56 protein-coding genes and 1 pseudogene (2 of these 57 cut by a window edge) are annotated in these 55,460 nt (G+C 71.4%); 34 read left to right on the forward strand and 23 right to left on the reverse strand.

Annotated elements, in window-relative coordinates:
• A protein-coding gene (locus ACWC2B_RS04745; RefSeq protein ID WP_450714985.1) for an anthranilate synthase component I crosses the window boundary here: on the forward strand, window positions 1–1,333 show its 3' portion. The gene continues 167 nt to the left of window position 1, outside the view; only the last 1,333 of its 1,500 coding nucleotides appear in the window; its start codon lies off the left edge, out of view; its stop codon occupies window positions 1,331–1,333.
• On the opposite strand, the gene ACWC2B_RS04750 is transcribed toward ACWC2B_RS04745, so the two are convergent.
• Entirely contained in the window at window positions 1,323–2,552 is a 1,230-nt protein-coding gene (locus ACWC2B_RS04750; protein ID WP_450714986.1) for a S53 family peptidase, read from the reverse strand. The genes ACWC2B_RS04745 and ACWC2B_RS04750 overlap by 11 nt on opposite strands.
• A gap of 308 nt (window positions 2,553–2,860) precedes the next feature.
• Here ACWC2B_RS04750 and ACWC2B_RS04755 point away from each other — a divergent pair, with 308 nt between their 5' ends.
• From ACWC2B_RS04755 to lgt, 9 genes are all read left to right on the forward strand, one after another.
• Window positions 2,861–3,526, forward strand: a complete 666-nt coding sequence (locus tag ACWC2B_RS04755) for a TIGR02234 family membrane protein (protein WP_450714987.1) — start codon at window positions 2,861–2,863, stop codon at window positions 3,524–3,526.
• Window positions 3,527–3,695: 169 nt separating this feature from the next.
• Entirely contained in the window at window positions 3,696–3,965 is a 270-nt protein-coding gene (locus tag ACWC2B_RS04760; protein ID WP_450714988.1) for an HGxxPAAW family protein, read from the forward strand.
• 73 nt (window positions 3,966–4,038) lie between these two features.
• Entirely contained in the window at window positions 4,039–4,491 is a 453-nt protein-coding gene (locus ACWC2B_RS04765) for a DUF2752 domain-containing protein (protein ID WP_450714989.1), read from the forward strand.
• 166 nt (window positions 4,492–4,657) lie between these two features.
• Window positions 4,658–5,467: an indole-3-glycerol phosphate synthase TrpC gene (gene trpC, locus ACWC2B_RS04770; RefSeq protein ID WP_450714990.1), complete on the forward strand. Its 810-nt coding sequence runs from the start codon at window positions 4,658–4,660 to the stop codon at window positions 5,465–5,467.
• Window positions 5,468–5,471: 4 nt separating this feature from the next.
• The gene (trpM, locus tag ACWC2B_RS04775) at window positions 5,472–5,627 is read left to right on the forward strand and encodes a tryptophan biosynthesis modulator TrpM (protein ID WP_450714991.1); all 156 of its coding nucleotides are present in this window, start codon (window positions 5,472–5,474) and stop codon (window positions 5,625–5,627) included.
• A 134-nt stretch (window positions 5,628–5,761) separates the two neighbouring features.
• The gene (gene trpB / locus ACWC2B_RS04780; RefSeq protein WP_450714992.1) at window positions 5,762–7,015 is read left to right on the forward strand and encodes a tryptophan synthase subunit beta; all 1,254 of its coding nucleotides are present in this window, start codon (window positions 5,762–5,764) and stop codon (window positions 7,013–7,015) included.
• A complete protein-coding gene (gene trpA / locus ACWC2B_RS04785) occupies window positions 7,012–7,827 on the forward strand; it encodes a tryptophan synthase subunit alpha (RefSeq protein WP_450714993.1) in 816 nt (271 codons plus the stop codon). Before trpB ends, trpA begins: the two co-directional genes overlap by 4 nt.
• Window positions 7,828–7,911: 84 nt before the next feature.
• Window positions 7,912–8,733 carry a DsbA family protein gene (locus ACWC2B_RS04790; protein WP_450714994.1) on the forward strand — a complete coding sequence of 274 codons (822 nt, stop codon included), beginning with the start codon at window positions 7,912–7,914 and terminating at the stop codon, window positions 8,731–8,733.
• Between the two features lie 78 nt (window positions 8,734–8,811).
• Window positions 8,812–9,783 (forward strand): prolipoprotein diacylglyceryl transferase, encoded by a 972-nt coding sequence (lgt, locus tag ACWC2B_RS04795; protein ID WP_450714995.1) that lies wholly within the window; start codon window positions 8,812–8,814, stop codon window positions 9,781–9,783.
• Between the two features lie 143 nt (window positions 9,784–9,926).
• On the opposite strand, the gene rbsK is transcribed toward lgt, so the two are convergent.
• Complete coding sequence (rbsK, locus tag ACWC2B_RS04800) at window positions 9,927–10,814, reverse strand: ribokinase (protein WP_450714996.1); 888 nt, start codon at window positions 10,812–10,814, stop codon at window positions 9,927–9,929.
• A 234-nt stretch (window positions 10,815–11,048) separates the two neighbouring features.
• Here rbsK and ACWC2B_RS04805 point away from each other — a divergent pair, with 234 nt between their 5' ends.
• From ACWC2B_RS04805 to ACWC2B_RS04825, 5 genes are all read left to right on the forward strand, one after another.
• Window positions 11,049–11,780, forward strand: coding sequence for a VIT1/CCC1 transporter family protein (locus ACWC2B_RS04805; protein WP_450714997.1), 732 nt, complete (start codon window positions 11,049–11,051; stop codon window positions 11,778–11,780).
• 428 nt (window positions 11,781–12,208) lie between these two features.
• A complete protein-coding gene (gene gltB, locus ACWC2B_RS04810) occupies window positions 12,209–16,777 on the forward strand; it encodes a glutamate synthase large subunit (RefSeq protein WP_450715226.1) in 4,569 nt (1,522 codons plus the stop codon).
• Window positions 16,770–18,230 carry a glutamate synthase subunit beta gene (locus ACWC2B_RS04815; protein ID WP_450714998.1) on the forward strand — a complete coding sequence of 487 codons (1,461 nt, stop codon included), beginning with the start codon at window positions 16,770–16,772 and terminating at the stop codon, window positions 18,228–18,230. The genes gltB and ACWC2B_RS04815 overlap by 8 nt, the downstream gene beginning before the upstream one ends.
• Before the next feature lie 197 nt (window positions 18,231–18,427).
• A complete protein-coding gene (locus ACWC2B_RS04820; RefSeq protein WP_450714999.1) occupies window positions 18,428–18,646 on the forward strand; it encodes a hypothetical protein in 219 nt (72 codons plus the stop codon).
• Window positions 18,647–18,654: 8 nt separating this feature from the next.
• Window positions 18,655–19,779 carry a hypothetical protein gene (locus ACWC2B_RS04825; RefSeq protein WP_450715000.1) on the forward strand — a complete coding sequence of 375 codons (1,125 nt, stop codon included), beginning with the start codon at window positions 18,655–18,657 and terminating at the stop codon, window positions 19,777–19,779.
• Between the two features lie 102 nt (window positions 19,780–19,881).
• Here the strand turns inward: ACWC2B_RS04825 and ACWC2B_RS04830 are convergent, their stop codons facing one another.
• Entirely contained in the window at window positions 19,882–20,790 is a 909-nt protein-coding gene (locus ACWC2B_RS04830) for a CPBP family intramembrane glutamic endopeptidase (RefSeq protein WP_450715001.1), read from the reverse strand.
• A gap of 178 nt (window positions 20,791–20,968) precedes the next feature.
• Between ACWC2B_RS04830 and ACWC2B_RS04835 the strand changes: the two genes are divergently transcribed.
• From ACWC2B_RS04835 to ACWC2B_RS04860, 6 genes are all read left to right on the forward strand, one after another.
• On the forward strand, window positions 20,969–22,144 hold the full coding sequence (locus ACWC2B_RS04835; RefSeq protein WP_450715002.1) for a histidine kinase: 1,176 nt from the start codon (window positions 20,969–20,971) through the stop codon (window positions 22,142–22,144).
• On the forward strand, window positions 22,132–22,782 hold the full coding sequence (locus tag ACWC2B_RS04840) for a response regulator (protein WP_450715003.1): 651 nt from the start codon (window positions 22,132–22,134) through the stop codon (window positions 22,780–22,782). Before ACWC2B_RS04835 ends, ACWC2B_RS04840 begins: the two co-directional genes overlap by 13 nt.
• A gap of 337 nt (window positions 22,783–23,119) precedes the next feature.
• On the forward strand, window positions 23,120–23,839 hold the full coding sequence (locus ACWC2B_RS04845) for a vWA domain-containing protein (RefSeq protein ID WP_450715004.1): 720 nt from the start codon (window positions 23,120–23,122) through the stop codon (window positions 23,837–23,839).
• On the forward strand, window positions 23,836–24,399 hold the full coding sequence (locus ACWC2B_RS04850) for a HutD/Ves family protein (RefSeq protein WP_450715005.1): 564 nt from the start codon (window positions 23,836–23,838) through the stop codon (window positions 24,397–24,399). Before ACWC2B_RS04845 ends, ACWC2B_RS04850 begins: the two co-directional genes overlap by 4 nt.
• Window positions 24,400–24,413: 14 nt before the next feature.
• Window positions 24,414–24,938: a pyridoxamine 5'-phosphate oxidase family protein gene (locus ACWC2B_RS04855; protein ID WP_450715006.1), complete on the forward strand. Its 525-nt coding sequence runs from the start codon at window positions 24,414–24,416 to the stop codon at window positions 24,936–24,938.
• 59 nt (window positions 24,939–24,997) lie between these two features.
• A complete protein-coding gene (locus ACWC2B_RS04860) occupies window positions 24,998–25,717 on the forward strand; it encodes an SDR family oxidoreductase (protein ID WP_450715007.1) in 720 nt (239 codons plus the stop codon).
• A 39-nt stretch (window positions 25,718–25,756) separates the two neighbouring features.
• On the opposite strand, the gene ACWC2B_RS04865 is transcribed toward ACWC2B_RS04860, so the two are convergent.
• The gene (locus ACWC2B_RS04865) at window positions 25,757–26,737 is read right to left on the reverse strand and encodes an acyl-CoA dehydrogenase family protein (protein ID WP_450715008.1); all 981 of its coding nucleotides are present in this window, start codon (window positions 26,735–26,737) and stop codon (window positions 25,757–25,759) included.
• Window positions 26,734–27,903, reverse strand: coding sequence for an acyl-CoA dehydrogenase family protein (locus tag ACWC2B_RS04870; RefSeq protein WP_450715009.1), 1,170 nt, complete (start codon window positions 27,901–27,903; stop codon window positions 26,734–26,736). Before ACWC2B_RS04870 ends, ACWC2B_RS04865 begins: the two co-directional genes overlap by 4 nt.
• Window positions 27,904–27,957: 54 nt before the next feature.
• Between ACWC2B_RS04870 and ACWC2B_RS04875 the strand changes: the two genes are divergently transcribed.
• The 5 genes from ACWC2B_RS04875 to ACWC2B_RS04895 all read left to right on the forward strand — a co-directional run bounded on the left by ACWC2B_RS04875 (window position 27,958) and on the right by ACWC2B_RS04895 (window position 32,995).
• Window positions 27,958–28,746, forward strand: coding sequence for an SDR family oxidoreductase (locus ACWC2B_RS04875; protein WP_450715010.1), 789 nt, complete (start codon window positions 27,958–27,960; stop codon window positions 28,744–28,746).
• Window positions 28,747–28,932: 186 nt separating this feature from the next.
• Complete coding sequence (locus ACWC2B_RS04880) at window positions 28,933–29,547, forward strand: TetR/AcrR family transcriptional regulator (RefSeq protein ID WP_450715011.1); 615 nt, start codon at window positions 28,933–28,935, stop codon at window positions 29,545–29,547.
• A 26-nt stretch (window positions 29,548–29,573) separates the two neighbouring features.
• Window positions 29,574–30,731, forward strand: a complete 1,158-nt coding sequence (locus tag ACWC2B_RS04885; protein ID WP_450715012.1) for an acetyl-CoA C-acetyltransferase — start codon at window positions 29,574–29,576, stop codon at window positions 30,729–30,731.
• Between the two features lie 277 nt (window positions 30,732–31,008).
• Window positions 31,009–31,212, forward strand: coding sequence for a cold-shock protein (locus tag ACWC2B_RS04890; protein ID WP_053727847.1), 204 nt, complete (start codon window positions 31,009–31,011; stop codon window positions 31,210–31,212).
• A gap of 121 nt (window positions 31,213–31,333) precedes the next feature.
• The gene (locus tag ACWC2B_RS04895; protein WP_450715013.1) at window positions 31,334–32,995 is read left to right on the forward strand and encodes a DEAD/DEAH box helicase; all 1,662 of its coding nucleotides are present in this window, start codon (window positions 31,334–31,336) and stop codon (window positions 32,993–32,995) included.
• 407 nt (window positions 32,996–33,402) lie between these two features.
• Here ACWC2B_RS04895 and ACWC2B_RS04900 read toward each other — a convergent pair whose 3' ends face one another.
• From ACWC2B_RS04900 to ACWC2B_RS04920, 5 genes are read right to left on the reverse strand one after another with little or no spacing between them, the layout of a single operon-like run.
• A complete protein-coding gene (locus tag ACWC2B_RS04900; protein WP_450715014.1) occupies window positions 33,403–34,338 on the reverse strand; it encodes a tyrosine-protein phosphatase in 936 nt (311 codons plus the stop codon).
• 35 nt (window positions 34,339–34,373) lie between these two features.
• A complete protein-coding gene (locus ACWC2B_RS04905; RefSeq protein WP_450715227.1) occupies window positions 34,374–35,426 on the reverse strand; it encodes an NAD(P)H-dependent flavin oxidoreductase in 1,053 nt (350 codons plus the stop codon).
• An 11-nt stretch (window positions 35,427–35,437) separates the two neighbouring features.
• Complete coding sequence (locus tag ACWC2B_RS04910; RefSeq protein ID WP_450715015.1) at window positions 35,438–36,184, reverse strand: CoA-transferase subunit beta; 747 nt, start codon at window positions 36,182–36,184, stop codon at window positions 35,438–35,440.
• Window positions 36,181–37,023: a CoA transferase subunit A gene (locus ACWC2B_RS04915; protein ID WP_450715016.1), complete on the reverse strand. Its 843-nt coding sequence runs from the start codon at window positions 37,021–37,023 to the stop codon at window positions 36,181–36,183. Before ACWC2B_RS04915 ends, ACWC2B_RS04910 begins: the two co-directional genes overlap by 4 nt.
• Window positions 37,020–37,799 (reverse strand): enoyl-CoA hydratase family protein, encoded by a 780-nt coding sequence (locus ACWC2B_RS04920; protein WP_450715017.1) that lies wholly within the window; start codon window positions 37,797–37,799, stop codon window positions 37,020–37,022. The genes ACWC2B_RS04915 and ACWC2B_RS04920 overlap by 4 nt, the downstream gene beginning before the upstream one ends.
• A gap of 68 nt (window positions 37,800–37,867) precedes the next feature.
• On the opposite strand from ACWC2B_RS04920, the gene ACWC2B_RS04925 reads away from it, so the two are divergent.
• The 5 genes and pseudogenes from ACWC2B_RS04925 to ACWC2B_RS04945 form a co-directional block, all read left to right on the forward strand.
• Window positions 37,868–38,644, forward strand: a complete 777-nt coding sequence (locus ACWC2B_RS04925; RefSeq protein ID WP_450715018.1) for an SDR family oxidoreductase — start codon at window positions 37,868–37,870, stop codon at window positions 38,642–38,644.
• On the forward strand, window positions 38,641–39,555 hold the full coding sequence (locus ACWC2B_RS04930) for an SDR family oxidoreductase (RefSeq protein ID WP_450715019.1): 915 nt from the start codon (window positions 38,641–38,643) through the stop codon (window positions 39,553–39,555). The genes ACWC2B_RS04925 and ACWC2B_RS04930 overlap by 4 nt, the downstream gene beginning before the upstream one ends.
• Before the next feature lie 237 nt (window positions 39,556–39,792).
• The gene (locus ACWC2B_RS04935) at window positions 39,793–40,215 is read left to right on the forward strand and encodes a ribonuclease domain-containing protein (protein WP_450715020.1); all 423 of its coding nucleotides are present in this window, start codon (window positions 39,793–39,795) and stop codon (window positions 40,213–40,215) included.
• A 224-nt stretch (window positions 40,216–40,439) separates the two neighbouring features.
• Entirely contained in the window at window positions 40,440–40,691 is a 252-nt protein-coding gene (locus ACWC2B_RS04940; protein ID WP_450715021.1) for a hypothetical protein, read from the forward strand.
• Window positions 40,652–40,900, forward strand: a pseudogene (locus tag ACWC2B_RS04945) (NUDIX domain-containing protein); the annotation flags it as partial. The gene ACWC2B_RS04940 and the pseudogene ACWC2B_RS04945, both read left to right, overlap by 40 nt.
• A gap of 6 nt (window positions 40,901–40,906) precedes the next feature.
• Here the strand turns inward: ACWC2B_RS04945 and ACWC2B_RS04950 are convergent.
• The 8 genes from ACWC2B_RS04950 to ACWC2B_RS04985 all read right to left on the reverse strand — a co-directional run bounded on the left by ACWC2B_RS04950 (window position 40,907) and on the right by ACWC2B_RS04985 (window position 48,498).
• On the reverse strand, window positions 40,907–41,659 hold the full coding sequence (locus tag ACWC2B_RS04950) for a GntR family transcriptional regulator (RefSeq protein WP_450715022.1): 753 nt from the start codon (window positions 41,657–41,659) through the stop codon (window positions 40,907–40,909).
• Window positions 41,660–41,670: 11 nt separating this feature from the next.
• Window positions 41,671–42,318: an HAD family hydrolase gene (locus ACWC2B_RS04955; RefSeq protein ID WP_450715023.1), complete on the reverse strand. Its 648-nt coding sequence runs from the start codon at window positions 42,316–42,318 to the stop codon at window positions 41,671–41,673.
• A complete protein-coding gene (locus tag ACWC2B_RS04960; RefSeq protein ID WP_450715024.1) occupies window positions 42,315–43,364 on the reverse strand; it encodes an ABC transporter ATP-binding protein in 1,050 nt (349 codons plus the stop codon). Before ACWC2B_RS04960 ends, ACWC2B_RS04955 begins: the two co-directional genes overlap by 4 nt.
• Complete coding sequence (locus ACWC2B_RS04965) at window positions 43,364–44,224, reverse strand: ABC transporter permease (protein ID WP_450715025.1); 861 nt, start codon at window positions 44,222–44,224, stop codon at window positions 43,364–43,366. Before ACWC2B_RS04965 ends, ACWC2B_RS04960 begins: the two co-directional genes overlap by 1 nt.
• Window positions 44,212–45,108, reverse strand: coding sequence for an ABC transporter permease (locus tag ACWC2B_RS04970; RefSeq protein ID WP_450715026.1), 897 nt, complete (start codon window positions 45,106–45,108; stop codon window positions 44,212–44,214). Before ACWC2B_RS04970 ends, ACWC2B_RS04965 begins: the two co-directional genes overlap by 13 nt.
• A 7-nt stretch (window positions 45,109–45,115) precedes the next feature.
• The gene (locus ACWC2B_RS04975; RefSeq protein WP_450715027.1) at window positions 45,116–46,327 is read right to left on the reverse strand and encodes an ABC transporter substrate-binding protein; all 1,212 of its coding nucleotides are present in this window, start codon (window positions 46,325–46,327) and stop codon (window positions 45,116–45,118) included.
• A 229-nt stretch (window positions 46,328–46,556) separates the two neighbouring features.
• Window positions 46,557–47,492, reverse strand: a complete 936-nt coding sequence (locus ACWC2B_RS04980) for a hypothetical protein (protein WP_450715028.1) — start codon at window positions 47,490–47,492, stop codon at window positions 46,557–46,559.
• 115 nt (window positions 47,493–47,607) lie between these two features.
• Window positions 47,608–48,498 (reverse strand): hypothetical protein, encoded by an 891-nt coding sequence (locus ACWC2B_RS04985; protein ID WP_450715029.1) that lies wholly within the window; start codon window positions 48,496–48,498, stop codon window positions 47,608–47,610.
• A gap of 279 nt (window positions 48,499–48,777) precedes the next feature.
• Between ACWC2B_RS04985 and ACWC2B_RS04990 the strand changes: the two genes are divergently transcribed.
• The 3 genes from ACWC2B_RS04990 to ACWC2B_RS05000 all read left to right on the forward strand — a co-directional run bounded on the left by ACWC2B_RS04990 (window position 48,778) and on the right by ACWC2B_RS05000 (window position 51,447).
• Window positions 48,778–49,572, forward strand: a complete 795-nt coding sequence (locus ACWC2B_RS04990) for a S1 family peptidase (protein ID WP_450715030.1) — start codon at window positions 48,778–48,780, stop codon at window positions 49,570–49,572.
• A 79-nt stretch (window positions 49,573–49,651) separates the two neighbouring features.
• Window positions 49,652–50,305 (forward strand): response regulator, encoded by a 654-nt coding sequence (locus ACWC2B_RS04995; protein WP_450715031.1) that lies wholly within the window; start codon window positions 49,652–49,654, stop codon window positions 50,303–50,305.
• The gene (locus ACWC2B_RS05000; RefSeq protein WP_450715032.1) at window positions 50,302–51,447 is read left to right on the forward strand and encodes a sensor histidine kinase; all 1,146 of its coding nucleotides are present in this window, start codon (window positions 50,302–50,304) and stop codon (window positions 51,445–51,447) included. The genes ACWC2B_RS04995 and ACWC2B_RS05000 overlap by 4 nt, the downstream gene beginning before the upstream one ends.
• A gap of 76 nt (window positions 51,448–51,523) precedes the next feature.
• On the opposite strand, the gene ACWC2B_RS05005 is transcribed toward ACWC2B_RS05000, so the two are convergent.
• The 5 genes in view from ACWC2B_RS05005 to ACWC2B_RS05025 are tightly spaced (at most 57 nt apart) and all read right to left on the reverse strand, a layout consistent with a single transcriptional unit that may run on beyond the window.
• Window positions 51,524–52,078 carry a hypothetical protein gene (locus ACWC2B_RS05005; RefSeq protein WP_450715033.1) on the reverse strand — a complete coding sequence of 185 codons (555 nt, stop codon included), beginning with the start codon at window positions 52,076–52,078 and terminating at the stop codon, window positions 51,524–51,526.
• A 23-nt stretch (window positions 52,079–52,101) separates the two neighbouring features.
• Window positions 52,102–52,539 carry a hypothetical protein gene (locus ACWC2B_RS05010; protein WP_450715034.1) on the reverse strand — a complete coding sequence of 146 codons (438 nt, stop codon included), beginning with the start codon at window positions 52,537–52,539 and terminating at the stop codon, window positions 52,102–52,104.
• Window positions 52,540–52,572: 33 nt separating this feature from the next.
• Window positions 52,573–53,373 carry a hypothetical protein gene (locus tag ACWC2B_RS05015; protein WP_450715035.1) on the reverse strand — a complete coding sequence of 267 codons (801 nt, stop codon included), beginning with the start codon at window positions 53,371–53,373 and terminating at the stop codon, window positions 52,573–52,575.
• 57 nt (window positions 53,374–53,430) lie between these two features.
• Complete coding sequence (locus ACWC2B_RS05020) at window positions 53,431–53,952, reverse strand: hypothetical protein (protein WP_450715036.1); 522 nt, start codon at window positions 53,950–53,952, stop codon at window positions 53,431–53,433.
• 43 nt (window positions 53,953–53,995) lie between these two features.
• A protein-coding gene (locus ACWC2B_RS05025; protein ID WP_450715037.1) for a hypothetical protein crosses the window boundary here: on the reverse strand, window positions 53,996–55,460 show its 3' portion. Its footprint extends 92 nt past the window's final position; the window shows 1,465 of its 1,557 coding nt (coding positions 93–1,557); its start codon lies off the right edge, out of view — the gene reads right to left on this strand; its stop codon occupies window positions 53,996–53,998.

The following is a 55,460-nucleotide window of genomic DNA, read 5'->3' on the forward strand; positions in this document are numbered from 1 at the left end:
GCGGTACTCCTTCGTCGGCGTACGCTCCGACGCGACGCTCACCGTGCGCGACGGCGAGGCCCACTGGATCGGCACGCCGCCGGTCGGCGTCCCCACTTCGGGTGATCCTCTGACGGCCCTGAAGGCCACCGTCGAGGCCCTGCACACCCCGCGCGACCTGGTCGCCGGGATGCCGCCCTTCACCGGCGGCATGGTCGGCTACCTCGGCTACGACATCGTGCGCAGGCTCGAAAAGATCGCCGAGCACGGAGGTGACGACCTTCGGCTCCCCGAGCTGACCATGCTGCTCACCTCCGACCTCGCCGTACTCGACCACTGGGACGGCTCGGTCCTCCTGATCGCCAACGCGATCAACCACAACGACCTCGACACCGGCGTCGACGAGGCGTACGAGGACGCCGTGGCCCGGCTCGACGCGATGGAGGCCGACCTCGCCAGGCCCGCGACGTACGCGCCGGTCGCGCTGCCCGAATCGGAGCTTCCCGAGTACACCGCGTTGTGGGGCGGCAAGGCCTTCCAGGACGCCGTCGAGGACGTCAAGGAGCGCATCCGGGCCGGCGAGGCCTTCCAGGTGGTGCCCTCGCAGCGCTTCGAAACCCCTTGCGCGGCAAGCGCGTTGGACGTCTACCGGGTGCTGCGCGCGACCAACCCCTCGCCGTACATGTACTTGTTCCGCTTCGACGGATTCGACGTCGTCGGATCGAGCCCCGAGGCGCTCGTCAAGGTCGAGGACGGCCGGGCGATGCTCCACCCGATCGCCGGGACCCGGCCGCGCGGCGCCACCCCGCAGCACGACCAGGCGCTCGCGGACGAGCTGCTCGGCGACCCCAAGGAGCGCGCCGAGCACCTCATGCTCGTCGACCTCGGCCGCAACGACCTGGGCCGGGTGTGCGAACCCGGCTCGGTGGAGGTCGTGGACTTCATGTCGATCGAGCGGTACTCCCATGTGATGCACATCGTGTCGACCGTGACCGGCCGGGTCGCGGAAGGACGCACCGCGTTCGACGTCCTGACGGCCTGCTTCCCGGCCGGAACTCTGTCCGGCGCCCCCAAGCCCCGCGCGATGCAGATCATCGAGGAGCTCGAACCCAGCCGCCGCGGGCTCTACGGAGGCTGTGTCGGCTACCTCGACTTCGCCGGGGACTCCGACACCGCGATCGCGATCCGCACCGCACTGCTGCGGGACGGCACCGCCTACGTGCAGGCCGGAGCCGGCGTGGTCGCCGACTCCGACCCGGTCGCGGAGGACGACGAGTGCCGCAACAAGGCGGCCGCGGTCCTGCGCGCGGTCAACACGGCCAATCGGCTCGGCCAGGGTCGGCTCAGCCGGTGAACGCGGCGGTCCCGTTCGGGGTGCCGAGCCCCGTCGGGCCGTCGTAGTCGCTGCCCGACGTGCACAGGTAGCTCGGCGAGCAGCTGCCGTTGGAGCCGCTGGTCACGTCGTTGAGCGACGAGGTGTGGGCGTACGGGAACGAGGCCGGCGTGGAGCCCGAGGACGGGGTGCCCGCAAGGGCGTACACCGCGGCGATCAGCGGCGCCGACGCGCTGGTGCCGCCGAACACCTCCCAGCCGGTGTCCTGGCCGTAGGTGTCGTACACCGCGACACCGGTCTGCGGGTCCGCGACCGCCGAGACGTCCGCGACGGTCCGCTTGGCGCAACCGGTGTCCTTCTGCCAGCTGGGCTTCGCGTCGTAGCCGGAGCAGCCGGACCCGGCGCCGCTCCAGGCGCTCTCGGTCCAACCGCGGCTGTTGGAGGCGGAGTTGAGCGAGGTGCCGCCGACGGCCGTGACATAGCGGGAGGCCGCGGGGTACTCGGTGCCGTAGCCGCCGTCACCGGAGCTCACGGTGATGGCGACGCCCGGGTGGTTGAAGTACGTCGTGTCGTAGGAGGTGTCGGACGACGACTCGCCGCCGCCGTAGCTGTTGGAGACGTACTTCGCGCCCAGCGAGACCGCGGTGTTCACCGCCGTACCCAGGTTGGTCATCGACGAGGACGACGCCTCGACCAACAGGATCTTGCAGTTGGGGCAGGCCGCGCTGACCATGTCGAGGTCGAGGGATATCTCCTCGGCCCAGCCCGCGTTGGCGTGCGGCAGCTTGCCGGTGCCGCTCTGGCCGACCTTCTTGAAGCAGCCGTTGGCCGTGGTGCAGGCCGAAAGGCCGTACTGGGAACGGTAGGTGGCCAGGTCGGACTCGGCGTTGGGATCGTCGTAGGCGTCGACGATCGCCACCGTACGGCCCGAACCGGCCGTCGAGGACGGCAGCTTGTACGCGGACTGGAGTGAGGCGGGGCCGTAGCCGGAGGGCGCGGCGGCGGCGGTCAGCGCGCGCTCGGCATGGGCGGACTTCACCGTGCCGCCGGTCACCTTCAGCGCCTTGCAGGCCATGACGTCCTTGTGCGTCGGGGCCGCGCAGGAGCGGGCGGTGGTGACGTGCGCCGCGGTCGCCGCGGTGGAGGGGCTGGTGGCCGCCTGGGCGAGGGGAGTTGCCAGGGCGAGCGCTGCCGCGGCCAGGGTGGCGGCCAGGGCGGTGGGGGACTGGGATCTGCGCAACTTACTTCCTCCGTGTGGTGGGTCAACCAGGAGACGTGCGGGTGCGCTGTGCGGGCCGTGCCGCGTGGTGCGCGACTCGGACCGGCGGTGAACCTAGGGGTGACCAGGTCATGCCAACAAGAAGATGGCTGGAATCTCTATCGCCGCTTTGCCTTCGAGAGCCGTTCAAGGTCTGTTCGGGGGCCGTTCCCGGGCTGATCGGGGGCAGCTGATGGCCGATCCCTTGCCCGCCCTTGGTTTCCCGTCGGCGGCCGGGCGTGCCAAGGAGGCGGGCCCCGGGTGAGGCGCTGGGCCGCCCGCAGGCGATAGTGGAGTACGTGAGTGCCGCATCCGTACCCCAGCCCCGTGAGCCCCGTGCCGAAGCAGCCGCGCCGTCCGCCCGCGGCGGCGGCCGCCGCAGCCTGGCCGCCGCGCTGCTCGCCGGCGCGGTCGGCGCCGCCGTCGTCCTCATGGCCTCCGGGCAGACCTGGGCGCACGGCAACGCCGCCGTCGGCGGTGGCGCGCTGCCCCTGAAAGCCTCCGGCGGCGACATCACCGGCGTGCCCTCCGCCCTCGCGATCGTCGGCCTCGCCGCCCTGGTGGCCGTCTTCGCCGCACGCGGCCCCGGCCGCGTCCTGGTCGCCGTGCTGCTCACGCTGAGCGGCGCCGGGGCCGCCGTGACCGCCTGGCTGGGCGTCGGCGACAGCGCCGCCCTGGACGAGAAGGCGGCCAAGGCCAGCGGAGACGCCGCCGCCACGATCAGCGCGCTCACCCACACCGACTGGCCCTACGTCGCCGTCGCGGGCGGCGCCCTGCTGCTGCTCGCCGGACTCCTCGCCCTCCGCTTCGGCGCGTCCTGGCCCGCGATGGGCGGCCGCTACGAGCGCGACGGCACCCCCCGCCCGCGCAAGGCGCGCACCGCGCCCGACCCGGAGCGCCCCGAGGAACTCTGGAAGGCGCTGGACCGCGGCGAGGACCCGACGCGCGAGAGCTGACCCCCGCACTCGGGCATCCGTCCGGGTGCGGGACAATGGCATGGAGCGTCGGGTTCGACGACAGCGGTGGCAGCGCGGAAGACACCGTCAACAGCGCGGCCAACAGTGCGGTCAACAGCGCCGACAACGACGACGACAACACGGAAACACCTACGAGGAGCAAACCCCCATGGCGAAGAGCGGCCACGGCCACACCCCGGCAGCCTGGACCGGTGTCATCATTGCCTTCATCGGATTCTGCGTGACCTGCGTCTTCATAGTGGCCGCCAACCCGGTGGGCTTCTGGGCCGGTATCGCACTCCTCGGCATCTCCGCCGTCGTCGGCGGCGTCATGAAGATGGCCGGCCTCGGCACCCCCAAGGACACGCCCGAGATCCAGCGCATGCGTGAGGACGCCGCCGCCAAGGTGCGCGCCCGCCTCGAAGCCCAGGCCGGCTGACCCCGACAGCCGTCCTGGAAGGCGCAGCCCCGCACGGGCTGCGCCTTCCCCATGGAACGGGGACAATCACCCAGTGGACGCAGCCCAGCCGAACCCCGCCCCGACGCACACGACCGCCGGCCCGGCGGACGGCCCGGTCCGCAGGCTCCTCGTGCCGCTCGGCACGCTCGGCGCGGTGGCCTCGGCCTTCGCGTACGTGGGCCTGGTCGACCCGAACCAGCCGGGCCACTACCCGGTCTGCCCGCTGCTCCGGTTCACCGGCGTCTACTGCCCGGGCTGCGGCGGGCTGCGCAGCGCGCACGACTTCATCACCGGGCACTTCGCGGCGGCCGTCCACTCCAACGCGCTGGCCGTCGCCGGCTATCTGCTCTTCGCCGTCGGCTGGGTCCTGTGGGCCGTCCGCTCGGCCCGGGGGCTGCCCCCGCGCTTCGCGCCGAGCGACCGCCAGTGGTGGCTGATCGGATCGGTCGTGGTGATCTTCTCGGTGGTCCGGAACCTGCCTTTCGGCTCGGTGCTCGCGCCATGACGGCATCGGTGAATCCGCAGGTGACGTCCCAATTGCTGGGACGCCGGTCAACCGGATGCGACCCCTTCGCTCCGGTGCGGATACCATCGTCATGGCTGATCGTGACCGCTCGTGAGGGTCACCCTCGTCCTGACCGACATCACCGTCCCGGAAGGGGGCCGCTCGCGTGAGTGTGCTCGACGAGATCATCGAAGGCGTCCGCGCCGACCTCGCAGAGCGGCAGGCGCGTGTCAGCCTCGACGAGCTGAAGGAGCGCGCCGACAAGGCGGCCCAGGCCCGTGACGGGGTCGCGGCCCTGCGCGGCGACGGCGTGAAGGTCATCTGCGAGGTCAAGCGCTCCAGCCCCTCCAAGGGCGCGCTCGCCGCCATCGCGGACCCCGCCGCCCTCGCCGCCGACTACGAGGCGGGCGGCGCGTCCGTCATCTCCGTCCTGACCGAGCAGCGCCGCTTCGGCGGTTCGCTCGCCGACCTGGAGGCCGTCCGCGCCAAGGTCGACATCCCGGTCCTGCGCAAGGACTTCATCGTCACGGCCTACCAGCTGTGGGAGGCCCGCGCGTACGGCGCCGACCTCGTGCTGCTCATCGTGGCCGCCCTGGACCAGCCGGCCCTGGTGTCGCTCATCGAGCGCGCCGAGTCGATCGGTCTCACCCCGCTGGTCGAGGTGCACGACGAGGACGAGGTCGAGCGGGCCGTGGACGCGGGCGCCAAGATCATCGGCGTCAACGCGCGCAACCTGAAGGACCTCAAGGTCGACCGCACCACGTTCGAGCGGGTCGCCCCGGAGATCCCGAACCACATCGTCAAGATCGCCGAGTCCGGCGTCCGCGGCCCGCACGACCTCATCGCGTACGCCAACGCGGGCGCCGACGCCGTCCTGGTCGGCGAGTCCCTGGTCACCGGCAAGGACCCGCGCGCGGCCGTCGCCGACCTCGTCGCCGCGGGCGCCCACCCGGCCCTGCGCCACGGGCGGAGCTGACCCCATGTCCCTCGCCGTCCGCCTCGCACCGGGCTGCCGCCCCCGCGGCTGCCGCGCTCCGGCGCGCCGGGTGCACGGACGGCGCGTGCGGTACGTGATCGGCTCCGAGCCGGGCCAGGTCAACGGCATGCGATGGCGCGGCGGCCTGAGCGCCGCCTGAGTGACGCACCGCGCGACCGCCCCCCTTGAGGCCGGTGGTCGCGCGCCTCGCTCATCACCTGCGGCGCCCGGGCGCATCCATGCCAACCCGCCAACCCAGGACCCGGGGCCGCGACGCCCCCGCGAGGTATCCGCATGTCCAACGAGAACGAGTTCTTCGTACCCGACCCCGAGGGTCAAGTCCCCAGCCCCCAGGGCTACTTCGGCGCCTTCGGAGGCAAGTTCATCCCCGAGGCGCTGGTCGCCGCGGTCGACGAGGTGGCCGTCGAGTACGAGAAGGCCAAGCACGACCCGGCCTTCGCCGCCGAGCTCAACGACCTCATGGTCAACTACACCGGCCGGCCCAGCGCCCTGACCGAGGTGCCCCGGTTCGCCGAGCACGCCGGAGGCGCCCGGGTCTTCCTCAAGCGCGAAGACCTGAACCACACCGGCTCGCACAAGATCAACAATGTGCTCGGCCAGGCGCTGCTCACCAAGCGCATGGGCAAGACCCGCGTCATCGCCGAGACCGGAGCGGGCCAGCACGGCGTCGCCACGGCCACCGCCTGCGCCCTGTTCGGCCTCGAATGCACCATCTACATGGGCGAGATCGACACCCAGCGCCAGGCGCTGAACGTCGCCCGGATGCGGATGCTGGGCGCCGAGGTCATCCCGGTCGCCTCCGGCAGCCGTACCCTCAAGGACGCCATCAACGAGGCGTTCCGCGACTGGGTCGCCAACGTGGACCGTACGCACTATCTGTTCGGCACGGTCGCGGGCCCGCACCCCTTCCCCGCGATGGTGCGCGACTTCCACCGCGTGATCGGTGTCGAGGCCCGCCGCCAGATCCTGGAGCGCGCCGGACGCCTGCCCGACGCGGCCGTCGCCTGCGTGGGCGGCGGCTCGAACGCGATCGGCCTGTTCCACGCCTTCATCCCGGACGCCTCCGTACGCCTCGTCGGCTGCGAGCCCGCGGGCCACGGCGTCGAGACCGGCGAACACGCGGCGACCCTGACCGCCGGCGAGCCCGGCATCCTGCACGGTTCACGCAGTTACGTCCTCCAGGACGAGGAGGGCCAGATCACCGAGCCCTACTCGATCTCGGCGGGCCTGGACTACCCCGGCATCGGCCCGGAGCACTCCTACCTCAAGGACATCGGCCGCGGCGAGTACCGCGCGGTCACCGACGACGCGGCGATGCAGGCCCTGCGGCTGCTCTCGCGCACCGAGGGCATCATCCCGGCGATCGAGTCGGCGCACGCGCTCGCGGGCGCGCTCGACGTCGGCAAGGAGCTCGGCAAGGACGGTCTGATCGTGATCAACCTGTCCGGCCGCGGCGACAAGGACATGGACACGGCCGCGCGCTACTTCGGCCTGTACGACGGTGGACACGAGGGGGACGCGAAGTGAGCGGGAACGTAGAGCTGCTGAACGACACCCTCGCCAAGGCGAAGGCCGAGAACAGGGCCGCGCTCATCGCCTACCTGCCGGCCGGCTTCCCGACCGTCGACGGCGGCATCGAGGCGATCAAGGCCGTCTTCGACGGCGGCGCCGACGTCGTCGAGGTGGGCCTGCCGCACAGCGACCCGGTCCTGGACGGACCGGTCATCCAGACCGCCGACGACATCGCCCTCAAGGGCGGCGTGAAGATCGCCGACGTCATGCGCACGGTCCGCGAGGCTCACGCCGCCACCGGCAAGCCGGTCCTGGTCATGACGTACTGGAACCCCATCGACCGCTACGGCATCGAGCGCTTCACCGCCGAGCTCGCCGAGGCGGGCGGCGCCGGCTGCATCCTGCCCGACCTGCCGGTCCAGGAGTCCGGGGTGTGGCGCGAGCACGCCGAGAAGCACGGCCTCGGCACGGTGTTCGTGGTCGCCCCGAGCAGCAAGGACGACCGCCTCGCCAAGATCACGGAGGCCGGTTCCGGCTTCGTGTACGCGGCCTCGCTGATGGGCGTCACGGGCACCCGGGAGTCGGTCGGCGCCTCGGCCGAGGACCTGGTGCGCCGGACCCGGGCCACCACGGACCTCCCGGTCTGCGTGGGCCTCGGCGTCTCGAACGCGGTCCAGGCCAAGGAGGTCGCGGCCTTCTCCGACGGCGTGATCGTCGGCTCGGCCTTCGTCAAGCGCATGCTGGACGCGCCGGACGGCGCCGCGGGCCTGGTGGCCGTACGGGAACTGGCGGCCGAGCTCGCCGAGGGCGTTCGCCGGGCGTCGTAGCGCGTTCATCGCACGGATAATCCGTACGAGTGGAAGTGGGACCGGGGAGGCACGAGCGTGCCTCCCCGGTTCGTTGCTGCGGGTGTGAGTGACAACCGTGATGCGAAGCGGGCCGCGCGAGACCGGCTCATCCAACAACGCGAGCAGCAGAAGGCGGGCGAGCGCCGCCGCCGACAGCTGATCGTGGCCGGAGCCGTGGTCGGCGTGCTCGGCCTGGCCGCGGTGATCGGAGTGATCGCCGCGAACGCGGGCGGCAACGACGGCGCCAAGAGCGCGAGCAAGTCCGGCCCCGTCGTGGCCCCCGCCGGAGCCGACGACAAGGACAAGCCGGCCATCCCGGTCGGCGCCGCCGGCGCGCCCTCCACGCTCACGGTGTGGGAGGACTTCCGCTGCCCGGCCTGCGCCGCGTTCGAGAACGGCCTGAGGGCCACCATTCACGAGCTGGAGAACAGCGGCCGGATCCGCGTCCAGTACCACCTGGTCACCCTCATCGACGACAAGACCCGCGGCGGCGGCTCGCTGCACGCGGCCAACGCGGCGGGCTGCGCCCAGGACGCCGGGAAGTTCTCCGCGTACCACGACGTGCTCTACATCAACCAGCCCGACGAGATGGACGACGCGTACGCGGACAACGCCAAGCTGCTCGGTCTGGCCAAGAAGGTGCCGGGCCTGGACACCCCCGCCTTCCGCTCCTGCGTCCAGAACGGCACGCACAACAGCTGGGTCGTGAAGTCCAACGACGCGTTCCAGGCGGGCAAGTTCAGCGGCACGCCGACCGTGCAGCTCAACGGTGAATCGATCTTCCCGGCGAAGGGCAACGAGCCGATCACCCCGGCCAACCTGAAGAAGTGGGTGACTCAGGCCAACAAGGGCAAGCCTGCCGGAAAGGCGAGCCCGGCCGCCTGAGCCCCGGCCCCTCGTTACTCATAAGTTGCCGGGCGGGTTGCCGCTGCGCCCGCCCGGCACGGTAGCGTCGACCCTGCCATGGAACTTGCCTTCATCCCCAGCCCGTCGACCGGTGTGATCCACCTCGGACCGATCCCGCTGCGCGGCTACGCCTTCTGCATCATCATCGGTGTCTTCGTCGCCGTCTGGTACGGCAACAAGCGGTGGGTCGCCCGCGGCGGCCGCTCCGGCACCGTCGCCGACATCGCCGTGTGGGCGGTGCCCTTCGGGCTCGTCGGCGGCCGGCTCTACCACGTCGTCACCGACTACCAGCTGTACTTCAGCGACGGTGAGGACTGGGTCAACGCCTTCAAGATCTGGGAGGGCGGCCTCGGCATCTGGGGCGCGGTCGCGCTCGGCGCGGTCGGCGCCTGGATCGGCTGCCGCCGCCGGGGCATCCCGCTCCCCGCCTGGGCCGACGCGCTGGCCCCCGGCCTCGCCTTCGCCCAGGCGATCGGCCGCTGGGGCAACTGGTTCAACCAGGAGCTGTACGGCCGCCCCACCGACGTGCCCTGGGCGCTGAAGATCAGCGAGGGCCCGAACCGGATCGCGGGCACCTACCACCCGACGTTCCTGTACGAGTCCCTGTGGTGCGTCGGCGCCGGCTTCCTGATCATCTGGGCCGAGCGCCGCTTCAAGCTGGGCCACGGCCGGGCGTTCGCGCTGTACGTCGCCACGTACTGCGTGGGCCGGTTCTGGATCGAGGGCATGCGCGTCGACGAGGCGCACCACGTGCTCGGGCTGCGCCTGAACCAGTGGACCGCGCTCGGGATCTTCGTCCTCGCGGTGGCCTACCTCGTGGTCTCCGCCAAGCTCCGGCCCGGCCGCGAGGAGATCGTCGAGCCCGGCGCGCAGGACGATGCCGCCGAGGCGCCCGGCACCGCCGGGCGGAAGGACGGCGAGCCGGTGCCCCTGGACAAGGACAAGGGGGACAAGGACGACCCCGCCGAGCCGACGGACGAGCTCAAAGCGGAGCCGGCGGCATCGGAGTCGGAGCCGAAGAAGGCCTGAGCGTAGATCCAGCCTGCCGGAGGGCGCTGGGCAGCGTGGAAATCAGCCCCTCCGGCGTTTGAGGAGCGGGGGTTCGGGGGCGGAGCCCCCGCGGTGCTGGGTACCCGTACAGCCCGGGGCAATCAGCGAACCCCGCTCCAGCCTCACGCATCAATCTCCGTGCGGTACGGCATCGACGTCGCGGCCCCTGGCCGCTGCACCGACAGCGCGGCCGCGCTGGACGCCCACGCCAGCGCGTCGGTCATCGGGCGGCCCTCGGCCAGGGCCACCGCGAGGGCGCCCACGAAGGTGTCGCCGGCGCCCGTCGTGTCCACCGCGGTGACCGGCGGGGCCAGCACCGCCACCGGCTCCGGCTGCGCCCGGGACGCGTACAGGCAGCCCCGCGCGCCCAGCGTGATCACGACCTCGGGCACCTGCGTGAGGAGCGCGCCCGCGGCCCGCTCGGGGTCGCCCGAGATGCCGGTCAGCGTCGCTGCCTCGTGCTCGTTGGGCACCAACAGGTCGGTGACGGCGAGGAGTTCGGGGGGCAGCGGCCGCGCGGGCGCGGGCGTCAGGATCGTACGGACCCCGTTGCGCCGGGCCACTTCCGCGCCCGCCAGGACCGCGCTCATCGGCAGTTCCAGCTGGATCAGCAGGGACCGCGCCTCGGCGATCACCGCGCGGTCCGCGTGGCTGAGCGAGGTGATCGAGGCGTTGGCGCCGGGGATGACGACGATCGCGTTGGCGCCGTCGCGGTCGACCACGATGTGGGCGGTGCCGGAGGGGCCCTCGGTGGTGCGCAGCAGGTCGATGTCGACACCCGAGTGTTCGAGCGTGGCGCGCAGCCGGTCGCCGAACTCGTCCGTGCCGACCGCGCCGATCATCGCCACCTCCGCCCCGGCCCGCGCGGCGGCGACGGCCTGGTTGGCGCCCTTGCCGCCGGGGACGGTGCGGAACTCGTGGCCGGTGACGGTCTCGCCGCTGCGCGGCGCGGTGGTGACGTATGCGACGAGGTCCATGTTGGTGCTGCCGAGCACGGTGATCCGGGTCATGCCGGGATTGTCCACCCTGGGCGGTTGGTTCCGTGGGTGCGGGGTGCCCGGCGCGTTCGTCGGGGCCGCCCGCAAGGGCTCCCGGGGCCCTCAGGAAGGCCTTGCTTACTGAGCCCAACCTCACTAAGTAAGGCCTTACTTGCTGGCGCGGCCCTTACATCGAGCGTAGTTTCGACGGTGTTGAGGGGGCGCGGGACGTGAACGGTGCCCGCGGCTGAAAGCAAGGGGATAGCTGTGTCCATCATCGATACCGAAGCGACGCTGCACGGGGCGCACCGCGACAACCACACCCACCGCGATGTCAACGGTGGCTGGCTGCGCCCGGCCGTGTTCGGCGCGATGGACGGCCTGGTCTCCAACCTCGCCCTGATGACGGGCGTCGCCGGTGGCGAGGTCTCGCACCAGACCATCGTCATCACCGGGCTCGCCGGCCTCGCGGCCGGCGCCTTCTCGATGGCGGCCGGCGAGTACACCTCGGTCGCCTCGCAGCGCGAGCTCGTCGAGGCCGAACTCGACATCGAGCGGCGGGAGTTGCGCAAGCACCCGGCCGACGAGGAGCGCGAGCTCGCCGAGCTCTACATGTCGCGCGGAGTCGAGCCGAAGCTCGCCCGCGAGGTCGCCCGCCAGCTGTCGCAGGACCCCGAGCAGGCGCTGGAGATCCACGCCCGCGAGGAGCTCGGCATCGACCCGTCCGACCTGCCCTCGCCCACTGTGGCCGCGGTGTCCTCCTTCGCCTCCTTCGCCCTCGGCGCGCTGCTGCCCCTGCTGCCGTACCTGCTGGGCGCCACCGCGCTGTGGCCCGCGGTGCTGCTCGCGCTGATCGGCCTCTTCGGCTGCGGCGCGGTGGTAGCCAAGGTGACGGCCCGCTCGTGGTGGTTCAGCGGCGTGCGCCAGCTGGCCCTCGGCGGCGCGGCGGCCGCCCTGACCTTCGGCATCGGCTCCTTCTTCGGTACCGCCATCGGCTGACGAACGCCGAGGTCAGCACACGGGGCGGGGCCATTGGCTCCGCCCCGTGTGACATACGTCCTGCGCGCTTTGCCGCTCCGAGCCGTAGAATGGCGGAGTATGCATAGGGCCACATAAGTAATCGTTACCCGGCGGTTTCGGATCTTTTACCGCCGGGCATAGGCCGTACACACCCAACCAGCACGCCCGGCGTGCGCCCCCGTGGGCAATGAAGCCCGCAGCCTGGGTGTCCGCATGTTGGAACGGGCTATCCGGTTCCCGAGATACGTTCCATCATGTAACCTGCACGAAATTTCGCAGAGGGCCAACGTCGTCCCTCGGCTACGCCTCCCCAAGCTCTCACCCCCAAGGTCTCGGCCTCGCCCGAGCAGGGGGACCCCAGATCGAGCAGGGAGCCCCCCATGCCACTAACGACGACGGGAGAGCCGATGCGTTCCGACGCCTGGTCGCCCATGGACGGTCGCCCCGCCCAGCAGGGGATGTACGACCCCCGTAACGAGCACGACGCCTGTGGCGTCGGGTTCGTGGCCACCCTCACCGGTGTTGCCAGCCATGAGCTGGTCGAGCAGGCCCTGACCGTACTGCGCAATCTGGAACACCGCGGTGCCACCGGCTCCGAGCCGGACTCCGGTGACGGCGCGGGCATCCTGCTCCAGGTCCCGGACGCGTTCCTGCGCGAGGTCACGGACTTCGAGCTGCCCGAGGCAGGCTCGTACGCCGTCGGTATCGCCTTCCTGCCCCTGGAGGAGACCAGCGAGGCCGTCTCAAAGATTGAGACGATCGCCGGTGAAGAGGGGCTCACCGTGCTCGGCTGGCGTGAGGTCCCCGTCACCCCGGCACTGCTCGGCAACGGCGCCCGCGCCACCATGCCCGCCTTCCGCCAGCTGTTCGTCGGTGACGGCAGCTCGTCCGGTATCGCGCTCGACCGCAAGGCCTTCGTGCTGCGCAAGCGCGCCGAGCGGGAGGCCGGTGTCTACTTCCCGTCGCTCTCCGCCCGGACCATCGTCTACAAGGGCATGCTGACCACCGGCCAGCTGGAGCCGTTCTTCCCGGACCTCTCCGACCGCCGCTGCGCCACCACCATCGCCCTCGTGCACTCGCGGTTCTCCACCAACACCTTCCCCAGCTGGCCGCTGGCCCACCCGTACCGCTTCGTCGCGCACAACGGCGAGATCAACACGGTCAAGGGCAACCGCAACTGGATGGTGGCCCGCGAGTCCCAGCTCGCCTCGAACCTCTTCAACTCCGGCGCCGGGAAGATCGACCGCATCTTCCCCGTCTGCACGCCGGACGCCTCCGACTCCGCGTCCTTCGACGAGGTGCTCGAACTCCTCCACCTCGGCGGACGCTCCCTGCCCCACTCGGTCCTGATGATGGTCCCCGAGGCGTGGGAGAACCACGAGTCGATGGACCCGGCCCGCCGCGCCTTCTACCAGTTCCACTCCACGATGATGGAGCCCTGGGACGGCCCGGCCTGCATCACCTTCACCGACGGCGTCCAGGTCGGCGCGGTCCTCGACCGCAACGGCCTGCGCCCGGGCCGGTACTGGGTGACGGACGACGGCCTCGTGGTCCTGTCCTCCGAGGTCGGCGTGCTCGACATCGACCCGGCGAAGGTCGTCCGCAAGGGCCGCCTGCAGCCCGGCAAGATGTTCCTCGTCGACACCGCCGAGCACCGCATCATCGAGGACGACGAGATCAAGGCGTCCCTCGCCGCCGAGAACCCGTACAAGGAGTGGCTGGAAGCCGGCGAGATCGAGCTGGAGGACCTGCCCGAGCGTGAGCACATCGTGCACACCCACGCCTCGGTCACCCGCCGCCAGCAGACCTTCGGCTACACCGAGGAAGAGCTCCGCGTCATCCTCGCGCCGATGGCCCGCACCGCGGGCGAGCCGCTCGGCTCCATGGGCACGGACTCGCCGATCGCCGCGCTCTCCGAGCGCCCCCGGCTGCTCTTCGACTACTTCACCCAGCTGTTCGCGCAGGTCACCAACCCGCCGCTCGACGCCATCCGCGAAGAGCTCGTGACCAGCCTGCGCTCCACGCTCGGCCCCCAGGGCAACCTCCTGGAGCCCACCGCCGCCTCGTGCCGCAGCGTCACGCTGCCCTTCCCGGTCATCGACAACGATGAGCTGGCGAAGCTGATACACATCAACGCCGACGGCGACATGCCGGGCATGAAGGCCGCCACGCTCTCCGGCCTGTACCGGGTCTCCGGCGGCGGCGACGCGCTCGCCGCCCGCATCGACGCCATCTGCAAGGAGACCGACGCCGCGATCGAGGACGGCGCCCGCCTGATCGTCCTGTCCGACCGGCACTCCGACGCCGAGCACGCGCCGATCCCCTCGCTGCTGCTCACCGCCGCCGTCCACCACCACCTCATCCGCACCAAGCAGCGCACCCAGGTGGGCCTGCTCGTCGAGGCCGGCGACGTCCGCGAGGTGCACCACGTCGCGCTGCTCATCGGGTACGGTGCCGCGGCGGTCAACCCGTACCTCGCCATGGAGTCCGTCGAGGACCTGGTCCGGGCCGGCACCTTCATCGAGGGCCTGGAGCCCGAGCAGGCCATCCGCAACCTGATCTACGCGCTCGGCAAGGGCGTCCTGAAGGTCATGTCCAAGATGGGCATCTCGACGGTCGCCTCCTACCGCGGCGCGCAGGTCTTCGAGGCCGTCGGTCTCGAAGAGGCCTTCGTCCAGAAGTACTTCATCGGCACCGCGACGAAGATCGGCGGTGCGGGCCTGGACGTGGTCGCACGCGAGGTCGCCGCCCGCCACGCCAAGGCCTACCCCGCCTCCGGCGTCCCCTCGGCGCACCGCGCCCTGGAGATCGGCGGCGAGTACCAGTGGCGCCGCGAGGGCGAGCCGCACCTGTTCGACCCGGAGACGGTCTTCCGCCTCCAGCACGCCACGCGCAACAAGCGGTACGACATCTTCAAGCAGTACACGGACCGCGTGAACGAGCAGTCCGAGCGCCTCATGACGCTGCGCGGCCTGTTCGGCTTCAAGTCCGCGGACCGGCAGCCGATCCCGATCGACGAGGTCGAGCCCGTCTCCGAGATCGTCAAGCGCTTCTCGACCGGCGCCATGTCGTACGGCTCCATCTCGCGCGAGGCGCACGAGACGCTCGCCATCGCCATGAACCAGCTGGGCGGCAAGTCCAACACCGGTGAGGGCGGCGAGGACGCGGACCGTCTGTACGACCCGGCGCGCCGCTCCTCCATCAAGCAGGTCGCCTCCGGCCGCTTCGGCGTGACCAGCGAGTACCTGGTCAACGCGGACGACATCCAGATCAAGATGGCCCAGGGCGCCAAGCCCGGCGAGGGCGGCCAGCTGCCCGGCCACAAGGTCTACCCGTGGGTCGCCAAGACCCGGCACTCCACCCCGGGCGTCGGCCTCATCTCGCCGCCGCCGCACCACGACATCTACTCCATCGAGGACCTGGCTCAACTGATCCACGACCTCAAGAACGCCAACCCGGCCGCGCGCATCCACGTGAAGCTCGTGTCCGAGGTCGGCGTCGGGACCGTGGCCGCGGGTGTCTCCAAGGCCCACGCGGACGTCGTCCTCATCTCCGGCCACGACGGCGGAACGGGCGCTTCCCCGCTCACGTCGCTCAAGCACGCCGGTGGACCTTGGGAGTTGGGCCTCGCGGAGACGCAGCAGACCCTTCTCCTCAACGGCCTGCGCGACCGCATCGTCGTCCAGACCGACGGCCAGCTCAAGACCGGCCGCGACGTGATCATCGCCGCGCTGCTCGGCGCCGAGGAGTTCGGTTTCGCGACCGCGCCGCTCGTCGTCTCCGGCTGCGTCATGATGCGCGTCTGCCACCTGGACACCTGCCCGGTCGGCATCGCCACCCAGAACCCGGTCCTGCGCGACCGCTTCTCGGGCAAGCCCGAATTCGTCGTGAACTTCTTCGAGTTCATCGCCGAAGAGGTCCGCGAGATCCTGGCCGAGCTCGGCTTCCGTACGATCGAGGAGGCCGTCGGCCACGCCGAACTCCTCGACACCGACCGGGCCGTGACCCACTGGAAGGCCCAGGGCCTCGACCTGGAGCCGCTGTTCTACGTGCCCGAACTGCCCGAGGGCGCCGTGCGCCACGCGGTGATCGAGCAGGACCACGGCCTGGCGAAGGCGCTGGACAACGAGCTGATCAAGCTCGCCGCCGACGCCCTTGAGGCCGAGTCCGCCGAGGCCGCCCAGCCGGTCCGCGCGCAGATCGCGATCCGCAACATCAACCGGACCGTGGGCACCATGCTCGGCCACGAGGTGACGAAGAGGTTCGGCGGTGCGGGCCTGCCCGACGACACCATCGACATCACCTTCACCGGCTCGGCCGGGCAGTCCTTCGGCGCCTTCGTGCCGCGCGGTGTGACGCTGCGCCTGGAGGGCGACGCCAACGACTACGTCGGCAAGGGCCTCTCCGGGGGCCGCGTCATCGTCCGCCCGGACCGGGGCGCCGACCACCTCGCCGAGTACTCGACGATCGCGGGCAACACCATCGCGTACGGCGCGACCGGCGGTGAGCTGTTCCTGCGCGGCCGCACCGGCGAGCGCTTCTGCGTCCGCAACTCGGGTGCCCTCGTGGTCTCGGAGGGCGTGGGCGACCACGGCTGCGAGTACATGACCGGCGGCCACGCGGTCGTCCTCGGCGAGACCGGGCGCAACTTCGCGGCCGGCATGTCCGGCGGCATCGCCTACGTGATCGACCTGGACCGGGACAACGTCAACTCCGGGAACCTGAACGCCATCGAGACACCGAGCGACACCGACAAGCAGTGGCTGCACGACGTCGTGCGCCGCCACTTCGAGGAGACCGGCTCGACGGTCGCCGAGAAGCTGCTCGCCGACTGGTCCGTGAACGTGGACCGCTTCAGCAAGATCATCCCGACCACGTACAAGGCAGTGCTCGCCGCCAAGGACGCCGCTGAGCTCGCCGGTCTCTCCGAGCAGGAGACCACCGAGAAGATGATGGAGGCGGCGACCAATGGCTGACCCCAAGGGCTTCCTGACCACCGGCCGCGAGGTCGCCAAGACCCGCCCGGTGGGCGAGCGCCTCAAGGACTGGAACGAGGTCTACGTTCCCGGTTCGCTGCTGCCGATCATCAGCAAGCAGGCCGGGCGCTGCATGGACTGCGGCATCCCGTTCTGCCACAACGGCTGTCCGCTGGGGAACCTGATCCCCGAGTGGAACGACTACGCCTACCGCGAGGACTGGCGGGCCGCCTCCGAGCGCCTGCACGCCACGAACAACTTCCCGGAGTTCACCGGGCGGCTGTGCCCGGCTCCCTGCGAGTCGGCGTGCGTGCTCGGCATCAACCAGCCCGCCGTCACCATCAAGAACGTCGAAGTCTCGATCATCGACAAGGCGTGGGACACGGGCGACGTCAAGCCGCAGGCGCCCGAGCGCCTCTCCGGCAAGACCGTCGCGGTCATCGGCTCGGGCCCGGCGGGCCTGGCCGCCGCCCAGCAGCTGACCCGGGCCGGACACACGGTCGCCGTGTACGAGCGCGCCGACCGCATCGGCGGCCTGCTGCGCTACGGCATCCCCGAGTTCAAGATGGAGAAGGTGCACATCAACCGCCGCATCGAGCAGATGCGCGCGGAGGGCACCAAGTTCCGTACCGAGGTCGAGATCGGCCGGGACATCGACGCCGCGAAGCTGCGCAAGCGCTACGACGCCGTCGTCATCGCGGCCGGCGCCACGGTCTCGCGCGACCTGCCGGTCCCGGGCCGCGAACTGAACGGCATCCACTTCGCGATGGAGTACCTGCCGCTCGCCAACAAGGTGCAGGAGGGCGACTTCGTGGCGCCCCCGATCACCGCCGAGGGCAAGCACGTCGTCGTCATCGGCGGCGGCGACACCGGCGCGGACTGCGTGGGCACCGCCCACCGCCAGGGCGCGGCCTCCGTCACCCAGCTGGAGATCATGCCCAAGCCGGGCGAGGAGCGGAACCCGGGCCAGCCCTGGCCGACGTTCCCCATGCTCTACAAGGTGACCTCCGCGCACGAGGAGGGCGGCGAGCGCGTCTACTCGGTGTCGACCACCCACTTCGAGGGCGACGAGGACGGCAACGTCCAGTTCCTGCACCTCGTCGAGGTCGAGTTCGTCGACGGCAAGCTGACCCAGAAGCCGGGCACGGAGCGCAGGATCCCCGCCCAGCTGGTCACCCTCGCCATGGGCTTCACCGGCACCGACCAGTCCAACGGCCTGGTGGCGCAGTTCGGCCTGGCGCTCGACGAGCGCGGCAACGTCGCGCGTGACGCGGACTTCGCGACCAACGTCGACGGCGTGTTCGTCGCCGGTGACGCGGGCCGCGGCCAGTCCCTGATCGTCTGGGCGATCGCCGAGGGCCGCTCCGCGGCACGCGGCGTCGACCGCTACCTGACCGGCGCGAGCGACCTGCCCGCCCCGATCCGCCCCACGGACCGCGCGCTCACCGTCTGACGCCCCCGGGTCCAGTACCCCTCATACGTCCCGTACAACGACGTGCGGAACTGACCGGCGCCCGCCCCACTGTCCCCGACCGGACGACTGGGCGGGCGCCGCGGCGTGTTCGGGCCGCGGCCCGCGCCACGTATTGACTATTAGTCAATTGCGCTCCAGTCTCGGGACGAGCCGCCGTCCGTCACCGGGAGGATCCGTTGAGCAACGAAGCGCTGTCGCAGTTGAGTACGGAGCTGGGAGCCGCGCCGCCGGACTCCCTCACCGAGCTGACGGAGGATCAACTCGCTTTCCTGGCAGGCGCGTTGCGTAAGGAGCGCGAGAGTCGTGCGGCTGGTCTCGGCGAGGCCGCCGAAGAGGCCCTGAAGCTGGTGCCCGCCCTGGCCCGCGGCCCCGTCCGCCGCATCCTCTTCAAGTGAGGTCGGCCATGGACAAGCTCCGCAACCGCGCCGAGACCGAGAAGATCGCGGCCCTGCTCGACGAGCGCCCCGAGCACCTGGCCTTCCTGGCCGCGCTGCCCACCGAGGACCTGCGGAAGCTCCGCGAACAGGCGGTGGCCGCGCTGTTCGACGGGGCGCCCGACATGCTGGACCGCATAGCGAAGGCGACCAAACTCGTCCCGGCCGGGGTAGCCGCAGCCATCTCACAAAAGGCACTCGGCCCACGCCTGGCCGCCGCCGTAGCGGGCCGCCTCGAACCGGCCCGGGCCGCCGACATCATCGAGAAACTCCCCGTCGCGTTCACCGCCGCGTCCTGCGCCCACCTGGACCCGCGCCGCATCGCGGGCATCGTCGACCGCCTCGACGAGAACCTGCTCGTACGCATCTCGGTCACCCTTGCCGAGCGCGGAGACCACCTCACCATGGGCCGCTTCGTCGGCCATCTGCGCGACTCGGCGCTGACCCGCATCCTGCCGCAGGTCGACGACGCGGTGGTGCTGCGCACGGGTTTCGCGGTGGACCAGCCCCAACGCCTCGGCAGGATCATCGAGTTGATGGGCGAGGAGAGGCTGGCCCAGGTCATCGCGTCGGCGGCCGACGGCCTGTGGCCCGAGGCCCTCGCGGTGGCCGGCATGGTGACGGGGGACCAGCGCGCCCGGATCGCCACCCTGGCCGCGCGCCAGCCGCAGGACCGACTGGACACACTGGTACGGACGGTGGCCGACCAGGACCTGTGGGAGTCGCTGCTCCCGCTGGTGGCCCTGCTGAGCGAGGAGGACCGCCGGGCGGTGGCAGTACTGCCCTCCCTCACGGACCCGGCGGTCCTCGCCGGAATAGTCCCCGCGGTGGTGGCGACCGCCCTGTGGGCGGAGTTCCTCCCGCTGGTGGAGGTGCTGCCCGAGGAATCCCGCAAGGTGGTGGCGGACGCGGCGGGCACCCTGTCGGACGAGGACCTGGACGCCCTGACGAGAGAGGTGGACAAACAGAACCTGTGGGAACTGGTCCTGCCCTTGGTCGAGTTGATGGAGGACGAGGCGAAACAGCGAATCTTCGCGCTGCCGGCTTTCCAGGAGCAACCAGAAGGTCCTGCTGGAGCGTCACCAGGGCTCTGAGCGGGAGGTCAGGGGAAAGCTGTCCGGCGTGACAGTCACGCTGCGCCGGGCAGCGCGCGGGGTTTCGGTGAAGGAGACCTACGCTTCTCGGTCACCGCTTCGTCAAGTCGCCGCTCCGGACCGTGACCAGTGCGCGCCGGGCCGCGCCGTCGCCGAGCGCATGGTCCCGGCGCGCCGTCGGTAGGTGAGCCAGATGCCAAGCACGGCGAGGGCGCTCGCCGGCCAGGTCGAGATGCTCAGCGGCCCGGCGAGCAGCGGATCGACGAGGTCACCTGAGACGTCGTGGGTCAGCGGCAGCGCGAACTCGTTGAGCGACAGGTGCGCCGCGACGGCCGCCCACACCGACCCGGTGACCAGCCGGACGGAGGCGATCACCGTTCCGAGCAGCATGGCGGTCACCACGGCGACTGGTATGCCCAGCAGCACCGAGTGGCCGGGGTAGCTTCCGCCGAGCGCGGTCATCGGGACGTGCCATGCCCCCCAGATCGCGCCGCCGATCAGTAGGCCGCGGGGCCTGCCGTGGCGTAGCAACCGGGGCAGCAGGTAGCCCTGCCAGCCGAGTTCCTCGCCGAAGTACAGCGGAATGGACACCAGCGCGCTCAGCATGAGCGGTGTGATGACGGCGGGCCCGGGCAGGTGCGCGGGGATGTACCAGTCGGCGAGCGTGGCCACCATCAGGCCGGCGGCGGTGAGGCCGAGCGGGATCGTGAGTGCGATCGCGGCGCAGTGGACTTCGTGCCGCCACGGTGTGACCCTGGCCAGTCCGAGGACCCGCACGGCCTCGCGCGGCCCTCGGCGGCGCGCGGTGAGGCCGAAGGCGGTCAGCGCCGGCACCAGCATCATGAGGATCATGCACAGCGCCGCGAGCCGGGGAGTCCCCTGCGCGGCGCTCGTCCGACGGAGGCCGTCGAGCCAGAGCGGGATCATAGTGATCCACGCCCCAGCAAAGCTGATTGCCAGGAAGGGGACGAGACCGCGGTGCGAGCAGCCCGGGGTGTTCGTTCGTTTCATGGCTGTGACGCTACGAACCGCGACGTGACGGAGGCGATCGTGCACGCTCGCCGACCAATGGTGTAGCGCGCACCACTGCGCCGGGAGGCCTGGGAGGGGAAGAGTGGCCGACGTGAATGTGTTCTCGATTGCGCGAGTGAGCGTGGCGCGTTCGGCCCATGCCGCCGGATACTGTGCGGTGGCGTTCATCCGCGGATTGACCCTGGTCGTGCTGGTGCCCGTGCTGATGTACTCGGCCGTGCTCTGCATGGTGGGCGTGGGCCTGCTCGTCCTGCCGTTCGAACTCCGGCTACTGCGCTGGCTGGCCGACGGCGAACGCGACCGGCTGGGACGGTGGGCGGCGACCACAACGGCAGCCGGACCGCACGCGCGACGGCGCCTGATGGCGGCGCTGTCGGATCCGGCGACCGGCCGCGACCTGCGCTGGGCTCCCGGCATGATGGTCACAGGCACCACGCTCGGCCTCATTGGCGCGGCGCTGTTCCTGTTCCCGGCGGCCGTGCTCGTACTCGTGTGTTTGTGGTGGCTGTTCCCCGAGGACGAGCCGATCAGGCTGATTCTGAACATCCCGATCGACGGCTGGGCGTCCGCGGTCTACGCCGGAGTGCCTCAGCTTCTGCTGAGTGTGCTGCTCGCCCTGTTCGGCCCACCCCTGCTGGCCAGGCTGGCGGCGTCTGTGAGCCGCTGGCTGCTCGCCCCTTCGGCCGCCGCGATCCTCGCCGAGCGCGTGTCAACGCTGGACCGGACGCGCACCGGGGCGATCAACGCGCACGGCAGTGAGCTGCGCCGCATCGAGCGGGACCTGCACGACGGCACCCAAGCACGGCTGGTGTCCCTCGCCATGCAGATCGGGCTCGCCGAGCGGACGCTCGGCTCCAACCCCGCAGCGGTGGGCCCGCTGTTGGCCCAGGCGCGGGAGGGCACCGAGGAGGCGATGGCCGAGCTGCGCGACGTGCTGCGCTCCGTCTACCCGCCGATCCTCGCCGACCGGGGCCTCACCGGCGCGGTCTCGGCGGTCGTTGCGCGCTGCCCGATACCCGCCACTGCGGAACTCGGCGAACTCGGCGACGTACCGGCGCAGGTCGAGGTCGCCGTGTACTTCGCCGTCACCGAGGCGCTCACCAACGCGGCCAAGCACGGCGACGCCGGTTCCGTGTCGGTCACCCTGACCAGGGCCGGCGGCACGGTCCGCGCGGAGATCACCGACGACGGCCGGGGCGGGGCAGCCGAGGGCCGTGGCACCGGGTTGCGCGGCATGCGACAGCGCGTCGAGGCGGTTGACGGCGGGCTGTGGGTGCAGAGCCCGCCAGGCGGGCCAACAGTGATCACCGTGGAGTGCCCGTGCGCATCCTGATCGCCGAGGACAACGCGCTGCTCGCGCAGGGACTTTCCGCGATGCTGGAGGCCCTGGGGAACGAGGTGGTCGCCACGACCGAGGACGCCGAGTCCTTCGTGACGGCCGCTGTCGCACACCGGCCGGACGTGGCCGTGGTGGACGTCCGCCTCCCTCCGTCCTTCACCGACGAGGGCATCAGAGCCGCACTGCGCGCCAGGAAACGTGTCCCCGGCCTCCCGATCCTCGTGCTCTCCCAGTACGTCGAGGACACCTATGCCCGAGAGCTACTCGCCGACGGCACCGGCGTCGGCTACCTGCTCAAGGACCGGGTCGCCCGCATCGACGACTTCCTTGAGGCGCTGTACCGGGTGGCGGCCGGTGGCACAGCGCTGGACCCCGACGTGGTCCGGCAGTTGCTTGCGACGCGCGGCAGCCCCCTGACACGGCTCACCGAGCGCGAACGCGAAGTACTCGCGATGATGGCCCAGGGATACGGGAACTCTGAGATCGCCGATCGCTTCGTCGTCACCGAGCGGGCCGTGCACAAGCACATCGGGAACATTTTCGTGAAGCTCGACCTCCCCCCTGAGGACAGCGGCCACCGGCGCGTCCTCGCAGTTCTCACCTACCTCGGCGCCCCCCAGCGCGAATCCTGACGTCCGGGATCAGACCCGCCCCGGGTGGGCTCAAGAGCGCATGCCGCCAAGGAGCGCGGGGGGCTGTGACATGTGCGGCTCCGCCGCGATGTGGGTCCCCCTGTTCATGGGGTGGTCCCCCGCTCAAGCGAAGCCGAGAGTGAGGGAGAAGTCGAGAACTTGGGGGAGCGACCCGCCACGGAAGGCCCGCGGACGAACATCCGCACCCCCAGCGGAGCGCCCCGGCGCCGGACGCCAGAAACGCCCCGGCCGGCCGGGGCTGCCCGGGGCAAGCCGGACCCACCCCGCATCGCGTAACCTCGGCACTCCCGACCCCGTCGGAACGGAGACGAGGCGCATGCCCGCACTGTCCCTCCGAAACGTGGAGGAGACCGCGCCCGCGCTCGTCTCCCTCTACAAGAGCGCCGCCGTGTCCCTGGAGAAGCACGGGCTCGACGACGAGACCGCCGCCGTCTACCTGGTCGTCGACTACTCCGGCTCGATGCGCCCGTACTTCAAGAACGGCAGCGTGCAGGCGCTCGCCGACCGGGTGTTGGGCCTCTCCGCCCACCTCGACGACGACGGCCGCGTGCCGGTGGTCTTCTTCTCCACCGGCATCGACGCCGAGACGGAGATCGCCCTGGAGAACCACCACGGGCGCATCGAGCGCATCGTCGCCAACCTCGGCCACATGGGCCGCACCAACTACCACGTGGCGATGGACGCGGTCATCGACCACTACCTGGAGAGCGGCGCGGACGCCCCCGCGCTCGTCGTCTTCCAGACGGACGGCGGCCCCAGCAGCCGCCTCGCGGCCGAGCGGTACGTCTGCAAGGCGGCCACGCTGCCGATGTTCTGGCAGTTCATCGGCTTCGGAGACCCTCGCAGCCACCAGTTCGACTTCCTGCGCAGACTCGATGAACTGGCCGTCCCCCAATACCGCTGCGTCGACAACGCCGGGTTCTTCGCCGCCGGGACCGACCCGCGCAGGGTGAGCGACGCCCAGCTCTACGACCGGCTGCTCGGCGAGTTCCCGCACTGGCTGCGCGCCGCCCGCGCGGAAGGGATCGTGCGTTGAAGGTGTCGCGGGCCGCCGCCAGGCAAGCCGTGCCGTGGAAGAACGGCGGCGGGGTGACGCGGGGCATCGCCGCCCACCCCGAAGGTGCGGGAACGGGGGACTTCGAGTGGCGGGTCAGCCTCGCGGAGGTCGGCGCGGACGGTCCGTTCTCCGGGTTTCCCGGCGTGGACCGGATCCTCACCGTCGTCGAGGGCGCCGGAATGGACCTCACCGTGGACGGTCAACGGCGCCTGGTGGACGAGCCGTTCGTGCCCCAGCGCTTCCCCGGCGACGCCCCCACCGACTGCCGCCTCCTGGCCGGGCCCGTCGTCAACTTCAACGTGATGTTCCGCAGGGGCCACCCCGCCCCGGCGGTCGCCGTGGTGCGGGGCGACCTGACGGTCACCGGGCCCGCACTGGTCGTCGCTCTCGACGCGCCCGCACGCGTCGACGGCGTACGCCTCGGCCCGTACGACGCGGTCCTGACCGACGAGGGCGCCGCGGTCGTCCGGGCCGAGGGGCATGCGGCCGTCGTCACCCTGCCGGCGCGGCAATCCGGACAGGAGATGTCGGGTATCTGAGGTTTCCTGCAGCCATGGCAACCAAGGAGACAGGAACCAAGGCGGTCGGCTGGAGCGAGTTCCGGCGGGCCGAGGCGCAGTTCGCCGAGCTCGTCGAGGAGCGGTTCCAGAAGTACAAGCACCATGTCCTGGCCACCCTGCGCAAGGACGGATCGCCCCGGGTGACCGGTCTGGAGGTGGACTTCCGGGACGGCGAGCTGTGGCTCGGCATGATGCCGAACTCGATGAAGGTCCTCGACCTGCGCCGCGACCCGCGCTTCTCGGTGCAGGCCAACCCCGGCCCCGACGCGGAGATGACCGATGGCGACGTACGGATCAGCGGACGAGCCCTGGAGGTCACCGACCCGGCGGTCAAGGCGGCCTACGCCGCGCAGGTGGAGCCGCCCGAGCCGTTCCACCTCTTCCGCGGCGAGCTGACCGAGGTCGTACATACGGGTCTGGACAACGACGAACTGGTCGTACGCGCCTGGCGACCCGGCACCGCGCTGCGCACGCTGCGGCGCGGCAACAGTGAGGAGAGCCTGCGCGAAGACGCCTGAGGAGCGGGCCGCTACAGTCGCCCTGGGCACGCGACGGGTTCGAGAATCCAGGGGATTTCATGAGCAGCGAGCACAACAACGGCCCGGTCACCCTCGTCACCGGCGGGGCGAGCGGGATCGGCGCCGCGACCGTCCGGCGCCTCGTGGACGGCGGGCACCGGGTGGCCGTCACGGGCCGCGACCAGGCGAGGCTGGATGCCTTCGCGGCCGAACTAGGCGCGGGGGAGGGGGTGTTGGCGATGGCCGCCGACACCACCGACCTCGCGTCGATCGGCGCCGCGGTCGAGGCGACCGTCAAGAACTTCGGGCGGCTCGACCACGTCGTCGCCAACGCCGGGTTCTCCACGCACGACAACCTCGCCGACGGCGACCCCGACCACTGGCGCGAGATGCTCCTGGTGAACGTGCTCGGCCCGGCAGTCCTGGTGAAGGCCGCGCTGCCCGCGCTCACCGAGAGCGGCGGCCGCATCGTGATGGTGGGCAGCACGGCGGGCATCAAGAACACGCCCGGCAACATGTACTCGGTGACCAAAGGCGCGCTGACCTCGCTCGCCGAGAACACCCGCGTCCTGGTCACCGGCTCGGGCGTCGGCGTGACGCTGGTCGCGCCGGGCCGCGTGGACAGCCCGTTCTGGTCGAGCCACCCGACGGGCGTCGTCCCGGACGGCCCCGCGATGACCCCGGACCACGTGGCCGAGGCGATCGTGTGGACGCTGGCGCAGCCGTCCGGGGTCGAGGTGAATTCCGTGGTGGTCCGCCCCACGGGCCAGCTCCACTGACGCCCGGCCGGCCCGGCTCGCGACGGTCACGCCGACCGTTCAGCCTCCCAGCACCGCAGCCCGGCACTCGCTCGGCGAACCCCACGCATCCCTCAGCGGACGTGCCTTCCGCAGCCACAGCGACAGGTCGAGCTCCTGCGTGTAGCCCACCGCGCCGTGCAGTTGCAGCGCGGTGCGGGCGGCGGCGTAGGCGGCCTCCCCGGTCGTCACCTTCGCCGCGGCCACATCACCGGGCGCGAGCGAAAGGGCAGCCCCGTACAGCAGCGGCCGGGCGAACTCCACCGCGACCAGCGTGTCCGCGAGCCGGTGCTTGACCGCCTGGAAGGAGCCGATGGGCGTCCCGAACTGAGTGCGCTGCTTGACGTACGCCACGGTCCGGGCGAGCAGCGCCTCGGCGATCCCGAGGCACTGGCCTGCCGCGGCGAGCCGCGCCCAGCCGCTGGCGTACGCGACAGCCTCCGCCAACTGGGGCCCGGTGGCGAGGAGTTCACCGCCGGGCAGGGGGCGGGCGAGGCGCCGTGCCGGATCGGCCGAGGGCTGGACAGGGCCGTGGCCCGGGGCGAGCCGCACCTCGTGGCCGGTCACCGTGAGGACCACATCCGCCGCGTCCGCGTCGAGCGCGTACGGGCCCGCGCCCGGGAACAGCACGCTCGCCACGCAGGCGCCCGAGACCAGCCCCGGCAGCAGCCGCTTGGCCGGCCCCTCCTCGCCGAGCTCCGCGAGCCGGGCGAGGAGGGCGGACGCCGCGACCGTCTCCACGAGCGGCCCCGGCACCGCGTGCCGCCCCAACTCCACGCAGGCGACGGCCAGCTCGACGGTGAGCGGCCCGACACCCTCGTACGCCTCGGGCGCGGCAAGCGCGAACACCCCGGCCTCGGCGACCCGGGACCACAGGGCGCGCCCGGGCCCCGCGTCCCCCGCGCCCCAGGCCCGTACTGCCGAGGGGGTGTCGGCGGCGGTCAGCATCGCGTCCAGGGAACGGGCGAAGTCGAGCTGTTCCGGGGTGAGCAGGAACCTCATCGGCGGCCCTTCGGCAGGCCGAGCAGGCGCTCGGCGATGATGTCGCGCTGGATCTCGTTCGTCCCCGCGTAGATCGGACCGGCCAGAGAGAAGACGTAGCTCTCGGCCCAACTGCCGTTCGCCGGCGCCTCGTCGGCCTCGTCGGACAGTGCGCCGTACGGGCCGAGCAGGTCGAGCGCGGTCTCGTGCAGAGCGATGTCGTACTCCGACCAGAACACCTTGTTCAGGCTCGACTCGGCGCCGATGGTCTCGCCCGCCGCGAAGCGGGAGGCGTTCGCGCAGGTGAACAGCTGATAGGCGCGCGCCCCGATCACCGCGTCCGCGACCCGGTCGCGCAGCGCGGTGTCCGCCGGGTCGCCCGCCGTGCGCCACAGCTCCACGAGCCGCGCGGCCGAGGCGAGGAAGCGGCCGGGGGAGCGCAGCATCAGGCCGCGCTCGTTGCCGGTCGTCGACATGGCGATCCGCCAGCCCGCGCCCGCCTCGCCGATCACGTCCTCGTCCGGCACGAAGACACCGTCGAGGAACAGCTCGGCGAAGGCCGGCTTGCCGTCGAGGCGCCCGATGGGGCGGACCGTCACGCCGGGCGCCCGCAGGTCGAACATCAGACAGGTCAGGCCCTGGTGCGGCTTGGCCGCGTCCGGATCCGTACGGAAGATGCCGAAGGCGCGATCGGCGAACGCGGCCCGCGACGACCACGTCTTCTGCCCCGAAAGCAGCCAACCCCCTTGCGTGCGCACGGCTTTGGAGCGCAGCGAGGCGAGGTCCGAACCGGCCTCCGGCTCGGACCAGGCCTGCGCCCAGATCGTCGCACCGCTCGCCATGTCCGGCAGGATCCGCGCGCGCTGCTCGGGCGTCGCGTGGTCGAACAGGGTGGGCGCGAGCAGGTTGATCCCGTTCTGGGAGACGCGGCCCGGGCCGCCCGCCGCGAAGTACTCCTCCTCGAAGATCAGCCACTTGAAGATGTCGACGCCCCGGCCCCCGTACTCCTCGGGCCACGACACCACCGACCAGCGGTCCGCGTACAAGCGCGCCTCCCACTCCCGGTGCGCGGCGAAACCCGCCTCGGTCTCCAGGGAGGGGAGCGGAGAGGCCGGGACGTGGGCGGCGAGCCAGTCGCGCGCCTCGGCCCGGAAGGCCTCCTGGTCGGGCGTGGGGTCCAGGTCCATGGGTACGGCACACCATCCTTCCCTAACAAGTGTTTGGTAGGTTAACGTGGCGCCGTGACGGACAACAAGGCTCAGTACGTGCCGGGCCACGGCCTGCTCGACGGCCGCACCGCCGTCGTCACGGCGGCGGCCGGCGCCGGGATCGGCGGCGCCACCGCCCGCAGGCTCCTCGAAGAGGGCGCCCGCGTCGTCATCGGCGACGCCCACGCCCGCCGCCTCAAGGAGACCGAGCAGGCGCTCGCCGACGAATTCGGCGCGCACCGCATCGCTTCCGTCCCCTGCGACGTGACCGACGAACAACAGGTCGCCGCCCTCTTCGCACGCGCCGCCCACGAACACGGCGGACTCGACATCGTCGTCAACAACGCGGGACTTGGCGGCACCTGCCCGCTCGTCGACATGACCGACGACGCGTGGTCCAAGGTCCTCGACGTCACCCTGAACGGCACCTTCCGCTGTACGAGGGCGGCCCTCCGCTCCTTCAAGGAGTCCGGCCGGGGCGGCGTGATCGTCAACAACGCGTCCGTCGTCGGCTGGCGCGCCCAGGCGGGCCAGGCCCACTACGCCGCCGCCAAGGCCGGCGTCATGGCGCTCACCCGGTGCGCGGCGATCGAGGCCGCCGAGTTCGGCGTGCGGGTCAACGCGGTCGCGCCCAGCCTCGCCATGCACCCGCACCTGGTGAAGGTGACCTCCGCCGAACTCCTCGAAGAACTCACCGCCCGCGAGGCGTTCGGCCGCTACGCCGAACCCTGGGAGGTCGCCAACGTCATCGTGTTCCTGGCCAGCGGCTACTCCTCGTACCTGACCGGCGAGGTCGTCTCCGTCAGCAGCCAGCACGCCTAGGGGGTGTCCGATGGGTCATGGCCGGGGCCGCGACGCCTGGCACGGCACCTCGCCGCGTTGCCGAAGCGTCCCGATAGCTCCGCTATCAAGACGCTCCGGCGCCTTGCGATGCACCGCACCAGACGCCACGACCTGTCCGGCCCTGACCCATCGGACACCCCCTAGCGGGGGCAGCACAATGGGCGGGTGCCGACGAACAAGAAGAAGACGCAGGTGACCGCCTCGCCCGAGCGGCGGCGCGAACTCCTGGCCACGGCGGCCGAGGTGTTCGCCGCCCAGGGGTACAACGCCACCACCGTCCGGAAGATCGCCGACGAGGCGGGCCTGCTCGCGGGCAGCCTCTACTACCACTTCGACTCCAAGGAGTCGATGCTCGACGAGATCCTCTCGACCTTCCTGAACGAACTCTGGGAGGGCTACGACGCCGTGCTCGCCGCCGGGCTCGGCCCGAGGGAGACCATCGAGGCCCTGGTCACCGAGTCCTTCCGGGAGATCGACCGGCACCGCGCCGCCGTCGCGATCTACCAGAAGGAGTCCAAGCACCTGGCCGCGCTGCCCCGCTTCCACTACCTGGCCGACTCGCAGCAGAAGTTCGAGAAGGCGTGGCTGGGGACCCTGGAGCGCGGGGTCGCCTCGAACGCCTTCCGCGTCGACCTGGACATCCGCCTCACCTACCGCTTCGTGCGCGACACGGTGTGGGTGGCCGCGTCCTGGTACCGCCCCGGCGGCCGGCACAGCCCGGAGGAGATCGCCCGCCAGTACCTCTCGATGGTCCTGGACGGAATCGCCGTACGTACGTAACTCGATTGTCCGATTGGGGAGTTGGCATGGCCGAGGCCTACATAGTCGAAGCGGTACGCACCCCGGTGGGCCGGCGCGGGGGAGGGCTCTCGGCGGTCCACCCGGCCGACCTCGGCGCCCATGTCCTCAACGCGCTCGTCGCGCGCAGCGGCATCGACCCGGCCGCCGTCGAGGACGTGGTGTTCGGCTGCCTGGACACCGTGGGCCCGCAGGCCGGCGACATCGCCCGTACGTCCTGGCTGGCGGCGGGCCTGCCCGAAGAGGTGCCCGGCGTCACCATCGACCGCCAGTGCGGCTCGTCGCAGCAGGCGATCCACTTCGCCGCGCAGGGCGTGCTCTCGGGCACCCAGGACCTGGTGGTCGCCGGCGGCACCCAGAACATGTCGATGATCCCGATCGCCTTCGCCTCGCGCCAGGCCGCCGAACCGCTCGGCCTGACCGACGGCCCCTACCTCGGCAGCGAGGGATGGCGGACCCGCTACGGGGACGCGCCCGTGAACCAGTTCCACGGCGCGCAACTGATCGCCGAGACATGGGGGATCTCGCGCCGCGACATGGAGGAGTTCGCGCTGACCTCGCACCGACGAGCCGCCCGCGCCATCGACGAGGGCCGCTTCGAGCGCGAGACCGTCGCATACGGAGACGTGACAACGGACGAGGGGCCGCGCAGGGACACCACCCTGGAGAAGATGGCCGGGCTCAAGCCCGTCATGGACGGCGGCACCATCACCGCGGCCTGCTCCTCCCAGGTCTCCGACGGCGCGGCCGCCCTCCTCATCGCCTCCGCGCGCGCCGTCGCCGAGCACGGCCTGACCCCGCGCGCCCGCATCCACCACCTCTCGGTACGCGGCGAGGACCCCATCCGCATGCTGTCCGCCCCGATCCCGGCCACCGCGTACGCCCTGAAGAAGACCGGCATGAAGATCGACGACCTGGACCTGGTCGAGATCAACGAGGCCTTCGCGCCGGTGGTGCTCGCCTGGCTGAAGGAGACCGGAGCCGACCCGGCCCGGGTCAACGTCAACGGCGGCGCGATCGCGCTCGGCCACCCGCTCGGCGCGACCGGCGTCAAGCTGATGACGACGCTCCTTCACGAGCTGGAGCGCACCGGTGGACGCTACGGCCTCCAGACGATGTGCGAGGGCGGCGGCCAGGCCAACGTGACGATCATCGAGCGGCTGTAGGTACGGGGGCCGCCGCGGCAGGGGGAGCGGCGGGCGGCACCGCTCCAGCGAGCTCCACAGGCTCTTGGTGACGAGCGCCACGGACGGGCCGCACGACGGCGTGCTATCGTGGTGGCTGTTGCAGTTTTGGTACCCATATACTTTATGTGCGCCTGACGGGAATGATCCTCAGGCGCATTATTTGTTTCCGGGGTTTCTCCGGATGGGCTCAATGCGGCGACGAGGAATCCGTAAATCCGCGGATTTCCGGAACTGCCCCTGTCTTAGGAGAAATGACATGGCTACTGGCACCGTGAAGTGGTTCAACTCGGAAAAGGGCTTCGGCTTCATCGAGCAGGACGGCGGCGGCCCCGACGTCTTCGCCCACTACTCCAACATCGCCTCCTCCGGCTTCCGTGAGCTCCTTGAGGGCCAGAAGGTCTCCTTCGAGGTCACCCAGGGCCAGAAGGGCCTGCAGGCGGAGAACATTCTCCCCGCCTAATCGCCGACGAGGCGTATTTTGCAGCCGCGTTCTAGCGGCTCGCGAATTTCGCAGCCGGGGCCCGCACCCTCAGGTGCGGGTCCCGGCTTGTGCTGTCTTGTCCCAGGAAGGCAAATTCCGTATGACGCGCATGACCAGCAAGCGCTCCGGTGCCGGTTCCGGTGCCGGTACCGGCTCCCGTTCCGGTTCCGGTTCCAGTTCCGGTGCCCGCAGGGGTTCCGGCCGGCCCGCCGCCAAGTCCACGAAGCCCGCCAAGGGCAGGACCATGGCGCCGCAGGGCGAATTCAAACTGCCGGAGACCCTCACCCCCGCGCTGCCCGCCGTCGAGGCCTTCGCCGACCTGGACATGCCCGCGGCGCTCCTCAAGACGCTCGACGCGCAGGGCGTGACCGAGCCGTTCCCGATCCAGGGCGCCACCCTGCCGAACTCGCTCGCGGGCCGCGACATCCTCGGCCGCGGCCGCACCGGCTCCGGCAAGACCCTCGCCTTCGGCCTCGCCCTGCTCGCCCGCACCGCGGGCCGGCGCGCCGAGCCCAAGGCGCCGCTCGCCATGGTCCTCGTACCGACGCGCGAGCTCGCACAGCAGGTCACCGACGCGCTCACGCCGTACGCGACGGCCGTCAACCTGCGCCTCACCACCGTCGTCGGCGGGCTCTCCATCACCAAGCAGGCGAACTCGCTGCGCCGCGGCGCCGAGGTCATGGTCGCCACCCCGGGCCGGCTCAAGGACCTCATAGAGCGGGGTGACTGCTCACTGGAGAACGTGGGCATCACCGTCCTCGACGAGGCCGACCAGATGGCCGACATGGGCTTCATGCCGCAGGTCACCGCGCTGCTCAAGCAGGTCGAGCCGGACGGCCAGCGCATGCTGTTCTCGGCGACCCTGGACGCCAACATCGACCGCCTGGTCCGGATGTTCCTCACCGACCCGGTGGTCCACTCCGTCGACCCGTCGGCCGGCGCGGTCACCACGATGGAACACCACGTCCTGTACGTGATGGACGAGACCGACAAGAAGGCCGTCACCACGCGCATCGCGGCCCGCGACGGCCGCGTGATCATGTTCCTGGACACCAAGCGCTCCGTGGACCGGCTGGTCAAGCGGCTGCTCTCCAGCGGCGTCCGCGCGGCGGGCCTGCACGGCGGGCGCTCGCAGCCGCAGCGCAACCGCACGCTGGACCAGTTCAAGAACGGCCAGGTCACCGCGCTGGTCGCGACCAACGTCGCCGCGCGAGGCATTCACGTCGACGACCTGGACCTGGTCGTCAACGTGGACCCCCCGACCGACCACAAGGACTACCTCCACCGCGGCGGCCGCACCGCGCGGGCGGGCGAGTCGGGCAGTGTCGTCACGCTGGTGCTTCCCGAGGAGAAGCGCGAGATGACCAAGCTCATGTCGTTCGCGGGGATCCGTCCCCGGACGGCGGAGATCAAGTCGAGCTCCGAGGAACTCGTACGGGTCACGGGCGCGCGGGAGCCGTCCGGGGTGCCGGTGGTCATCGAGGTGCCGGCCCAGCCGGAGCCGAAGCGGGCTCCCTCCGGGGGGCGCAGCCGGGGCCGCCGCGGCGGGCAGGGTTCCCGCGGGGGCGCGGGCCAGGCGTCCGCACCCCGCGCGCAGGGTTCTGGCTCTGCCAGGCAGGGCTCCGGTTCCGCTCGGCAGGGTGCCGGCGGCTCCGCCAGGCAGGGTGCCGCATCCCGTTCGCAGGGTGGGCATGCGCAGGGCTCTGGGCAGGGTGCGGGTTCCCGCGGGCAGGGTGGGCGCGGGCGTCGCTCCGGCGCCTGATCTATCCCCACCCCACCCCTCCCCGCTGTGACACTCTGCGGCTCCGCCACGTGGCCTCCGGGGGTTGAAGAGCGGTGAGGCCGGTCTCCTGAGGCTCCGCCCCAGACCCCGTTCGCGCCCGAAGGGCGCTCGTCCTCAAACGCCGGACGGGCTGGGTATGCCCCCCTGCCAGGTTCGATCCTGCTAGGAGCAACCCTGATAGGGGCGCGGGGAACTGCGCGACCAGCCACGTACGGCCCGCGGGCGAAAGCGGGTTAAGGGGCGTGGGGAACTGCGCAGACCAAAGGGGGCCGCACCCCGTAGGGGCCCCGCGCTCAGACCTTCCGCGTCGCGGAGGAGGGGGTGCGGGGTCCGGGGCCCAGCCCCGCGGCACCCCGCCCCGCCGCCCGCAAAGTCGCCCCCCTGCGTCAGTCCACCAGCCGCACCCGCAGCGCCGCCAAGTCGCGGAGGCCGAGGCCCAGCCCCTGCGTCAGGTACCCGTACAAGTCGCCGTACTGGGACGACAGTTGGGCCACCGCCGCGTTCAGGTAGTCGAGGCGCACCTCCTGCAGCGGGATCAGCAGGTCCGGGTTCTGCATCATGCCCGACTGCTTCAGGCCCGCCCGCAGTGCCGCGTCCGCCGCCGCCCGGAAGCCGTTGGACGCCAGGTAGTCCTGCTGGGCCGTCGCGTCCGGCACGCCCAGCGCGCGCAGCAGTACGTAACTCTCCCACCCCGTACGGTCCTTGCCCGATGTGCAGTGGAACAGGAGAGGGCCTCGGCCCGCCGCCAGGTCCTTCAGTGTCGATCCGAACTGCGCTCGGCTCGCCGGATCCGAGACGAAGTCCTGGTACACCGTCCGCATGAGGGCCTCCGCCTTGCCGTGGCCCAGCATCGCGTCCTGCTTCGCCGGGTCCTTGGACCCGATCGCGGCCAGCATCTGCGCGTACAGGCCGCTGTCGGAGACCGGGCGTGCGGTGGGGGCGAGCCCGGCGGGGAGGCGGTCGGGGCCGTCGTACTGGAGCTCCAGGGGCACCCGGAAGTCGACCACCTCGCGCAGGCCGAGCCGCGAGAGGGTCGCGACGTCCGCGTCCGTTGTCCTGTTCAGGGAGTCCGCCCGGTACGCGAGGCCGTACCTGACCCGCTTCCCGTCGTACGTGCCGTATCCGCCCAGGTCGCGGACGTTGACCGCGCCTTGCAGGACGACCTGGTGGATGGGGGAGGCGGCTTGGTGGTGTGTGCCGGTGGTGGGTGCGGCGGCTGCTGCCGATGTCGTCGCGGGCAGTATGCCCACCGCCAGGGTCGCGGCGACGGCCACGGCGGTCGCCATCCTGGCTCGCGTCACTCTGCGGGTGGCGTGGCTCATGGGGGGGGGATCAACTCCCGTGCGAATAGGGGGATTCACCCCGCCGTCGTCGGCAGGGTGGCGAGCACATGCGCGGCCTCGGTCATCACGCGGGTGATCAGTTCCTCGCAGCTCGGGAGGTCTTCGATCAGCCCTGCCACTTGGCCCGAGGCCATCACTCCGAGATCGGTGCGGCCCTCGACCATCGACGCCCTCAGCAGCATCGGAGTGTTGGCCGCAAGCAGCACCTGACTCCACGTCAGGTTCTTGCCGTGCTTCATCGCCAGGCCGTCCCTGACCAGTTGGGGCCAGGTCAGGCCGGAGATCTTCTTGAAGCCGGCCGCCCGGCGCACCGCCTGTGCCAGCGCGCCGACGCGTCCCGCCCCTTCCAGCGATGCGACGAGTTCCGTACGCAGCATGCGGTGCGGCAGCCCGTCCACGGCCCTGGTCACGGTGACGTCCTTGACCGTGGCTTCCAAGTACTTCGCCTTCACCGCGTCCGGGACCGTGGAGTCGGAGGTCAGCAGGAAGCGGGTGCCCATCGCCACGCCCGCCGCGCCGTAGGCGAGCGCGGCCACCAGGCCCCGGCCGTCGTGGAAGCCGCCCGCCGCGATCACCGGGATGTCCACTGCATCCACAACTTGCGGCAGCAGGACGGTAGTTGCCACCTCTCCGGTGTGCCCGCCGCCCTCGCCGCCCTGCACGATCACCGCGTCCGCGCCCCACGCCGCGACCTTCTCGGCGTGGCGCCTCGCGCCGATGGACGGGATCACGACGACGCCCGCGTCCTTCAGCTCGGCGATGAGTTCGCGGGAGGGGGCGAGGGCGAAGGACGCCACGCGCACGCCCTCGTCGATGATGATCCGTACCCGCTCGCGGGCGTCGGCGGCATCGGCCCGCAGGTTGACCCCGAACGGTTCCTCCGTACGGGACTTGACCTCCCGCACCGCCCGCTTCAACTGCTCGGTCGTCATCGTCGCGGAGGCGAGGATGCCGAGGGCGCCCGCGTTCGCGGTGGCCGAGACCAGGCGCGGGCCCGCGACCCAGCCCATGCCGGTCTGCACGATCGGATGCCGGACGCCGGCCAGCTTCGTCAGCGCCGTCTCCAGGCGGGGCGGTGTCACGGCCTGACCTCGCGGTCGCGCAGGCTGTCCGGGTCGATGACCTCGCGGATGAGGCGGAGTTCTTCGGTGGTGGGTTCGCGGGTGTACGCCGGATCGTCGAGGCCGGACAGTTCGAACGCCGTCGCCTCCCGTACGTCATCGGCCGTGACCCCGGGGTGCAGGGACACCACCCGCATCGAGTGGTCCGGCGTCGCGAAGTCGAAGACGCCCAGATCGCTCACGACGCGCGGGATGCGGTGGTAGCGCGTCGCGGACGGGCCCGCGGTCGCCGCGCTGTCGTACCCGACCCCGCTGATCATGTCGACCTTCGGCACGAAGACCCGGGTCGAGTGCTTCGGCACCCAGTAACTCACCGGATTATTAAGGGTGTTGACGGGTGCACCGCGTACGCCGAGGAGCTGGCGGGCGGGCCGGTTCCAGTCGCCGATGCAGGAGATGTTCTGGTTGCCGAACCGGTCGATCTGGCTCGCGCCCATCATCACGTGCCGCCGCCCGCCGGTGACCATGGCCAGGTGCTGGCGATACGGCAGCCAGCCCTCGGGCTCGCCGTCGAGGCCGACCAGCATCGCCTCGCCGTCGGTGAGCAGCAGGTCCGGCGAGAAGGTGCGCCGGGCGAGCCGGGCACCCACCGAGGGGATCACGCCCATCGGGCTCGCGAGCACCTCCCCGTTGTCGCGCCACGCCTCGGCGCAAGCGATCACGCAGTACTCGGCGCGGGACACCCGCACAGTGCTGGTCGTCATTTCCGCTCCTCGTGCCAGCTCTGCACCGCCGACTGGTAGGACTTCTCGTCCGGCCCGGACAGGAAACGCTCGGCGAACTCGGGCCAGGGCGTGGTCGCGTACAGCTTCTGGAACGGCTCGTCGCGGCCGTGGTCGGGCACGCACGACGTGAAGTGCGCGCCGTTCGGGCTCTCCACGACCCCGGTCACCGCGTACCGCTTGACCAGCAGGGACTGCGGCACCGCGCCCCGGAAGCCGTCCACGATGCGCTCGCACGAGACGTACGCGCTGTCCGCGGCCTCGCAGAACAGGTCGTCGAAGTACGGGTCCGGGCCCAGGTACTGGCCGTTGCCGAGCCGGTCCGCGCGGTTGAGGTGGACGAGCGCCGCGTCCATGCGCAGAGCCGGCATCGCGACGAACGTCTCGCCGTCCTCGTACGGTGAAGTGACCGTACGCAGCGCCGGGTTGACCCGCATCACGTCCGAGCCGATGCCCGCGCGGACCGGCAGGAAGGGCAGTCGATTGGCGGCCGCGTGCAGCCCCCACATGAACATCGCCTCGTCGACCTCCATCAGCTCGAAGGCGCCCGCCTGGCGAGCCGCGCGGAAGTGCGGCTCCAGGGGGATCGAGTCGAGCGTGGCGAACGGCGCGACCAGTTTGCGGATCCGCCCGGCGGCGGCGAGCAGTCCGACGTCGGGGCCGCCGTACGAGATCACCGTCAGGTCGGTGACGGGGGAGCGGAGCAGGGCCCGCACCAGCGCCATCGGCTTGCGGCGCGAGCCCCAGCCGCCGATGCCGACGGTCATGCCGCTGCGCAGCCGCGCGACGACGTCCTCGGGCGTCATGGTCTTGTCCGTCACGGGGAGACCTCCTCGGTGGCCGGTGCGCCGGAGGTGTCAGCTGATCCGAAGGTGTCGCGGACGCGGTCGGCGACGCCGCTGAGGCCTGCCTCGAAGGTGAAGCCCTGCTCGAACCGGTAGCTGCGGCGTACGTCGACCGGGTCGATGCCGTTGATGGCGGCCTTGGCGAGGCGGATCAGGGTGCCGTCCTTGCGGGCGATCTCCCGCGCCAACTCCAGGGCCGCGGAAGGGAGTTCGGCGCGAGGGACCACTTTCCACACCGAGCCGTGGGCGTGCAGCTCCTGGGCCGTCGCCGTGCGCGAGGTGTAGTACAGCGCGCGCATGAGGTGCTGCGGGACGAGGCGGGCGAGGTGGGTGGCGGCGCCGAGCGCGCCCCGGTCCAGTTCGGGCAGGCCGAAGACGGCGTCGTCGCTCGCCACGATCGCGTCCGCGTTGCCGGCCAGGCCGATGCCACCGCCGAGGCAGAACCCGCCGACCGCCGCGACGACCGGCACCTCGCACTCGTATACGGCGGCGAAGGCCTCGTAGCAGCCCCGGTTCGCGCCGATGAGAGCGGCGTGCCCCGGGTCGCGCTGCAACTCCTTGATGTCGACCCCGGCGTTGAAGCCGCGGCCCTCGGCGGCGAGCACCACACAGCGGTTCTCGGGGTCGCGCCCGGCCGCGCGGACCGCGTCGGCCAGCTCGTACCAGCCCTGTACGGGAAGGGCGTTGACGGGCGGGAAGTCGACTGTGACGAGGCAAATGCCCTTCTCGGGGCTTGCGGTGGAGACACCCATGGGCGGATCAGCTACCTTTCCACCAAACATTTGTTAGGTCAGGTGTTGAGTCAGGAAGGTAGCAGCGGATGGAGCTGGCCGGGAAGGCAGTCGTCGTCACCGGTGGCACCCGGGGCGTGGGCGCGGGGATCGCGAGGGCGTTCCTCGGGGCGGGCGCGGACGTCGTCGTGTGCGCCCGCAGACCGCCCGACGAACCCGTCGAACTCAGCGGCCGCACAGCCGAGTTCCGCCCGCTCGACCTGCGCGAACCCGACGCCGTACGAGGCTTCTTCGCGGAGGTCGCCGCCGACTACGGACACCTTGACACGCTGGTCAACAACGCGGGCGGAACTCCGTACCGGCTGCTCGACGAGGGTGAGGCGGAACGTCACGCGCGGGTCGTCGAGCTGAATCTGACGGCCCCGCTCACCGCGTCGCTCGCCGCCCGGCCCCATCTGCGGGCGGCCCGGGGATCGGTCGTGATGATCGGCAGCGTGAGCGGGGGGCGGCCCTCGCCGGGGTCGGCGGCGTACGGGGCAGCGAAGGCGGGTCTGGAGAGCCTCGCGCGTTCGATGGCGGTGGAGTGGGCGCCCGAGGTCCGGGTCAACACCCTGGTCCTCGGGATGGTCCGCACGGAACTGAGCGAGTTGCACTACGGCGACGCGGAGGGCGTCGCGCGGGTGGGTGCGACCGTGCCGCTCGGCCGACTCGCCGAGCCCGAGGAGGTCGGGGCGGCCGCGGTCTTCCTCGCCTCCGCGAAGGCGGCCTACGTCAGCGGAGCGTCGCTGCTTGTCCACGGCGGCGGGGAGCGCCCGGCGTTCCTGGACGCGGCAAACGTCAACCAGTCGGAAGGGAACGGAAGATGAGCGGTTTGTGCGAGGGTCGGGTCGTCATCGTGACCGGCGCGGGACGGGGGCTCGGCCGCGCGCATGCGCTGGCGTTCGCCGAGCAGGGGGCGCGGGTCGTGGTCAACGACCTCGGGGTCCAAGCCGACGGGGCGGGCGGATCGGGCGGCCCCGCGCAGTCCGTGGTGGACGAGATCCACGCGGCGGGCGGCGAGGCGGTGGCGCACGGCGGCGACATCGCCACGGCCCAGGGCGCGGCCTCGCTGGTCGCGACGGCGGTGGACGCGTTCGGTGCGCTGCACACCCTGGTCAACAACGCGGGGTTCCTGCGCGACCGGATGCTGGTCAACCTGGACGAGGACGACTGGGACGCGGTCGTGCGGGTCCATCTCAAGGGCCACTTCCTGCCGCTGAAGTACGCCGCCGCGCACTGGCGCGCCGAGGCGAAGGCAGGCCGCGAGGTCGCGGCCCGGGTCGTCAACACCAGCTCCGGGGCAGGACTGTTGGGGTCGGTCGGCCAGGGCAACTACAGCGCCGCGAAGGCCGGGATCGTGGGGTTGACCCTGGTCGCGGCGGCGGAGATGGGCCGGTACGGAGTCCAGGTCAACGCGATCGCCCCGGCGGCCCGCACCAGGATGACCGAGGGCACCTTCGCGGAGGCGATGGCGGCGCCGGGCAGGGCGGGGGCCTTCGACGCGATGGCCCCGGAGAACGTCTCGCCGCTGGTGGTGTGGCTGGGCTCGGCCGCGAGCGAGGGCGTCACCGGCCGGGTCTTCGAGGCGGAGGCGGGCCGCATCACCGTGATGGAGGGCTGGCGTCCGGGCCCCACCAGCGACAAGGGCGCCCGCTGGACCCCGCGCGAGGCGGGCGATGCGGCACTGAAACTCCTCGCGGAGGCGGAGACGCCGGGGGTGGTCTACGGATCGCGGTAGACCGATCGCGGTAGACGGATCGCGGTAGACGGATCGCGGTAGAACGACAGGACAGCACGCGACAGGACAGCACGCGACAGGGCAGCAGACGACAGGACAGCGGATGATCTTAGGTTGCGCCCGGCTTAACCTCCCGTGACGCTCCCGTTACGCGGCGGACCGCCTCGGTTAACAGGTAGAAAAATCAACGGTGTTGGCGTTGACGGCCCCCGCTCTACGCGCGTCATCATGGTGCACATGACAATCCCCCCACGCATCGCAGCCCTTGGTGGCGCCTTCGCCATAGCCGCCACCCTCCTCGCCGGGCCGGTCGTCGGCTCGGCGTCGGCCGCCCCCGCGGCCACCGCCGTCTCCGCCTCCGTGTCCGTGAAGTCGGTCGGCAACGTCTGTTACTCCGCGCTGCCGTCCCAGGCGCACGACACGATCAGCCTCATCGACCAGGGCGGCCCGTTCCCGTACCCCCGGGACGGCATCGTCTTCGACAACCGCGAGCAGGCGCTGCCGAGCCAGAGCCGCGGCTACTACCACGAGTACACGGTGATCACCCCGGGCGCGCCGACGCGCGGCGCCCGCCGGATCATCGCGGGCGAGCAGGCCCACGAGGACTACTACACCGCCGACCACTACGCCACGTTCAGTCTGGTCGACTTCGGCTGCTGAGCCGGGAGTTGACCGGTAGTTGATTTACGACGAGGCCCGCCTCGCCCCTTCCGGGGGTGGGGCGGGCTTTCGTCGTTGTTCGTGCAGCACGGGGGCGGCTGGGCCGGGTTGGCTCGGACGGGCCTCGGCCGCGTGACTCCCGCGCCCTGGCCGTGGCTGGGCAGTACACCCCAGCCGCCCGGGCGCTCGACGAGGCCCGACGCGATCTTGACGGTGCGGCCGACATGGAACACCAGTGGCTGAGCCCGTTCGATGCCGCCGCGCTGGCGAGCGAATCGGCGCTGATCCTGCGCGACCTCGACCGGCTCGACGAGGCCCTGACGCAGGCGGAGGAGGCGATCACGCTTCGGGAGACTGGGCGAGCGCGTTCGCTCGCGCTGAGCCGGATCACGCTGGTGGACATCCATCTGCGACGGGGGGATCTCGACGCGGCAGTGCGAACGAGCCGCCGGAGGACGCGGCGATTCGGGAGCTGAGCGAGGAGTTGCGGCTCAGGCCGACGTTGCGGGGATTGCTCGTGGTGGACTGGGTGGCACCGCACGGTCCCTGGGACGACCAACTCGCGTTCGTCTTCGACGGCGGCACCCTCGATGAGGCAGCGGCGGCCTCACTGCGGCCCCGTGACGAGGAGTTGTCCGAGGCCGTGTTTGTGGAGCCCGAAGAGGTGCCCCGCCGGGTCAGTGACAGCCCCTCACTCCTTCCCCAACTGCCGCCCCAACGCACTCGCCGCCACCGAGTTGTGCACCGTGAACGCCACCGTCCCCGGCAGATAGCGGTCCTCGGACCACTCGACCGGGGTGCCCGCAGGGTCGGTGGAGCGGCGGCGTTCGCGCAGCAGCGCGTGGCCCACCCGGCAGCCGAGCAGCTTCGCGTCGTCCGCGTCCGCCAGCACCACGTCGATCGTGTGGTGCGCGTCCGTGAACAGGACGCCCTGCAGCTCCAGTTGGTGGGAGTGCGACACCTCGTCCACGTCCATCGCTGCAACCAGGCGCCCGATCCGCTCCGGGTACGTCGAGCGCTCCACCATCACCGGGGCGCCCGACAGGGTGCGGACCCGGCGGACCCTGAACACCCTTGTGCCAGCGGGGAGTTGGAGGTGGTGGGCCTCCTCCTCCGTCGCCTTCGCCGGTTCGACGGCCACCGTGCGGCCGCCCGGCTCCTCGCCCAGCGAGCGCGCCCAGCGGGCGAACGAGCGCAGCTCCCCGAAGCTCTGCAGGCGGGCCGCGCCGCCAAGGACCACCCGGCGGGCGCCGCGCCGCGAGGTCACCAGGCCGTCCGCGCGCAGCGACGCGAGCGCCTGGCGGACCGTACCCCTCGACACGCCGTAACGGCGGGCCAGTTCGTCCTCGGCGGGCAGTCGCGCGCCCGAACCGTACTCGCCCGCCGCTATGGCGGTCCGCAGGTCACCGGCCACTTTCCGGTAGAGCGGCGACTTGCTGGACACCTCGGACCCCCTCAACTGCCGATCAGTGAGCGGAGCAACGCAAGGTCCGCCTCCTCCAGACTAGTCAGCACCGTGCGGCCCGCGGCGGGCGCTATGGGTTCCATCGACGGCACCGCGAGCACCGCGCAGCCCGCCGCCTCCGCCGACGCCACGCCCGTCGCCGTGTCCTCGACCGCGACACAGCGTGCCGGGTCCGCGCCGAGCGCCGCGGCCGCCGCGAGGTAGGGGTCGGGCGCGGGCTTGGTGCGTTCGGTGTCCTCGGCCCCGTACACCGCGTCGAAGCGGTGGCCGTCGAGGGAGGTCGCGACCCTGCGGACTATCGCGCTCGGTGATGCCGATACCAGTGCGGTCAGCACCCCCGACTCCCGCAACATGCGGAGGAGTTGGAGGGCGCCGGGGCGCGGTTCGGCGCCGTCCGCCAGGCGTGCCGTGAAGTCCGCGCCCAGCTCGGCGGCCAGCTCCTCGCGCCGGGCGCCCAGCGACACGTACAGCAGCTCGGCGGTGTCCTCCACCGAGCGGCCGTACACGGAGCGGCGCTCCTCGCCGGCCAGCGCGTGTCCGTGGCGGGCCGCGACCTTCTCCACGACCTCGACCCAGGCCTCCTCGGTGTCGACGAGGGTGCCGTCCATGTCGAACAGGACCGCCCGCAGCCCGCTCACGCCGCCTCACCGGCCGCGAGCACGGGACGCGGCCGCGGCCGTACGGTGACGCTCGCGCCCGCGCCGAACGAGCCGGCGGCGTGCGAGGGCAGGTCGGCCTTGACCACGGTGCCGTCCGCGAGCCGCACGGTCAGGCGGGTGCTCGCGCCGTGGAAGGAGGAGGACGTCACCGTGTCGGGGCCGCCTTCCGTCACCTCCAGGGCTTCCGGGCGCAGCAGGAACACCGAGCCCGTCGCCGGGCCATCCACCGGGAGGCGTACGCCGAGGACCTCGGCGAGGCCGTCGGAGGTGACCGTGCCCGGGACGCGGTTCATCGTCCCGACGAACGACGCCACGAACGCGGTCGCCGGACGGTCGTACAACTCGGCCGGGGCCGCGCACTGTTCGAGCCGCCCGCCGCGCATCACCGCGACCTTGTCGGCCATGGACAGGGCCTCCTCCTGGTCGTGGGTGACGAAGACGGTGGTGATGCCGAGCTCCAGTTGGAGGCGCCGGATCTCCTCGCGCAGCTGGACGCGGACCTTGGCGTCCAGTGCCGAGAGCGGCTCGTCCAGGAGCAGCAGCCGGGGCTGGAGGGCGAGCGCGCGGGCGAGCGCCACCCGCTGCTGCTGGCCGCCGGACAGCTGGTGCGGGAACCGGTCGCCGTGCTCGGGCAGGCCGACCAGCTCCATCAACTCGGCCGCGCGCGCCCGGCGTTGGGGCGCCGGGACCTTGCGCATCCTCATCCCGAAGGCCACGTTGTCGGCCGCGTTCAGATGCGGGAAGAGGCTGTACGACTGGAAGACCATCCCGGTGTCGCGCCGGTTGGCCGGCACCGGCACGATGTCCTCGCCGTCGAGCAGCACCTCGCCCGCGTCGGGCCGCTCGAAGCCCGCGAGGACCCGGAGCGCGGTGGTCTTGCCGCAGCCGGACGGGCCGAGCAGCGCCAGGAGTTCACCCGGCGCCACATCGAGGTCGAGCCCGTCGAGGGCCACGGCGGACCCGAAGGTGCGGCGAAGCCCCCGGATCGTGAGGGCGGTGCCGGTGCGCGGCGGTGCGGTGGTCATCAGACGGCTTCCTTCTTACGAGACGTGCGAGTGCCGCGGGTGCTGCGAGTACCGCGGGTGCGGGCGAGGCCGGTCACGACGAGCAGCAGCCCCCACGTGAGCAGCAGACTGAGCAGCGAAACCGCCACCGACAACTGGGCGTTGGACCCGGAGGCCTGCACGATCCACACCGCGAACGGCTGGAACCCGAGCAGCGAGGCCACCGTGAACTCGCCGAGCACCAGGGCGAGCGCCAGGAACGAGGCGTTGAGCAGCGCGGTGCGCAGATTCGGCAGCACGACCGCGAACAGCGCCCGCGGCCAGGACGCGCCCAGATCGCGGGCGGCCTCCACCAGGGTGCGCACGTCGACGGCCCGAAGCCCCGCGTCCAGCGAGCGGTACACGAACGGCAGCGCCATCACGACGTACGCGAACACCAGGACCAGCGGGAACGACGGGTTCTGGACCGCGACGAACGTCTCGTACAGCGGGGTCGTGGCGAGATGGTCCGGCCCCCACTTGAGGACCGTGCCCAGGCCCGCGACCAGCGCGACCGGCGGCACCACGAGCGGCAGCGTGCACACCACTTCGAGCACCGCCCGTAGCCGCCCCGAACCGGAGAGCCGCACCGCGAGCGCGGCCGGTAGCGTCAGGAGCAGCGCGAGTACGACCGTGCACAGGGCGAGCCCGACCGACCTGAGCAGAGCCGCGGTGAACCCGTCGGCACCGAAGATCTGCGTGTACGAGGACAGGGTGAGGCCTTGCCCGGGCACGTCCACCGTGAACACGAGGGACGCGAGCAGCGGCACCAGGAAGTAGGTGCCCGCGACCAGCAGGACCGCGCCCCGCCACGGGCGCGGCGGATACGTCAGGCGAGCCATCGGGCACTCCTTCGCTGAAGCGGCAGATGCACGGCCATGACGAGCAGGGCGACGATCACCATGTCGAGGCTGAGCGCGAGCGCCACGTTCTCCTGGCCGACCAGGACGTTCCCTGACAGCGCGTCCGCGATCTGCATGGTGACCAGCGGCACCGAACTCCCCACCATCGAGGCGGCCGTGGCGTACGCGGCGAACGCGCTGCCGAACAGCAGGACGAAGCCGCCGAGCAGGGTGGGAAACAGCACCGGGACGCCGACGTGACGCCAGTACTGCCGGGCGCTCGCCCCGCTGTTGAGAGCCGCCTCGCGCCACTGCGGGCGAAGGCCGTCCAGGGCCGGCGCCACCGTGAGCACCATCAGCGGGATGAGGAAGTACAGATAGGTCAGGGCAAGACCCCAGAAGCTGTAGAGGCTCCAGCCGTGCTCGGCCAGGCCCAGCTTGGTGGTGAGGACGCCCGCGTTGCCCAGGGTCGCCACGAAGGCGAAGGCGAGAGGCACGCCGCCGAAGTTGGCGAGCACCCCCGAGGCGGTGAGCACCGCCTCGCGCAGCGCCCTGCCGCGCGAGGTGACGACGGCCTGCGCGAGCAGCAGCCCGAGCACGGCGGCGATGGCGGCGGTGGTGGCCGCGAGCTTCACGCTGCCGAGCAGGGCGGTCCAGTACGCGCCGTGCACGGACTGGCTCATGTTGCCGAGGCTGTACGAGCCGTCGACGGACAGCGCGCCGTTCAGCATGGCGAGGGCCGGCACGCCGAAGGCGAGCGCGACGAAGGCGAGCAACGGAACCGCGGCGAACCAGGCGCCGGGACGCCTGCGGCCCCGGCGCCGCGCCGGTCGCTCAACCACCGTGATGGCAGCGGTAGTTGAGGTGGTAGTGGTGAGGGTCATGGAGTGATCAGCCCGAGATCGCCTTGGCCCAGCCACCCGCGAGGACCGTCTTCGCCTTGGTGTTCTGAGCCTCGGTGGGGAAGGCGGGAGTGCCGGAGACCTGCGGGAGCTTGGCGGCCGCCGCCTTGTCGAGCGTGCCGTCCTTGTCCATGGCGGGCATGAGCGCCGGACGGGCGTACCCCTTCAGCCACAGGTTCTGGCCCTCGGTGGAGTACAGGTACTCCTGCCACAGGCGGGCGGCCGCCGGGTGCGGGGCGTCCTTGTTGACGGCCTGCGAGTAGTACTGGGCGTAGACGCCGTCGGAGGGGACCGCGGTCTTCCAGTCGAGGCCCTTGCCCCTGAACTGGTCGGCGTAGCCGGCGTTCAGGTAGTCCCAGTCGATGGAGATCGGCGTCTCGCCCTTCTCGACGGTGGCCGGGGTCGACTCCACCGGGTTGTAGTTGCCGGCCTTCTTCAGCTTGGCGAAGAAGTCCAGGCCGGGCTGAATGTCGTCGAGCGAGCCACCGTTGGCGAGGGACGCCGCGTACACGCCCGCGAAAGCCGAACCGGACTTGGTGGGATTGCCGTTGAGGGCGACCTGCCCCTTGTACTCGGGCTTGAGGAGATCGGCGAAGGTCGTCGGGCACACCTTGACGCGCTTGGCGTCGCAGCCGATCGAGACGTAGCCGCCGTAGTCGTTGAACCAGCGGCCCCGCGTGTCCTTCTGGGCCGCGGGGATCTTGTCGAAGCCCTCGACCTTGTACGGGGCGGTCAGGCCCTGCTCGCCCGCGGACTGCGCGAAGGAGGCGCCGAGGTCGAGGACGTCGGGGGCGCGGTCCTGGCCCTTGCGGGTCTTTACCGCGTTGATCTCGTCCGCGCTGGTGCCGTCCGGGTTCTCGACGGCCACCTTGATGCCGTACTTCTTCGTGAAGCCGTCGATGAGCGCGCCGTAGTTCGCCCAGTCGCGCGGGATGGCGATCGCGTTGAGCGTGCCCTCCTTCTTCGCGGCGGCGATCAGCGCGTCCATGCCGCCCGCGTCCTTCGCGGAGGTGGCGGCCGCGGGGCTCTTGCCGCCCTTGCCCCCCTCGGCCGCGCTGGTCGAGGCGTCGGACTTGGCGCCGCAGGCGGCGAGAGCGAACGCGGAGGCGGCCAGCGTCACGGCGAGGCCTGCGGTGCGTATGCGAGGGGCGATCACGGGAGCTCCAAGTTGTACGGACAACTGTTGTACAGACAACTCCATTACGAGGGTGGTGGATGTCGCGTCGGTGAACGCGGGGCGAAGCGCGCGATGCGGTTGGCGGGCGGATCCGGTCAGCGAGTTTCGGCCACGGGGGAGCGGGGCCCGGCTCGTGCGGGGTCGGCTGAGGAGGGCTCGGCTCAGCAGGGCTCGGCTCGGCCCGGGGGAGCCTCGCGGGCCCGGGGAGTGCGAGGCGGCCCAGGGGTACGAGGGCGCTCAGGGAGTACGGGGTTCAGCTCGCGGGGTCGTTCGTGCGGCGGTCGGCGCCGCCGCGGCGCAGCAGCCCGTAGGCCCAGCGTTCGTTGAGGCCCGCGAGGAAGCCGATCGTGCCCCAGAAGAAGAACGCCTTGATCAGGGCTTCGTGGTCGGCCAGGGACAGCGGGCCCGCGCCGCACAGGCCGGCCGGGGTCGCGGGCGGCGCGAAGATCGTGAGGACGCCGCCGTTGATGAGCAGGAACAGCGAGGTGGCCAGGAACCAGCCGACCACCACCCGGTACCAGCCCTCCTGCCGCATGATCTGGGCCAGTTGGCGGGGATCGGCGGGTATGTTCTGCACCCCGCCGCGGCCCGGAGCCCGGTGCATCAGCTGATAGGCGTTGCGCAGTCGGACGATCACGCTGAACACCGCGCCGAGCGCGCCGCCCGCGAAACACACCAGGGCGTGCATCAGGCTCAGCTGTTCCGGGCAGGCGAGCTTGCTGTCGAAAAGGGCGGGCACCGCCTCGCCCACGGCGAACGCGAGGACCAGCACGACCGGGCTGAGCACCATGCCGAAGGCGAGCCCGGTGTTGAGCCCGCGGCCGCTGGCCAGCGCCGCGTCCGCGTCCAGGCGCCGGGCCGCGGCGTCGGCCTCGTCCGCCAGCCGCTCGGCGGCCGCGGCCCGCGTCTCGGCGTGCTCGACGGAAGCCATGCGCACCCCGCCCCGCACCGCCTGCTCAAGCGCCCGGCACACATCGTCGCGGGTCCGCCGCTCGAACGCCCGCTGGGCCGCCGCGTAGAGCTGCTCGACCCGGTCGAGCTGCTGCGGCTGCCACCGCCACAGCCGTTGCAGATCGGGCGCGTTCTCGGCGAAGCCGAGCGCGTCCGACAACGTCCTGGCCTCGGGCGCGGGCGCCCCGGCCAACCATTCCCCGACCCGCCGCACCCACCGAGTCCGCTGCGCACCCATACGTACCACCACCCCGTCGTCCACCGGGGCAGTCCAGACGTCGCAAACCCCTTGCGGGGAAGATTAGTTGCGCCCGACGGCCCGCACTCGAACCACCCCCCGCCCCCGCGGAGCGCTACGTGTCGCACTCCGAGACATCCCCGCACACCCCGCACCGAGCCCTAACCCGCCCCCGCACAGGCACCCGGATCCGCTGGCAGCAGGTCGGGCAGGCGAAGGAGACCCGCAATCCGTCCGAGCCGGGCTCGAAGGAGTAAGGGGACCCGGGTGACGCGAAGGCGCCGTGCTCCTGGGCGTACCGCCGGTCCTTCGCGTAGCGCCGCCGCCCCGTCCAGCCCGCCGCGACGAGCGGAGGCTGCCGCGCGTCCCGCCGTGCCTGGGCCGCGCCCGCCGTGTACGCGGGGTACGCCTGCGGGCTGGTGAACCAGGGCGAGGGGTCCTCGCCGAACAGTTCGGCCCGCTTGGCCAGGACGTACCCGAACTCCTCCGGGGTCAGATAGCCCAGCTTCTGGCTGGACACGCCGTCCTCGCGGAACGCGTCGAGCAGCAGCCAGCCGGCGCCGAGGTAGGTGGTCGCCGTGTCGGTGAGGATCTCGTTGTCGCGGGTGCCCGGGAACGTCAGGTCCAGGCGGTGCAGGAGCACGTGGGTGATCTCGTGCGCGAGCGCGGCCCCGATGTCCCGGCGGTGGCCACGGAACCGGTCGTTCAGCTCGATGAAGTACTCGGGTCCCGCGGCCAGTTCGACGCTCGCCGCGTGCTGCATCTCGCGGAAGCCGACGATCATCCGGGCGTCGGGCAGGTGCAGGTGATGGACGAGCGCGCGGGCCACGCGCTGGGCGCCCAGGTGCAGGTCGTCGTGGTCGGCGAAGGCCACGTCGGCGGGGAGCACGCTGGTCGCGTACCCCTGGAGCCCGTCGAAGGACAGCCGCTTGTGCAGCGCCGTGATGGCCGCGCGCACCGTGGCGAGGTGCGGATAGCCGTGGACGACCGGGCTCGACGTGCCCACGCTGCCACCCCCGTTCGGACCGCGGACCGGATTCCACTGTACGGGCGCCGGGCGGCGGCGGTCCCCTCCGGGCGCTGGCCGGAAAGTGGCCCTTGTGAAGGGGGCGGCGGCCTCCCCATAATCCCCGCAACGCATTGACGCGCCCATGACAGGTCGGCTCATGACGGTTCACTTCATGGCAGATCGCCTCATGACGGGTCGCCCATCACGGGTCGCCCATGACAGAACAGGCATCCCGTCCGTGCGCATGACAGCCAACCCCCCACGAGAGGCAGTCAGTTGAAGAACATGATGCGAGCCCTGCGCAGATGTCTGGCCGTGACGGCCGTCCTCGCCGCCGCGTTCAGCCTGCCCGCCACCGACGCCTTCGCCTCACCCGCCCCGCCCGCCTCGCCCCATCCCGTCGTCGGCGGGGAGCGCGCCGCCCAGGGCGAGTTCCCGTTCATGGTCCGGCTCTCCATGGGCTGCGGCGGCGCCCTCTACACCCAGCAGATCGTCCTCACCGCCGCCCACTGCGTCGACGGCAGCGGCGCCAACACCTCCATCACCGCCACCGGCGGCGTCGTCGATCTCCAGAGTTCAAGCGCGATCAAGGTGAAGTCCACCAGGGTCCTGCAAGCCCCCGGCTACAACGGCAAGGGCAAGGACTGGGCGCTGATCAAGCTGGCCAAGCCCATCAACCAGCCCACCCTCAAGATCGCCACCAGCACCGCGTACAACAGCGGCACCTTCACCATCGCCGGCTGGGGCGCGACCAGCGAAGGCGGCGGACAGCAGCGCTACCTCCGCAAGGCGACCGTCCCCTTCGTCTCCGACGCCGACTGCAAGAAGGCGTACGGCGACGACCTCACACCCGGTGACGAGATCTGCGCCGGCTACGTCGACAAGGGCGGCGTCGACACCTGCCAGGGCGACTCCGGCGGACCCATGTTCCGCAAGGACAACGCGGGCGCCTGGATCCAGGTCGGCATAGTCAGCTGGGGCAACGGCTGCGCCGAGCCCGGCTACCCTGGCGTCTACTCCGAGGTCTCGACCTTCGCCGCCGCGATCGCGCAGGCCGCCTCGACCTTGTAGCGCCACAGCGCCCACAGCCCCGGCCCGGCCGGGCGCCCCGAATTTGCGGGCGTCCGGCCGAACCTGCTCATATAGGGGCATGTCGATCACAGTGGTCATCGCGGACGACCAGGAAATGGTGCGTACCGGCTTCCGCATGATCCTGGAGAGCAGGGACGACATCGAGGTCCTCGCCGACGTCGTAGACGGGCACGCCGCCCTCGAAGCCGTCGAGCGCCACCAGCCGGACGTGCTGCTCCTCGACATCCGGATGCCCGGCCTCGACGGTCTCGAAGTCACCCGCCGCCTGTCCGGCCGCGACCGGCCCCGCATCGTCATCTGCACCACCTTCGACCTCGACGAATACGTCCACGCGGCCCTGCACGGCGGCGCCTCCGGCTTCCTCCTCAAGGACGCCAGCCCCGAAATGCTGGTCGAGGCGGTGCGCGCGGCGGCCGCCGGGGACTCGCTCGTCTCGCCCGCGATCACCGTGCGGCTGTTGAAGGAACTCGCCTCGGCCCGCCCCTCCGAAGGCCTGCGCAAACCGTCCGAGCCGCTCACCGAACGCGAACGCGACGTCGTGCGCTGTCTGGCGCGGGGCGCCACCAACGCCGAGATCGCGGGCGAGCTGTACGTCTCCCTGTCCACCGTGAAGACCCACCTCGCCAACGTCCAGGGCAAACTCGGCGCCCGCAACCGCGTGGAGATCGCCGCCTGGGCCTGGGAGAGCGGACTCGCCACGAGCGCCGCGTGAGCCCCGTACGCCGCTGGCTCGGCCGCCATCCGCGCGCCGCGGCCGCGGCCCGGCCCCTGCTCGCCGCCGTCCTCGTCGCCCTCGTCACCTACGAAGGCGTGGCCCTGGCCCGCCAGCCCACCCGGCCGCACGCCCTCGTGTGGAGCGCCGGGATCGTGGTGTGCTTCTGCGCGGTGCCCTGGAAGAGGATCCCGCTCGTCCCGCGCGCCTGGACCGCGGCCGTCGTCAGCTGGACCGCGACCGCCCTGCTCTTCACCGGCCGCCCCGAGATCGTCTGGGGCATGGGCGAGGCCATCGCCCTCCTGGTGCTGCTGTCCTCGGTGCTCCTGTACGCCCCCGCCCGCACCGCCGCCGTCCTCGGCCCGGTGCTCGGCCTCGGCTGCGTGGCGGCGCCGGTCCGCGACGCACAGCCCGGGCGGTTCACCCTGCTGTTCACCGTGCTCGCCGTCGTGGTCAGCGCGTACTCGCTGCTCCTTCGCGCCCAGTCGGGCCAGCGGGTCCGCGACCTCGAAGCCGTACGCAGCGCCGAACGCATCGAACTCGCCCGGGAACTCCACGACTTGGTCGCCCACCACGTCACCGGCATCGTCGTCCAGGCCCAGGCCGCCCGCTTCACCGCCGCGTCCGGCGAACGCGCCGCCGAGTCGTTCGCCCGCATCGAGGAAGCCGGCGGCGAGGCGCTCGGCGCGATGCGGCGCCTGGTGCGGGTGCTGCGCGAGGGCGACGCGGAGACCGAGCCGGTGGCCGGCCTCGCCCAGGTCCGCGAACTCGCCGCCCGCTTCTCCCGCGCCGGACCCCCGGCCGTCCTGTCCATCGAGCCCGGCCTGGAGGAACGGCTGCCCGGCGACGCCGCCGCCCTCGCCCACCGGGTGGTGCGCGAATCCCTGACCAACGTACGCAAGCACGCGGCGGACGCCACAGCCGTACGCATCGGCATCCGCACCACCGCGGGCCGGCTCGAAGTGCGCGTCGCCGACGACGGGTCGAGCGCGCTCCCCCTCGCCGAACAGGCCCGCGGCGGCGGCTTCGGCCTCGCGGGCCTGACCGAACGGGTCACCGCGATGGGCGGCGAACTCGCCGCGGGCCCTGCCCCCGAAGGCGGCTGGCAGGTCACCGCCGTGCTGCCGCTCGAAGCGGAGTAGGGCGCGCCCGCCGGATCCTGCCGACCGGACGCGCCCCGGCCCCGGCCACCGATGCGGAGGCGGCCGGGGCGGACCGTCAGACCGCGAGGACCCGGATCGAGGGGTGCTCCACGGTGTTCAGGTACAGCTTCTCCTTCTTGCCCTCCTGCTCCAGCTCCACCACAAGCCGGTAGCGGTACACACCCGGCCGCGTGGTGCTCAGGATCGTGCCCGCCCAGTAGTAGTAGACCGGCGTGAACGGGTCGCGCATGCGGTCGGGCATCCCGTAGATCTTCAGCTCCGTACAGATCTTCCGCTCGATGACGTCCTCCTCGTCACCCCGCTCCGTGTCGAGGAAGACCAGGCTGCTGATCTTCGGCATCGGCGGCCAGGTGCCGTCGGGACGCTTCTCCATGTCGATGGGCCGGATGATCCAGTTCAGGACCTGGCCCTGCTTGCAGACCGTCTCCAGCTGGTGGGTGCCCTGCCCGGTGCCGCCCACGCTGTTGTCCATCATGTACATGGAGTCCTTCAGCGAACCCGTCGCCGCGGCCCGCCCCATGTTCACGAGCGTCACGACATTGAGCTGCACGGAGTTCAGCTGACCGGGGTTCTGCTTCTCCACCTCGCTGCTGCGCGTACTCGTACTCAACGCTCCTCCTTCGGGCACGCCGGTCAGCCGAACAGGGCCGGCGACAACGTGGTCGTGATGGGATCGGTGCTCGTGCCCACCCTGAACTTGATCTGGTACGGCACGGACCGCACGTCGTCCTTCTTCACCGTCCCGATCCAGTACGCGACATCGGTGCCGGGATAGACCTTCCGCTCCGGCTCGATCACGTCCTTGTCGATCACGATGTCGTCGATGCTGACGAACGCCTCGCACTCCAACGCGAGCACGTTCCACAGCAGCTGATCGCCGCGTTTCACCTTCGTGCGCAGCTCCTCGGTGCCGAACCCGGTCGAGCCGCCCGCCTTGTTGGTGTCGTACAGATACAGGTGGCCGTGCACACTGTGGGAGGCGAGCGCCCCCACGCAGTCCACCACGGCGGTGATCGAGATCGGCCGCCTGGTGCCGGTCGCGGTCTCGCGCAGCCTCGGTTTCGTGGTCATCTGCTCCTCCTCGTACTGGCTGGGTCAGGGGTCCTACGAGAACGGCCGGGGCGGGATCGGCAGCAGACCGAGCCCCGCCTTGGTGAAGGCGTTGCGCTTGGGCTCCGTGGTGACCCTGATCTTCGACTCGCACGTCAGGTTCACCGGCTCCCACAGCGACTCGCCGCCCTGCTGGACGAGCCGGTGCAACTGGATCCGCATCGTGTACGCATAGGTGCCGGGCCGGGACGTGTCGACGGTCGCCGACCAGTACCAGCCGTCGGTCACCAGGTCCGGCGAGCCGTACTCCGCCGGATAGATCACCTTCTCGTCGACGGCCTGCCCGTAGATGTCGGTGATCACCGGCGCGGGGTAACTGTGCGCCTCCGTAGCGCCGTTGGAGACCACCTTGCCCGTGACGTCCAGGACCTTCTGGCCCGACAGGCGGCCCCGGGTGCGCCGAGTGGTCTTGACGCGCCGGCCGGCGCCCTGCCGGATCCGGTTCAGCTCGGCCGCCGCGTCCACGCCGGCCGCACTCGACTTCACCGCCAGGTCTTCCAGTTCGGCGAGCGCCTGCTCGTCGGTCTGGCGCGCCCGCTCGACCTCGTAGCCGCGCGGCACCGTCGGCGGGATCGAACCCAGACTGTAGGGAAGCCAGTTGAGGACCTGCTCGCTCGCCTGCGAACCGTCGCTCCAGTACGAGCCGTTGATCGCGGTCACCAGGTCACCGGTGCCCTGGTTCGTCGAGCCCTGCAACTTCATGTTGTCGAACAGGTACGTGTTGCCGTCCAGGGTCTGGGACTCCAGCGCGTTGCCGACGTCCACGAGCACGATGACCGCTAGCTGCTGGGGCATGAGCCCACCTTCCTCGTCTCTCGTTTCCCGTTGGGGGGTTTACTCGTCGGCCTCCGGCTACAGACACATCAGCGCGGGCGACTCGATGTGCAGCGTGCTGAACTCGCCCTCGTACATCTGCACTTCGAGGCGGTACGGGTGGGCCACGCCCGGCGCCAGATACGGCACCACGCCGCTCCACACGTCCAGCTCGGGGTTGTGCCGCTCGGCGGCGTGCCCGTTCTGGCCGTGCTGCACGGGGGCCTGCTGGTGCAGGGGGGCCTGCGCGGCCGGGGGTGCCTGCGTGGCGGTGGGTGCCTGCGTGGCGAGGGGTGCCTGCCCGGCCCCGTGCCCGCCGTCGCCGTCCGGGCCGAGGAACGTGATGCTCTTGATCTCGACCGGGGTCTGGAGGTCGACGGCCAGCGCGGACCAGGTGACGACCTGGCCGGGCTTGACGACCGTGACCAGCTCGGGGGTTCCCTGGCCGGTGCTCTGCAGCGAACCGTCATCGATCATGCAGAGGTTCCCGTTGCGCAGGGTGCCGTCCGAGAGCGCCCCGATGACGTCCACGACCACGACGATGTTGACTTTCGGGTTCATCCTCACTCCTGTTCTCGTGTCCTGCCGATGCGAGTGCCTGTCGTCAGCCGCGGTCCCGCACCAGCGGGACCTTTCCCACGGCCGTCCGCTCGATCTCCGGCGAGGCCTTGGGGACGAACTTGAGCTGGAAGCGGTAGCCGGTCTTCTCGACCGACAGCGGGTTCGCCTCGCCCTGATTGAACAGAGACAGGGCGCGCGGCACCGCGTTGACGAACACGCTCTGCAGCCCGTACGGGCCGAGCGTGGTGTCCATCCGGTAGGTCAGGCCCGGTACGTCGTCCACCGAGGCGACCAGCGTGATCGTCCGCCCCTCGCGGTGGTTGACGAACTGCACCTCGTGCGCCACCTCGTCCAGGTCCACGGCGGTGGCCGTCCGCAGCTCCTCGCGCAGCGCGTCATAGGCGCGGGCCGCCGAGTACTGGCTGTCGGCGAGATGCAGTACGTCGCCGGTGCGCCCGGCGAACTCGAACTGCTGGGTCTTGAGGCCGGGCCCGTCCAGGCGGGGCCGGCGGATCATCCGGTCGCCCAGCTTGAGGCGGAGCAGCGGCGCCTCGTGGGCGTGCAGCCGCGTCACGACCAGCTCGCCCTCCTCGCCCTCGCCGACCCACTGCCCCCGCTCGTCCACGATCTCGACCAGGTGCAGACCCGGCACGGACGCCAAGTACGGTGATTCCGCGCGCAGTTGGAGCCCGATGGTCTCGGCCTGGGTCGCCGCGAAGTAGCTGAGGATCACCAGGTTCGGATAGATCGCCTGAAGCTCGGCCCGCTTGCGCTGTGCGAGGACCCCGCTGCCGTACAGCGCGACCCGGAAGCTGTCCCGGGCCTCGCGGCTCATGCCCGCACCCAGCTCGCCGAGGATCGCTATGCCCGCGGTGATGCCCATCAGGGCCTTGGGCCCCGGGTAGGAGAACATGTGCTCAAGGACCCCGGCGGTGACCGGGCCCGCCCCGATGTAGTTGACTCCCGGCACGTTCTGCAGGACACCGCCCACCATGGTGCCGCTGCTCCACATCTGGTAGTCGGCCAGCGTGGTGTACAGCCACTTGGGGTCGGCGCCCCGCAGGTATTCGCCGAGCTGATAGGTGCCCATGAAATGGCCGGCGATCTCGTACGTGTCCCGCAACTCGCGCAGGGAGTACACGATTTCGAGGGGGCGGCCGCCGCTGGTGCCGCCGCTCGCCACTATTTCGAATCCGCCGTGGCCGAGCGGGACGACCATGCCGGGCCGGTCGCCCATGAAGAAGTCGCGCTGGGTGTCCTTGTCGGACAGCGGAATGCGCTGCCATTCCTCGAACGTCGCCGGAGCACCGGTGACCCCGGCTTCGGTGAGCCGGTCCCGCCACAGCGGATTCAGCAGCGTCGTGTTGACCATCTGCTGAAGCCGGCGCAGCGTCAACGCGTCCTGGATTTCGTGGGACACCTCGCTGTACGGGCTCTGGCAGACCCGCTCGCATTCGCGGATCTTGCTCGCGAAGGAGGCGAGGTGGGGAACGGCCGCCACGGAATCG

This window comes from Streptomyces sp. NPDC001415 (genome assembly GCF_053597395.1).

Excerpts from the sequence above, each read along its gene's own strand:
- ACWC2B_RS04760 (WP_450714988.1), top strand. The coding sequence starts at position 3,696 with ATGGCGAAGAGCGGCCACGGCCACACCCCGGCAGCCTGGACCGGTGTC.
- trpM (WP_450714991.1), top strand. The coding sequence starts at position 5,472 with ATGTCCCTCGCCGTCCGCCTCGCACCGGGCTGCCGCCCCCGCGGCTGC.
- trpB (WP_450714992.1), top strand. The coding sequence starts at position 5,762 with ATGTCCAACGAGAACGAGTTCTTCGTACCCGACCCCGAGGGTCAAGTC.
- lgt (WP_450714995.1), top strand. The coding sequence starts at position 8,812 with ATGGAACTTGCCTTCATCCCCAGCCCGTCGACCGGTGTGATCCACCTC.
- rbsK (WP_450714996.1), bottom strand. The coding sequence starts at position 10,814 with ATGACCCGGATCACCGTGCTCGGCAGCACCAACATGGACCTCGTCGCA.
- gltB (WP_450715226.1), top strand. The coding sequence starts at position 12,209 with ATGCGTTCCGACGCCTGGTCGCCCATGGACGGTCGCCCCGCCCAGCAG.
- ACWC2B_RS04815 (WP_450714998.1), top strand. The coding sequence starts at position 16,770 with ATGGCTGACCCCAAGGGCTTCCTGACCACCGGCCGCGAGGTCGCCAAG.
- ACWC2B_RS04825 (WP_450715000.1), top strand. The coding sequence starts at position 18,655 with ATGGACAAGCTCCGCAACCGCGCCGAGACCGAGAAGATCGCGGCCCTG.
- ACWC2B_RS04830 (WP_450715001.1), bottom strand. The coding sequence starts at position 20,790 with ATGAAACGAACGAACACCCCGGGCTGCTCGCACCGCGGTCTCGTCCCC.
- ACWC2B_RS04845 (WP_450715004.1), top strand. The coding sequence starts at position 23,120 with ATGCCCGCACTGTCCCTCCGAAACGTGGAGGAGACCGCGCCCGCGCTC.
- ACWC2B_RS04855 (WP_450715006.1), top strand. The coding sequence starts at position 24,414 with ATGGCAACCAAGGAGACAGGAACCAAGGCGGTCGGCTGGAGCGAGTTC.
- ACWC2B_RS04860 (WP_450715007.1), top strand. The coding sequence starts at position 24,998 with ATGAGCAGCGAGCACAACAACGGCCCGGTCACCCTCGTCACCGGCGGG.
- ACWC2B_RS04865 (WP_450715008.1), bottom strand. The coding sequence starts at position 26,737 with ATGAGGTTCCTGCTCACCCCGGAACAGCTCGACTTCGCCCGTTCCCTG.
- ACWC2B_RS04870 (WP_450715009.1), bottom strand. The coding sequence starts at position 27,903 with ATGGACCTGGACCCCACGCCCGACCAGGAGGCCTTCCGGGCCGAGGCG.
- ACWC2B_RS04885 (WP_450715012.1), top strand. The coding sequence starts at position 29,574 with ATGGCCGAGGCCTACATAGTCGAAGCGGTACGCACCCCGGTGGGCCGG.
- ACWC2B_RS04890 (WP_053727847.1), top strand. The coding sequence starts at position 31,009 with ATGGCTACTGGCACCGTGAAGTGGTTCAACTCGGAAAAGGGCTTCGGC.
- ACWC2B_RS04895 (WP_450715013.1), top strand. The coding sequence starts at position 31,334 with ATGACGCGCATGACCAGCAAGCGCTCCGGTGCCGGTTCCGGTGCCGGT.
- ACWC2B_RS04900 (WP_450715014.1), bottom strand. The coding sequence starts at position 34,338 with ATGAGCCACGCCACCCGCAGAGTGACGCGAGCCAGGATGGCGACCGCC.
- ACWC2B_RS04910 (WP_450715015.1), bottom strand. The coding sequence starts at position 36,184 with ATGACGACCAGCACTGTGCGGGTGTCCCGCGCCGAGTACTGCGTGATC.
- ACWC2B_RS04920 (WP_450715017.1), bottom strand. The coding sequence starts at position 37,799 with ATGGGTGTCTCCACCGCAAGCCCCGAGAAGGGCATTTGCCTCGTCACA.
- ACWC2B_RS04925 (WP_450715018.1), top strand. The coding sequence starts at position 37,868 with ATGGAGCTGGCCGGGAAGGCAGTCGTCGTCACCGGTGGCACCCGGGGC.
- ACWC2B_RS04930 (WP_450715019.1), top strand. The coding sequence starts at position 38,641 with ATGAGCGGTTTGTGCGAGGGTCGGGTCGTCATCGTGACCGGCGCGGGA.
- ACWC2B_RS04935 (WP_450715020.1), top strand. The coding sequence starts at position 39,793 with ATGACAATCCCCCCACGCATCGCAGCCCTTGGTGGCGCCTTCGCCATA.
- ACWC2B_RS04940 (WP_450715021.1), top strand. The coding sequence starts at position 40,440 with ATGGAACACCAGTGGCTGAGCCCGTTCGATGCCGCCGCGCTGGCGAGC.
- ACWC2B_RS04960 (WP_450715024.1), bottom strand. The coding sequence starts at position 43,364 with ATGACCACCGCACCGCCGCGCACCGGCACCGCCCTCACGATCCGGGGG.
- ACWC2B_RS04965 (WP_450715025.1), bottom strand. The coding sequence starts at position 44,224 with ATGGCTCGCCTGACGTATCCGCCGCGCCCGTGGCGGGGCGCGGTCCTG.
- ACWC2B_RS04970 (WP_450715026.1), bottom strand. The coding sequence starts at position 45,108 with ATGACCCTCACCACTACCACCTCAACTACCGCTGCCATCACGGTGGTT.
- ACWC2B_RS04975 (WP_450715027.1), bottom strand. The coding sequence starts at position 46,327 with ATGGAGTTGTCTGTACAACAGTTGTCCGTACAACTTGGAGCTCCCGTG.
- ACWC2B_RS04980 (WP_450715028.1), bottom strand. The coding sequence starts at position 47,492 with ATGGGTGCGCAGCGGACTCGGTGGGTGCGGCGGGTCGGGGAATGGTTG.
- ACWC2B_RS04995 (WP_450715031.1), top strand. The coding sequence starts at position 49,652 with ATGTCGATCACAGTGGTCATCGCGGACGACCAGGAAATGGTGCGTACC.
- ACWC2B_RS05010 (WP_450715034.1), bottom strand. The coding sequence starts at position 52,539 with ATGACCACGAAACCGAGGCTGCGCGAGACCGCGACCGGCACCAGGCGG.
- ACWC2B_RS05015 (WP_450715035.1), bottom strand. The coding sequence starts at position 53,373 with ATGCCCCAGCAGCTAGCGGTCATCGTGCTCGTGGACGTCGGCAACGCG.
- ACWC2B_RS05020 (WP_450715036.1), bottom strand. The coding sequence starts at position 53,952 with ATGAACCCGAAAGTCAACATCGTCGTGGTCGTGGACGTCATCGGGGCG.